The organism is Sphingomonas sp. BL-S-30, from assembly GCF_055521475.1.
In genome coordinates this window covers 2,770,896-2,826,495 of the sequence record NZ_CM145481.1, presented here as the reverse complement: position 1 = coordinate 2,826,495, position 55,600 = coordinate 2,770,896, and the positions used below count along the sequence as shown (strand labels likewise).

56 protein-coding genes (2 of these 56 only partly in view) are annotated in these 55,600 nt (G+C 64.9%); 30 read left to right on the top strand and 26 right to left on the bottom strand.

What is annotated here, in order from left to right:
* From ACZ1I5_RS13160 to ACZ1I5_RS13130, 7 genes are all read left to right on the top strand, one after another.
* Positions 1–1,443, top strand: partial view of a TonB-dependent receptor gene (locus ACZ1I5_RS13160; protein WP_465169699.1) — the 3' portion only. 1,002 nt of this gene lie to the left of the window's left edge; 1,443 of the gene's 2,445 nt are visible here — the last part of the coding sequence; the start codon falls outside the window, past its left edge; the stop codon is at positions 1,441–1,443.
* Between the two features lie 21 nt (positions 1,444–1,464).
* The gene (locus ACZ1I5_RS13155) at positions 1,465–2,703 is read left to right on the top strand and encodes a parallel beta-helix domain-containing protein (protein WP_465169698.1); all 1,239 of its coding nucleotides are present in this window, start codon (positions 1,465–1,467) and stop codon (positions 2,701–2,703) included.
* Between the two features lie 10 nt (positions 2,704–2,713).
* The gene (locus ACZ1I5_RS13150; protein WP_465169697.1) at positions 2,714–3,877 is read left to right on the top strand and encodes an SO2930 family diheme c-type cytochrome; all 1,164 of its coding nucleotides are present in this window, start codon (positions 2,714–2,716) and stop codon (positions 3,875–3,877) included.
* A complete protein-coding gene (locus tag ACZ1I5_RS13145; RefSeq protein WP_465169696.1) occupies positions 3,874–5,127 on the top strand; it encodes a D-arabinono-1,4-lactone oxidase in 1,254 nt (417 codons plus the stop codon). The genes ACZ1I5_RS13150 and ACZ1I5_RS13145 overlap by 4 nt, the downstream gene beginning before the upstream one ends.
* Positions 5,127–6,269, top strand: coding sequence for a DSD1 family PLP-dependent enzyme (locus ACZ1I5_RS13140; protein ID WP_465169695.1), 1,143 nt, complete (start codon positions 5,127–5,129; stop codon positions 6,267–6,269). The genes ACZ1I5_RS13145 and ACZ1I5_RS13140 overlap by 1 nt, the downstream gene beginning before the upstream one ends.
* A gap of 141 nt (positions 6,270–6,410) precedes the next feature.
* Complete coding sequence (locus ACZ1I5_RS13135; RefSeq protein WP_465169694.1) at positions 6,411–7,535, top strand: hypothetical protein; 1,125 nt, start codon at positions 6,411–6,413, stop codon at positions 7,533–7,535.
* Positions 7,532–8,167: a TetR/AcrR family transcriptional regulator gene (locus ACZ1I5_RS13130; RefSeq protein WP_465169693.1), complete on the top strand. Its 636-nt coding sequence runs from the start codon at positions 7,532–7,534 to the stop codon at positions 8,165–8,167. Before ACZ1I5_RS13135 ends, ACZ1I5_RS13130 begins: the two co-directional genes overlap by 4 nt.
* Positions 8,168–8,369: 202 nt before the next feature.
* Here the strand turns inward: ACZ1I5_RS13130 and rpoC are convergent, their stop codons facing one another.
* Positions 8,370–12,638, bottom strand: a complete 4,269-nt coding sequence (rpoC, locus tag ACZ1I5_RS13125) for a DNA-directed RNA polymerase subunit beta' (protein WP_465169692.1) — start codon at positions 12,636–12,638, stop codon at positions 8,370–8,372.
* 74 nt (positions 12,639–12,712) lie between these two features.
* Positions 12,713–16,864, bottom strand: coding sequence for a DNA-directed RNA polymerase subunit beta (rpoB, locus tag ACZ1I5_RS13120; protein WP_465169691.1), 4,152 nt, complete (start codon positions 16,862–16,864; stop codon positions 12,713–12,715).
* A 30-nt stretch (positions 16,865–16,894) separates the two neighbouring features.
* Here rpoB and ACZ1I5_RS13115 point away from each other — a divergent pair, with 30 nt between their 5' ends.
* From ACZ1I5_RS13115 to ACZ1I5_RS13105, 3 genes are all read left to right on the top strand, one after another.
* Positions 16,895–17,194: a hypothetical protein gene (locus tag ACZ1I5_RS13115; protein ID WP_465169690.1), complete on the top strand. Its 300-nt coding sequence runs from the start codon at positions 16,895–16,897 to the stop codon at positions 17,192–17,194.
* A complete protein-coding gene (locus tag ACZ1I5_RS13110; protein WP_465169689.1) occupies positions 17,191–18,477 on the top strand; it encodes a hypothetical protein in 1,287 nt (428 codons plus the stop codon). Before ACZ1I5_RS13115 ends, ACZ1I5_RS13110 begins: the two co-directional genes overlap by 4 nt.
* Before the next feature lie 992 nt (positions 18,478–19,469).
* The gene (locus ACZ1I5_RS13105; RefSeq protein ID WP_465169688.1) at positions 19,470–20,039 is read left to right on the top strand and encodes a hypothetical protein; all 570 of its coding nucleotides are present in this window, start codon (positions 19,470–19,472) and stop codon (positions 20,037–20,039) included.
* A gap of 90 nt (positions 20,040–20,129) precedes the next feature.
* Here ACZ1I5_RS13105 and ACZ1I5_RS13100 read toward each other — a convergent pair whose 3' ends face one another.
* The 3 genes from ACZ1I5_RS13100 to rplJ all read right to left on the bottom strand — a co-directional run bounded on the left by ACZ1I5_RS13100 (position 20,130) and on the right by rplJ (position 22,369).
* Entirely contained in the window at positions 20,130–21,095 is a 966-nt protein-coding gene (locus tag ACZ1I5_RS13100) for a hypothetical protein (RefSeq protein WP_465169687.1), read from the bottom strand.
* Between the two features lie 308 nt (positions 21,096–21,403).
* The gene (gene rplL / locus ACZ1I5_RS13095; RefSeq protein WP_465169686.1) at positions 21,404–21,784 is read right to left on the bottom strand and encodes a 50S ribosomal protein L7/L12; all 381 of its coding nucleotides are present in this window, start codon (positions 21,782–21,784) and stop codon (positions 21,404–21,406) included.
* A 63-nt stretch (positions 21,785–21,847) separates the two neighbouring features.
* Positions 21,848–22,369, bottom strand: a complete 522-nt coding sequence (rplJ, locus tag ACZ1I5_RS13090; RefSeq protein ID WP_465169685.1) for a 50S ribosomal protein L10 — start codon at positions 22,367–22,369, stop codon at positions 21,848–21,850.
* A 439-nt stretch (positions 22,370–22,808) separates the two neighbouring features.
* Here rplJ and ACZ1I5_RS13085 point away from each other — a divergent pair, with 439 nt between their 5' ends.
* Complete coding sequence (locus tag ACZ1I5_RS13085) at positions 22,809–25,268, top strand: PhoX family protein (protein ID WP_465169684.1); 2,460 nt, start codon at positions 22,809–22,811, stop codon at positions 25,266–25,268.
* A 53-nt stretch (positions 25,269–25,321) separates the two neighbouring features.
* Here the strand turns inward: ACZ1I5_RS13085 and ACZ1I5_RS13080 are convergent, their stop codons facing one another.
* On the bottom strand, positions 25,322–27,046 hold the full coding sequence (locus ACZ1I5_RS13080) for a VanW family protein (protein ID WP_465169683.1): 1,725 nt from the start codon (positions 27,044–27,046) through the stop codon (positions 25,322–25,324).
* Between the two features lie 149 nt (positions 27,047–27,195).
* Between ACZ1I5_RS13080 and ACZ1I5_RS13075 the strand changes: the two genes are divergently transcribed.
* A complete protein-coding gene (locus tag ACZ1I5_RS13075) occupies positions 27,196–27,687 on the top strand; it encodes a nuclear transport factor 2 family protein (RefSeq protein WP_465169682.1) in 492 nt (163 codons plus the stop codon).
* 62 nt (positions 27,688–27,749) lie between these two features.
* On the opposite strand, the gene rplA is transcribed toward ACZ1I5_RS13075, so the two are convergent.
* The 5 genes from rplA to ACZ1I5_RS13050 all read right to left on the bottom strand — a co-directional run bounded on the left by rplA (position 27,750) and on the right by ACZ1I5_RS13050 (position 30,577).
* Positions 27,750–28,448: a 50S ribosomal protein L1 gene (rplA, locus tag ACZ1I5_RS13070; protein ID WP_465169681.1), complete on the bottom strand. Its 699-nt coding sequence runs from the start codon at positions 28,446–28,448 to the stop codon at positions 27,750–27,752.
* A gap of 4 nt (positions 28,449–28,452) precedes the next feature.
* Entirely contained in the window at positions 28,453–28,884 is a 432-nt protein-coding gene (gene rplK / locus ACZ1I5_RS13065) for a 50S ribosomal protein L11 (RefSeq protein ID WP_332714652.1), read from the bottom strand.
* A 123-nt stretch (positions 28,885–29,007) separates the two neighbouring features.
* Positions 29,008–29,544 (bottom strand): transcription termination/antitermination protein NusG, encoded by a 537-nt coding sequence (gene nusG / locus ACZ1I5_RS13060; RefSeq protein WP_332714654.1) that lies wholly within the window; start codon positions 29,542–29,544, stop codon positions 29,008–29,010.
* Between the two features lie 15 nt (positions 29,545–29,559).
* Positions 29,560–29,757 (bottom strand): preprotein translocase subunit SecE, encoded by a 198-nt coding sequence (gene secE, locus ACZ1I5_RS13055; RefSeq protein ID WP_465169680.1) that lies wholly within the window; start codon positions 29,755–29,757, stop codon positions 29,560–29,562.
* A gap of 163 nt (positions 29,758–29,920) precedes the next feature.
* Positions 29,921–30,577 (bottom strand): hypothetical protein, encoded by a 657-nt coding sequence (locus ACZ1I5_RS13050; RefSeq protein WP_465169679.1) that lies wholly within the window; start codon positions 30,575–30,577, stop codon positions 29,921–29,923.
* A gap of 110 nt (positions 30,578–30,687) precedes the next feature.
* On the opposite strand from ACZ1I5_RS13050, the gene ACZ1I5_RS13045 reads away from it, so the two are divergent.
* Positions 30,688–30,822 (top strand): hypothetical protein, encoded by a 135-nt coding sequence (locus ACZ1I5_RS13045; RefSeq protein WP_465169678.1) that lies wholly within the window; start codon positions 30,688–30,690, stop codon positions 30,820–30,822.
* 94 nt (positions 30,823–30,916) lie between these two features.
* Here ACZ1I5_RS13045 and ACZ1I5_RS13040 read toward each other — a convergent pair whose 3' ends face one another.
* The 6 genes from ACZ1I5_RS13040 to ACZ1I5_RS13015 all read right to left on the bottom strand — a co-directional run bounded on the left by ACZ1I5_RS13040 (position 30,917) and on the right by ACZ1I5_RS13015 (position 37,457).
* Positions 30,917–32,824, bottom strand: coding sequence for a hybrid sensor histidine kinase/response regulator (locus tag ACZ1I5_RS13040; RefSeq protein WP_465169677.1), 1,908 nt, complete (start codon positions 32,822–32,824; stop codon positions 30,917–30,919).
* 167 nt (positions 32,825–32,991) lie between these two features.
* Complete coding sequence (locus ACZ1I5_RS13035) at positions 32,992–33,504, bottom strand: CinA family protein (protein WP_465169676.1); 513 nt, start codon at positions 33,502–33,504, stop codon at positions 32,992–32,994.
* The gene (locus ACZ1I5_RS13030) at positions 33,501–33,704 is read right to left on the bottom strand and encodes a hypothetical protein (RefSeq protein ID WP_465169675.1); all 204 of its coding nucleotides are present in this window, start codon (positions 33,702–33,704) and stop codon (positions 33,501–33,503) included. The genes ACZ1I5_RS13035 and ACZ1I5_RS13030 overlap by 4 nt, the downstream gene beginning before the upstream one ends.
* Positions 33,705–34,094: 390 nt before the next feature.
* Positions 34,095–35,213 carry a flavodoxin family protein gene (locus ACZ1I5_RS13025; RefSeq protein WP_465169674.1) on the bottom strand — a complete coding sequence of 373 codons (1,119 nt, stop codon included), beginning with the start codon at positions 35,211–35,213 and terminating at the stop codon, positions 34,095–34,097.
* Positions 35,214–35,295: 82 nt separating this feature from the next.
* Positions 35,296–37,167, bottom strand: coding sequence for a DNA ligase D (ligD, locus tag ACZ1I5_RS13020; protein ID WP_465169673.1), 1,872 nt, complete (start codon positions 37,165–37,167; stop codon positions 35,296–35,298).
* Positions 37,164–37,457 (bottom strand): plasmid stabilization protein, encoded by a 294-nt coding sequence (locus ACZ1I5_RS13015; RefSeq protein WP_465169672.1) that lies wholly within the window; start codon positions 37,455–37,457, stop codon positions 37,164–37,166. The genes ligD and ACZ1I5_RS13015 overlap by 4 nt, the downstream gene beginning before the upstream one ends.
* A gap of 119 nt (positions 37,458–37,576) precedes the next feature.
* On the opposite strand from ACZ1I5_RS13015, the gene ACZ1I5_RS13010 reads away from it, so the two are divergent.
* Both ACZ1I5_RS13010 and ACZ1I5_RS13005 read left to right on the top strand, forming a co-directional pair.
* Positions 37,577–38,032: a hypothetical protein gene (locus ACZ1I5_RS13010; protein WP_465169671.1), complete on the top strand. Its 456-nt coding sequence runs from the start codon at positions 37,577–37,579 to the stop codon at positions 38,030–38,032.
* A 5-nt stretch (positions 38,033–38,037) separates the two neighbouring features.
* Positions 38,038–38,634, top strand: a complete 597-nt coding sequence (locus tag ACZ1I5_RS13005; RefSeq protein WP_465169670.1) for an alpha-ketoglutarate-dependent dioxygenase AlkB — start codon at positions 38,038–38,040, stop codon at positions 38,632–38,634.
* A 37-nt stretch (positions 38,635–38,671) separates the two neighbouring features.
* Here the strand turns inward: ACZ1I5_RS13005 and ACZ1I5_RS13000 are convergent, their stop codons facing one another.
* Positions 38,672–39,193: an SOS response-associated peptidase family protein gene (locus ACZ1I5_RS13000; protein ID WP_465169669.1), complete on the bottom strand. Its 522-nt coding sequence runs from the start codon at positions 39,191–39,193 to the stop codon at positions 38,672–38,674.
* A gap of 50 nt (positions 39,194–39,243) precedes the next feature.
* Here ACZ1I5_RS13000 and ACZ1I5_RS12995 point away from each other — a divergent pair, with 50 nt between their 5' ends.
* Complete coding sequence (locus ACZ1I5_RS12995) at positions 39,244–39,834, top strand: SOS response-associated peptidase (protein ID WP_465169668.1); 591 nt, start codon at positions 39,244–39,246, stop codon at positions 39,832–39,834.
* A 113-nt stretch (positions 39,835–39,947) separates the two neighbouring features.
* Here the strand turns inward: ACZ1I5_RS12995 and ACZ1I5_RS12990 are convergent, their stop codons facing one another.
* Complete coding sequence (locus ACZ1I5_RS12990) at positions 39,948–40,088, bottom strand: hypothetical protein (protein ID WP_465169667.1); 141 nt, start codon at positions 40,086–40,088, stop codon at positions 39,948–39,950.
* 171 nt (positions 40,089–40,259) lie between these two features.
* Here ACZ1I5_RS12990 and ACZ1I5_RS12985 point away from each other — a divergent pair, with 171 nt between their 5' ends.
* Both ACZ1I5_RS12985 and ACZ1I5_RS12980 read left to right on the top strand, forming a co-directional pair.
* Entirely contained in the window at positions 40,260–40,619 is a 360-nt protein-coding gene (locus ACZ1I5_RS12985; RefSeq protein WP_465169666.1) for a hypothetical protein, read from the top strand.
* 3 nt (positions 40,620–40,622) lie between these two features.
* Positions 40,623–40,922: a hypothetical protein gene (locus tag ACZ1I5_RS12980; protein WP_465169665.1), complete on the top strand. Its 300-nt coding sequence runs from the start codon at positions 40,623–40,625 to the stop codon at positions 40,920–40,922.
* Positions 40,923–41,267: 345 nt separating this feature from the next.
* Here ACZ1I5_RS12980 and ACZ1I5_RS12975 read toward each other — a convergent pair whose 3' ends face one another.
* From ACZ1I5_RS12975 to ACZ1I5_RS12965, 3 genes are all read right to left on the bottom strand, one after another.
* Positions 41,268–41,528: a hypothetical protein gene (locus ACZ1I5_RS12975; RefSeq protein WP_465169664.1), complete on the bottom strand. Its 261-nt coding sequence runs from the start codon at positions 41,526–41,528 to the stop codon at positions 41,268–41,270.
* A gap of 69 nt (positions 41,529–41,597) precedes the next feature.
* Positions 41,598–41,840 carry a DUF6582 domain-containing protein gene (locus ACZ1I5_RS12970; protein WP_465169663.1) on the bottom strand — a complete coding sequence of 81 codons (243 nt, stop codon included), beginning with the start codon at positions 41,838–41,840 and terminating at the stop codon, positions 41,598–41,600.
* On the bottom strand, positions 41,837–42,346 hold the full coding sequence (locus ACZ1I5_RS12965; RefSeq protein ID WP_465169662.1) for an NUDIX hydrolase: 510 nt from the start codon (positions 42,344–42,346) through the stop codon (positions 41,837–41,839). The genes ACZ1I5_RS12970 and ACZ1I5_RS12965 overlap by 4 nt, the downstream gene beginning before the upstream one ends.
* 268 nt (positions 42,347–42,614) lie before the next feature.
* Here ACZ1I5_RS12965 and ACZ1I5_RS12960 point away from each other — a divergent pair, with 268 nt between their 5' ends.
* Genes ACZ1I5_RS12960 through ACZ1I5_RS12945 form a run of 4 tightly spaced genes read left to right on the top strand, consistent with a single transcriptional unit; the run spans position 42,615 to position 43,678 of the window.
* Positions 42,615–42,812, top strand: coding sequence for a hypothetical protein (locus ACZ1I5_RS12960; protein ID WP_465169661.1), 198 nt, complete (start codon positions 42,615–42,617; stop codon positions 42,810–42,812).
* Between the two features lie 48 nt (positions 42,813–42,860).
* Entirely contained in the window at positions 42,861–43,037 is a 177-nt protein-coding gene (locus ACZ1I5_RS12955) for a DUF3606 domain-containing protein (protein WP_465169660.1), read from the top strand.
* 48 nt (positions 43,038–43,085) lie between these two features.
* Entirely contained in the window at positions 43,086–43,349 is a 264-nt protein-coding gene (locus ACZ1I5_RS12950; RefSeq protein ID WP_465169659.1) for a DksA/TraR family C4-type zinc finger protein, read from the top strand.
* Positions 43,349–43,678: a hypothetical protein gene (locus tag ACZ1I5_RS12945; protein WP_465169658.1), complete on the top strand. Its 330-nt coding sequence runs from the start codon at positions 43,349–43,351 to the stop codon at positions 43,676–43,678. The genes ACZ1I5_RS12950 and ACZ1I5_RS12945 overlap by 1 nt, the downstream gene beginning before the upstream one ends.
* 162 nt (positions 43,679–43,840) lie before the next feature.
* Here the strand turns inward: ACZ1I5_RS12945 and ACZ1I5_RS12940 are convergent, their stop codons facing one another.
* Positions 43,841–44,614: an alpha/beta fold hydrolase gene (locus ACZ1I5_RS12940; RefSeq protein ID WP_465169657.1), complete on the bottom strand. Its 774-nt coding sequence runs from the start codon at positions 44,612–44,614 to the stop codon at positions 43,841–43,843.
* An 85-nt stretch (positions 44,615–44,699) separates the two neighbouring features.
* On the opposite strand from ACZ1I5_RS12940, the gene ACZ1I5_RS12935 reads away from it, so the two are divergent.
* Positions 44,700–44,822, top strand: a complete 123-nt coding sequence (locus ACZ1I5_RS12935; protein WP_465169656.1) for a hypothetical protein — start codon at positions 44,700–44,702, stop codon at positions 44,820–44,822.
* Positions 44,823–45,041: 219 nt separating this feature from the next.
* Here the strand turns inward: ACZ1I5_RS12935 and ACZ1I5_RS12930 are convergent, their stop codons facing one another.
* The 3 genes from ACZ1I5_RS12930 to ACZ1I5_RS12920 are packed head-to-tail and all read right to left on the bottom strand — an operon-like array spanning position 45,042 to position 50,605.
* On the bottom strand, positions 45,042–48,368 hold the full coding sequence (locus tag ACZ1I5_RS12930) for an error-prone DNA polymerase (RefSeq protein WP_465169655.1): 3,327 nt from the start codon (positions 48,366–48,368) through the stop codon (positions 45,042–45,044).
* A gap of 31 nt (positions 48,369–48,399) precedes the next feature.
* Positions 48,400–49,953, bottom strand: coding sequence for a DUF6504 family protein (locus ACZ1I5_RS12925; RefSeq protein WP_465169654.1), 1,554 nt, complete (start codon positions 49,951–49,953; stop codon positions 48,400–48,402).
* Positions 49,874–50,605 (bottom strand): ImuA family protein, encoded by a 732-nt coding sequence (locus ACZ1I5_RS12920; RefSeq protein ID WP_465169653.1) that lies wholly within the window; start codon positions 50,603–50,605, stop codon positions 49,874–49,876. The genes ACZ1I5_RS12925 and ACZ1I5_RS12920 overlap by 80 nt, the downstream gene beginning before the upstream one ends.
* Before the next feature lie 192 nt (positions 50,606–50,797).
* Here ACZ1I5_RS12920 and ACZ1I5_RS12915 point away from each other — a divergent pair, with 192 nt between their 5' ends.
* The 7 genes from ACZ1I5_RS12915 to bamA all read left to right on the top strand — a co-directional run.
* Complete coding sequence (locus ACZ1I5_RS12915) at positions 50,798–51,238, top strand: DUF1810 domain-containing protein (RefSeq protein WP_465173962.1); 441 nt, start codon at positions 50,798–50,800, stop codon at positions 51,236–51,238.
* 10 nt (positions 51,239–51,248) lie between these two features.
* Positions 51,249–51,638 (top strand): thermonuclease family protein, encoded by a 390-nt coding sequence (locus tag ACZ1I5_RS12910; protein WP_465169652.1) that lies wholly within the window; start codon positions 51,249–51,251, stop codon positions 51,636–51,638.
* Between the two features lie 133 nt (positions 51,639–51,771).
* The gene (locus ACZ1I5_RS12905; RefSeq protein WP_465169651.1) at positions 51,772–51,996 is read left to right on the top strand and encodes a hypothetical protein; all 225 of its coding nucleotides are present in this window, start codon (positions 51,772–51,774) and stop codon (positions 51,994–51,996) included.
* Between the two features lie 328 nt (positions 51,997–52,324).
* On the top strand, positions 52,325–52,468 hold the full coding sequence (locus ACZ1I5_RS12900; protein ID WP_465169650.1) for a hypothetical protein: 144 nt from the start codon (positions 52,325–52,327) through the stop codon (positions 52,466–52,468).
* Between the two features lie 537 nt (positions 52,469–53,005).
* Positions 53,006–53,806: a hypothetical protein gene (locus ACZ1I5_RS12895; protein WP_465169649.1), complete on the top strand. Its 801-nt coding sequence runs from the start codon at positions 53,006–53,008 to the stop codon at positions 53,804–53,806.
* On the top strand, positions 53,803–54,435 hold the full coding sequence (locus tag ACZ1I5_RS12890) for an RES family NAD+ phosphorylase (RefSeq protein ID WP_465169648.1): 633 nt from the start codon (positions 53,803–53,805) through the stop codon (positions 54,433–54,435). The genes ACZ1I5_RS12895 and ACZ1I5_RS12890 overlap by 4 nt, the downstream gene beginning before the upstream one ends.
* Positions 54,436–54,611: 176 nt before the next feature.
* Positions 54,612–55,600 carry the start of an outer membrane protein assembly factor BamA gene (gene bamA, locus ACZ1I5_RS12885; protein ID WP_465169647.1) on the top strand. The gene runs 1,777 nt beyond the window's last position, so the window shows 989 of its 2,766 coding nt (coding positions 1–989); it begins with the start codon at positions 54,612–54,614; its stop codon lies off the right edge, out of view.

The window sequence follows — 55,600 nt, the reverse complement described above, 5'->3', positions numbered from 1 at the left end:
TATTTCGACACCGAGAATATCGAGAAGAACAGCAGCCTCTATCAGGAATTCCGCGTCGGTTTCGACAATGACCGGCTGAGCGCGATCGCCGGCGTGAGCTATTTCCACGAGCGCGGGCGGCAGACCAGTGCGGCGACGCTGCTGACGGATTCGCTCGATCGGCTCCTCGACGGCGCGGCCGGCTTCCCGGTCTTTTCGCTGCTGAATTTCTATGGCGGCCTGCCGGTGTTCGGGCTGCAATATCGCGAGGACATGAACAACCGGGCGGCGAACGATTCCTATGCCGCGTTCGGCGACGCGACCTACAAGGTCACCGACCGGCTGAGCCTGACCGCCGGTATCCGCTATACGCACGACCTGAAGAAATTCACCTGGTCCAACGGCACCTTCATCGCCCCGGGCCTCGACGCGATCTCTGCACCCGGATCGCTCTACAATGCGATCATCGGCGTCGACGCGTTCCCGGACGTGCCGATCAGCGTGTCCGATTTCTATCGCGCGACCGTTGGCCCCAATGGCGTGATCTTCGACGTGGGGGCGCTGGAGGGCGTGCCGTTCACGCGTCGCGCCGCTTTCAGCGACGTCAGCCCGCGCTTCGTGGTGCAGTATGACGCGACCGACGACGTGCATCTCTATGCCTCGGCCTCGCGCGGCTACAAGGCGGGCGGGTTCAATTCGACCGAAGTGAATTCCTTCTTCGAGCCGGAAAAGGTGTGGAATTTCGAAGGCGGCTTCAAATCGGAGCTGTTCGATCGGCGGGTGCGGTTCAACCTGTCGGGCTATTATTTCAAGTACAAGAACCGCCAGTCGATCAGCCTGGAGGCGAACACCAACCCCAATTGTCTGCTGACGCCGATCCCGGCTGGAACGGTGTGCCTGCCGCAATATGTGACGCGGTCGGGCGATTCCGAGGCGTACGGCGCGGACCTGGAGACTCAGTTCGTCCTGTCCCACGATTTCAGGATCGGGATCACGGCGGGCGCGATCAATTCGAAATGGGTGACGCGGATCGAACGGAACATCAATATATCGGGGCAGCCGACCGGCGAGCCGGTGTTCAGGGGCATCTTCAGCGCGCATTACGACCATGACATGGGCCATGGATCGGTCTTCGCCGACGCCAGCTACAGCTACACGTCGCGTCAACGGAGCAATGCGGCGACGCGCAACATAGACGAGTCGTTCGTCGACCCCTCAACAGGCGCACTCTATGTGGACCCGGCGACGCTGCGTGACGTGCGTGCGCCGCGGAATATCATCAATGCGAAGCTAGGGTGGCGCTCGCCGGACGATCATGTGTCGATCGCCATCTATGCCGAGAATTTGCTCGACAAGCGCTATTACCGCACACTTAACACGATCTCGAATGACATTTTCCAGACGCCTTATGTCCGTGCCGACCGGCCGGGCTTTTACGGCGTGGAACTTGGCTTCAAGTTCTAGAAAAACAGGGGAGAGGGAATGATGGCGAACAGGATCGCGTTTCTCGGCTGCGTCGCGGCGCTGGCTTTGGTGGGCGGCTGCAGCGGCGGGCCGAAGACCGATGCGCAGGGTTTCGTGATCGATCCCGATTTCGAGAAGAACCTGCAGCAGAAGCTGCTCGACGCGAAGCCCGGGGCGGTGATCGAGATTCCGGCGGGCAAATATGCGCTGAGCCGTAGCCTGAGCCTGACCGCCAATGGCGTGACGGTGAAGGGGGCGGGCATGGACAAGACGATCCTGTCCTTTGCCAAGCAGACGTCGGGCGCCGAGGGCATGCTCGTCACCGGTGACGATTTCACCATCCAGGACCTCGCCTTCGAGGATTCGAAGGGCGACGCGCTGAAGGTCAATGGCGTGAAGAACACGGTGATCCGCCGCGTGCGCGCGGAATGGACCGGGGGCGGCAAGACATCGAACGGCGCCTATGGCCTCTATCCCGTGCAGGTGACCAATGTGCTGATCGAGGGCGCGGTGGTGAAGGGCGCGTCCGACGCCGGCATCTATGTCGGCCAGTCGAACAACATCATCGTCCGCGACAACCGCGCCGAAGGCAATGTGGCCGGCATCGAGATCGAGAATTCGAACAATGCCGACGTCTATGGCAACACCGCGACGGGCAATACCGGCGGCATCCTGGTGTTCAACATGCCGAACCTGCCGGTTCCGGGCAGCAAGACGCGCGTCTACAGGAACAATGTCGTGGCCAACAACCACGCCAATTTCGGCGCCAAGGGCAGCGCGGTCAGCTCGGTGCCGCCGGGATCGGGCGTGATCGTCAATTCGAACGACGAGGTCGAGATCTTCGACAATGACGTGAAGGACAACAAGACCGCCAACGTCATCATCTCCAGCTATTATTCGACCGGCTTCGACACGACGCGGGGCATCGCCGCGGCCTATGATCCCTTCCCGGAGAATATCTATGTCGCGGGCAACCGCTTCTCCGGCGGCGGCGACGATCCCAGTGGCCGTTTCACGCCGATGAAGGCGCTGGGCGGAGGCAGGCTGCCGGACGTGCTGTGGGACGGCTTCGTCAATCCCAAGCTGAAGACGCCCGGGATCTGCGTGCAGAATGGCGAGGCGAAGCTGCTCAACGTCGACGGCCCGGGCAAGTTCGCCAAGCCGCGGATCGAGACCAATGTGGATTGTGCGCCTGCCAGCCGCCTGCCCGAGATCAAGCTGCCCGAAGCGATGACGAAGGACAGCGGCAAGCCATCGTGATCGGCCTGACATGACCTTGCGTTTCCTCGCCGTCCTGCTTGCGGCGCTGTTGCTGAATGCGTGCGGCGGGCGGCCCGATGCGGTGACTTTCCACGCCGAGGGCAATCCGGAAAAACTGTCCGACTGGGGACTGTTCACCGTGTCTGGCGGGCGCATCGCGGCGCGCCCGGGCATGGTGACCTATGAGCTGCAGACGCCGTTGTTCAGCGACTATGCGCAGAAATGGCGGACGATCTGGATGCCCAAGGGCGTGCATGCGAGCTATGATCCCGATCGCTGGTTCGACTTTCCGGTCGGCACCATCGTCACCAAGACCTTTTATTTCTCCACGCCCGCCGGCGCCGCCGCGCCGCAGACCAGCGGCGAGGTGCTGAAGGTGACGCCCGCGACCTATCAGACGGGGGTGGACGGGCTCGATCTGGGGCATGTCCGGCTGATCGAGACGCGGCTGCTGGTGCGGCGCGAAAGCGGCTGGGTGGCGCTGCCCTATGTGTGGAATGCCGAGGGCACCGATGCGACGCTGGAGCGGACTGGCGCCGATGTGCCGCTCACTTTGGTCGATGGCGCGACGCGCACGCCGTTCGATTACAGCGTGCCCAACCAGAATCAGTGCGGCGGCTGCCATGTGCAGGATTTCCGCACGCGGGCGATCGACCCGATCGGGCTGAAAGCGCGTCATCTCGACCGGACCTTTCCGGGCGAGGGCGGCGAGATCAACCAGCTCAAGCGGCTGGTGGCGAAGGGCTATCTGACCGGCGTGCCAGGTGCCGTTCCGCAGAATGCCAACTGGCAGGACGAGACGGCAAGCGTGGATGCGCGGGGGCGGGCCTATCTCGATATCAATTGCAGCCATTGCCACAATCGCGTCGGCGCGGCGCGGACCTCGGGGCTGTGGCTCGACGCCGCGACGAGCGATGCGCGGCTGCTCGGCGTGTGCAAGCCGCCGGTCGCGGCCGGTCGCGGCACGGGCGACCGTCCGTTCGACGTGGTGCCGGGCAAGCCCGATGACTCGATCCTGCCCTTCCGCCTCGCCAGTACCGATCCGGGCGTGATGATGCCTGAGCTGGGCCGGAGCCTGTCGCACAAGGAGGGGGTCGATCTCGTGACGCGCTACATCACGGCGCTGAAGGGCGACTGCACCGAAGATACCGGCCCCAAGGAGGGCGCAAGATGAGCTGGGCGAACTGGTCCGGCAGCGTCACGGCGAGCGCGCCGGTGCTGCGCCCGAAGACCGAGACCGAATTGGCGGTCGCGGTGCGCGGCGCGCGCACCGTGCGGGCGGTTGGGGCAGGGCATTCGTTCATGCCGCTCGTCCAGTCTGACGGGGTGATCCTGTGCCTGGAGGACATGGCGGGCACGATGACCGTCGCGCCCGATCGCAGGACGGTGCGCATTCCCGCCGGATGGAGCATCAAGCGGCTGACCGCGGCCTTGTGGGACGAAGGGCTGGCACTCGCCAATCAGGGCGATGTGAACCCGCAATCGCTGGCCGGGGCGATGGGCACCGGCACGCATGGCACGGGCCGCGACCTCGGCAATCTCTCGACCTTCGCGCGCGGTTTCCGGCTGATCGGCGCGGACGGCGAAGCCGTGTGGTGCGATGCGACGACCAGCCCGGACCTGTTCCAGGCGCAGCGCCTCTCGCTCGGCCTGTTCGGCATCGCGACGGAGATCGAGGTCGGGGTGGTGCCCACCTTCCACCTTGCCGAGCGGATCGCGAAACGGCCCTGGGGCGAGATCCGCGAGCGTTTCGACGAGCTGGTCGAGCAGGAGCGGCATGTCGAGTTCTGGCTGTTCCCGCACGCCGACAGCGTGATCCTGAAGACGCTCCGGCCCTGCGACCCGTGCGATCCGCCTGTCTCGACGAGCGACATCGAGGAAGCGACCTTCCGGCGCCTGCTCGATCTTGGCGCCTGGGTGCCGCGGCTGATTCCGACGCTGCAGCGGGTGATGATGAGGACCAACATGGACGGCGGCCGGCGCGGGCCGGCGCATGCCATCTTCCCGTCCGACCGCACGATCCGGTTCGAGGAGATGGAATATGAGATGCCCCGCGCGGTCGGGCTCGAGACGCTCGACGAAGTCGTGAAGTGGATCCGCCGCAAGAAGCTGCCCGTGGCCTTCCCGTTCGAGTTCCGGGTCGTCGCGGCCGACGATATCTGGATGAGCCCGATGAACCAGGGCCCGGTCGCGGCGATCTCGATGCATCAATATGCGAAGATGCCGTGGCGCGGCCTGTTCGCCGATGCGGAGGCGATCTTCCGCGATCATGGCGGCCGGCCGCACTGGGCCAAGCGCCACACGCTGACGCGCGCCGACGTGGACCTGCTCTATCCGATGGCCGAGCGGTATCGCGAGGTGCGACGTTCAGTCGATCCGGCGGGCAAGTTCCTGAACGCGCATATGACGGAGCTGTTTTCCTGATGGACGATCTCGCCCTACACGCGCACCTGATCGGCCAGCAGGGCTCGCGCAGCGCGCTTAACACGCCGGTGCTGGTGCTCGATATCGAGAAGCTCGACCGCAATATCGCGACGATGCAGGCCTTTGCCGACGCGAAGGGCGTGGCGCTCCGGCCGCACGCCAAGACTCACAAGAGCGTCGATATCGGCCGGCGCCAGATCACGGCAGGCGCGGTCGGCCTGTGCTGTGCCAAGATCGGCGAGGCGGAGGTGCTGGCCGATGGCGGGATCACCGGGCTGCTCATCACCTCGCCGATCAGCGCGCCGGCCGCGATCGAGCGGCTGTCGGCACTGGCGAAGCGCGGGATCGGCCTGATGGCGGCGATCGACAATCCCGAGATGGTGAAAAGGTGGGACGATGCGCTGACCTCGGTCGGGGCGATGCTGGAGGTGGTGATCGATGTCGACCCCGGCATCAGGCGCACCGGCGTCGCCTCGCCCGAGGCAGCCGTCGCGGTGGCCGAAGCGATCGCGCGATCCTCGAACATGACCTTTCGCGGCGTCCAATATTATTGCGGCATGCAGCAGCATATCGAGGATTATGCCGTGCGCCGTGCCGCGATCATTGACCGCACCGATTATCTGCAGAGCGTGATCGCCGCGCTGACCGAGGCGGGATATCAGCCCGAGATCGTCACCGGATCGGGCACCGGCACGCATCATATCGATCTCGAGCTCGGCCTGTTCACCGAGCTTCAGACCGGGTCCTATGTCTTCATGGACAAGCAATATCTCGATTGCGATCTGGCCGATGGGCCGTTGCCGCCGTTCGAGACGTCGCTCTCGGTCGATGCGCGGGTGGTGAGCGCGAACCATGACGCGCTGGTCACCATCGATGCCGGCTTCAAGTCGCTGTCGACCGATGGGGGCGCGGCGCAGGTTCAGCGCGGGGCGGCGCCCGAGACGATGTTCCTGTTCATGGGCGACGAACATGCCGCACTGATCGCGCCCGATATCGGCACGCGGCTGCGCCCGGGCGACCCGGTGAGCCTGACCGTGCCGCATTGCGACCCGACGGTGAACCTGTACGATTATTACCATGTCGTCCGGGGCGACACGCTGGTGGAGATGTGGCCGGTCAGCGCAAGAGGCCGGGCGCGGTGAATCCGTGAATATCCGGCACGAAACCATTGTGTCCCCGCAAAGGCGGGGACCCAGTCTGGGCTCCCGCCTTCGCGGGAGCACAAGGAGGCGGGCGATGCCGCTTCATCCATTGTCCCTGACCTCAACCGGGCCAAGTTCCTGATGAATCTCTCCGCCGATCGCGTGCTGGCGATTTTCGTCGTCGGTGTGATCGGTGTGCTGATCCCGGGGTTGCAGCCGCAACTACTCGGCGCGCTGGCAGCGGAGGGCCGGCTGTCGGTCGCGGCGCTCGGCATCCTCGCCACGGTCGAACTGCTGGCGATGGGGATCGCGGCCGGTGCAGCAGGTTTCGTGCTCTCCGTGACCAGGCTGCGCACGATTGCGGCGACGGCCCTGCTGGTCACCGCCGCCGCGGATCTGCTGACTCCGTTGCTCGGCACCGGGCCCCTGTTCGCGGCGCGGATCGTGGCGGGGCTGGGGGAGGGAGTGCTGATCTGGATCGTGATCGGCTTCATCATCCGTACCGACCGGCCCGAGCGCTGGTCGGGCATCTATCTCGCGGTGCAGACGCTGGCGCAGTTCGCGCTGGCCAGCGCGATCGGCTATGTCGCGGCCACCAGTGCAGGCGGGTTTACCGCCCTGGGGACGGTCACCCTGGCCGGGCTGCTGGCATTGCCCTGGCTGCCGGGTGCCTATCCGCCGCTGACGGCCAGCGACGACACCGGCGGCCTCCCGCCGGCGCGCGGGCTTGTCGCGCTGGGCGGCGTCGTCCTCTATCTCGCCTTCATCGTCGCGGTCTGGGTCTATGTCGAGCCGCTCGGGCTCGAGCGGGGGATATCCCAGGCGACGATCCATCTTGTCGCGCCGCTGTCGCTTGGCATGCAGGTGCTGGGCGCGGGCGCGGCGACGCTTCTTGCCGGGCGGTTGCCGGCGCGCGGAACGATCGTGACCGTGGGCCTGATCAATCTCGGCCTGTTGGCGATCATGGGGGCGCCGCCCTCGGCTACTGCATTCGTCTTCGCCACGGCAGCGTTCGGTTTCCTGTGGTTGTTCGCCCTGCCGTTCCAGATCCCGATCGTCATTGCCGCCGACCCCAGCCGGCGCGCGGCCTTGCTGATCGGCGGGGCGCAATTGACGGGATCGAGCCTGGGGCCGTTGCTTGCGGGCGTGTTGATCGGCGACAGGGATGTGGCGCATGTGTTGTGGTTCGGCGCGGTTTGCGCGATTGCGGGAATAACGGCGCTGATCGGCGCCGTCGCAATGCAGAGGAAAACGGGAGAGGCGTGACGATATCGGGGCTTGCCACTGACAAGCGCCCGCTCCCCAAACAGGAGCGGGCCCAGCAGACCTATGAGCTGCTGCTGGACGTTGCCGGGAATCTGCTTGCCGAAGTCGGCATCGACCGCATCTCGACCAACATGATCTGTTCGCGCGCCGGGCTCACGCCGCCCGCGCTGTATCGGTACTTCAAGGACAAATATGATGTGCTGGAGGCGCTTGGTCTGCGCCTGATGGCGCGCCAGAACATCGTGCTCGAGCAATGGATCGCGCGCCACGCCGACGAGGGGATCGACGCGCTGCGCGGCGGCATCGAAGAATTGCTGCGCGATACCGCCGCGGTGACGCAGAGCGAGTCGGGCGCGGTGTGGATCCTGCGCGCGCTGCACGCCTCGCCGCGGCTGGTGCATGTCCGCCTGGAATCGCACCGCTACGTCACCGACAAGCTGGTCGAGGCCTATATGCGGTGGCTGCCCGACGCCGATCGCGATGCGCTATGGCAGGAGGTGCGGCTATCGGTCGAACTCGGCTTCGCGGCGGACGAGATGCTGCAGGAGGAGACGCGCGTTTCAGCCGACGCGGTGTTCAGCCGGGTCGCCCGTATCCTGCAGGCCGACAGCGCGGTCCGGCCCGCGGAGTAGACATTTCTATCCGTTCGTTTCGAGCGAAGTCGAGAAACATTGATCGGGCGCCAAGCACGGTTTCTCGACTTCGCTCGAAACGAACGGATGGGGTGGCTCTGATTTTACGCTCGATGCGCTAGCGCGACCTCAACGCATAAAGAAAAACCGCCGCCCGGGTGGCCCGGACGGCGGTGATTCATGTGAGCACTGAACCAGTGGATTACTTGTTCAGATACTCGCCGGCATCCGCGTCGGTGCCGGTGCCCGAGGTCGTGACGGACGCCAGGGCATCGCTGCCCGTATCGTCAGCAACGTCGCGCAGCTTCTCGGCCGCACGCTCTTCCGCCGCCGAATTAGGGGCGATGAGCACTTCCTGCAGGCGACGCTGCTGGACGCGAAGAGCTGCGTCACGGCTGGAGGCCGCCACGCGCAGGCGGTTCATGCCCGCGCCGGTACCCGCCGGGATGAGCCGGCCGACGATGACGTTCTCCTTGAGGCCGATCAGCGTGTCCTGCTTGCCCTGGACTGCCGCCTCGGTGAGGACGCGCGTGGTCTCCTGGAACGACGCCGCCGAGATGAAGCTGCGGGTCTGCAGCGACGCCTTGGTGATGCCGAGCAGGACGGGCTTGCCCTGTGCCGGGGTCTGCTTCTTGTCGATCTTCGAGTTGATGTCGTCCATCTCGTCGCGATCGACCTGCTCGCCGGCGAGCAGCGTGGTGTCGCCGCCGTCAGTGATCTCGACCTTCTGCAGCATCTGGCGAACGATCACCTCGATGTGCTTGTCGTTGATCTTCACGCCCTGGAGACGATAGACCTCCTGGATTTCCGACACGAGATATTCAGCGAGCGGCTCGATGCCGAGCACCTCGAGAATGTCGTGCGGATCGGGCGAGCCGCCGATCAAATTGTCGCCACGCTTGACGTAGTCGCCTTCCTGGACGTCGATCACCTTCGACTTCGGCACCAGATACTCCACGACCTCGCTGCCGTCCTCGGGCTGGATGCCGATCTTGCGCTTGGCCTTGTAGTCCTTGCCGAACACGACGCGGCCCGAGACCTTCGCGATGATCGCGTTTTCCTTGGGCTTGCGTGCTTCGAACAGCTCCGCAACGCGGGGCAGACCGCCGGTGATGTCACGCGTCTTCGCGGCTTCGCGGGAGACACGCGCCAGAACGTCGCCGCCCTGGACCTGCGCACCGTCCTCGACCGAGAGCGTGGCGCCCGGTGCGAGCATGTAACGGCCGGCCTCGCCCGAACCTTCGTCGAGCAGGGTCAGGCGCGGACGCAGATCCTCCTTCGACTTGGTCGCGGCACGATATTCGGTGACGACGCGCTGAGAGATACCGGTCGCTTCGTCGGCCTGCTCGGTGAGCGTCTTGCCCTCGATCAGATCGACATATTTCACGATACCGGGGTTCTCGGTGATCACCGGCATGGTGAACGGATCCCATTCCGCCATGCGGTCGCCCTTGGTGACGATATGGCCGTCGTCGAACAGGACATAGGCACCGTAGGGGATGCGATGCACCGCCCGCTCGCGCCCGTCCATGTCGACGATCGCGACTTCGCCCGAGCGGCTCAGCACGACGCGACGGCCGCGCTGGTCCAGGATGATGCGAAGGTCGCGATATTCCATCGTCCCGTCGGCAACTGCCTCGAGGTTCGACTGCTCGTTGAGCTGCGCCGCGCCGCCGATGTGGAAGGTCCGCATCGTCAGCTGGGTGCCCGGCTCACCGATCGACTGAGCGGCGATGACGCCGACTGCCTCGCCGATGTTCACCGGCGTACCCCGGGCGAGATCGCGCCCGTAGCACTTGCCGCAAACGCCGATCTTGGTCTCGCAGACCAGCGGGCTGCGGATCTTGCAGGACTGAGTGCCGATCGCCTCGATCTGCACGATCATCGGCTCGTCGAGCAGAGTGCCCGACGGGATGATGACCTCACCGGTCTTGGTGTCGACGATGTCCTCCGCGGTCGTGCGACCGAGGATACGCTCGCCGAGCGACGCGATGGTCGAACCGCCCTGGACGATCGCACGCATTTCCAGCGCACGCTCGGTGCCGCAATCATTCTCGATGATGACGCAATCCTGCGACACATCGACCAGACGGCGGGTCAGGTAACCCGAGTTCGCGGTCTTCAACGCCGTGTCCGCGAGACCCTTGCGGGCGCCGTGGGTGGAGTTGAAATACTCAAGGACGGTCAGGCCTTCCTTGAAGTTCGAGATAATCGGCGTTTCGATGATCTCGCCCGACGGCTTGGCCATGAGGCCGCGCATACCGGCAAGCTGCTTGATCTGCGCCTGCGAACCGCGGGCGCCGGAGTGGGCCATCATGTAGATCGAGTTGATCGGGGCTTCGCGGCCGTTCGGCAGCTTTTTCACCGACTTGATCTCGTCCATCATGGCGTTCGCCACCTGGTCGCCGCAACGGCTCCAGGCGTCGATCACCTTGTTGTACTTCTCCTGCTGCGTGATCAGGCCGTCCTGATATTGCTGCTCGAAGTCCTTCACCAGGGCGCGGGTCTCATCGACCAGCGGAACCTTGGCGTCAGGAATGATCATGTCGTCCTTGCCGAACGAGATGCCCGCCTTGAACGCGTGCTTGAAGCCCAATGCCATGATCGCGTCGGCGAACAGCACGGTCTCCTTTTGGCCGGTGTGGCGATAGACCTCGTCGATCACGTCGCCCACGTCCTTCTTGGTGAGGAGGCGGTTGACGGTGTCGAACGGCACCTTCGAGCTCTTCGGGAGGCACTCGCCGAGCAGCATGCGGCCCGGGGTGGTCTCGTAGCGCTTGAGATACTGGTTGCCCGCTTCGTCGGTCTGCGGAACGCGGCTGATGATCTTGGTGTGGAGCGTCACCGCGCCGGCCTCGATCGCCTGATGGACCTCCTGCATGTCGGAGATCATCATGCCCTGGCCGGGCTCGTCCTCCTTCATCATCGACAGATAATAGAGACCGAGCACCATGTCCTGCGACGGCACGATGATCGGCTTGCCGTTCGCGGGCGACAGGATGTTGTTGGTCGACATCATCAGCACGCGCGCTTCCAGCTGGGCCTCGAGGCTCAGCGGGACGTGCACGGCCATCTGGTCACCGTCGAAGTCGGCGTTGAAGGCCGAGCAGACCAGCGGGTGAAGCTGGATCGCCTTGCCCTCGATCAGCACGGGCTCGAATGCCTGAATGCCGAGACGGTGAAGCGTCGGCGCGCGGTTGAGCATGACCGGGTGCTCGCGAATGACTTCGTCGAGAATGTCCCAGACTTCCTTGCGCTCCTTCTCGACCCACTTCTTGGCCTGCTTCAGGGTCATGGAGAGACCCTTGGCGTCCAGACGGGCGTAGATGAAGGGCTTGAACAGCTCGAGCGCCATCTTCTTCGGCAGGCCGCACTGGTGCAGCTTGAGCTCCGGACCGGTCACGATGACCGAACGGCCCGAATAGTCGACGCGCTTGCCGAGCAGGTTCTGACGGAAGCGGCCCTGCTTGCCCTTGAGCATGTCGGACAGCGACTTCAGCGGACGCTTGTTGGCACCCGTGATCGTGCGGCCGCGGCGGCCGTTGTCGAACAGGGCGTCGACGGCTTCCTGCAGCATGCGCTTTTCGTTGCGGACGATGATGTCCGGCGCGCGCAGCTCCATCAGCCGCTTCAGGCGGTTGTTGCGGTTGATCACGCGGCGATACAGATCGTTCAGATCCGACGTCGCGAAGCGACCGCCGTCCAGCGGCACCAGCGGGCGCAGCTCGGGCGGGATGACCGGAACGACTTCGAGGATCATCCATTCCGGGCGGTTGCCCGAATCGATGAAGCTCTCGACGACCTTCAGACGCTTGATGATCTTCTTCGGCTTCAGCTCGGACTTGGTGACGGCCAGCTCTTCCAGCAGGTCCTTGCGCTCGCCCTCGAGATCCAGGCTCTCGAGCATGATGCGGACTGCCTCGGCGCCGATGCCGGCCGAGAACGCGTCCTCGCCATATTCATCCTGCGCGTCGAGCAGCTCGTCCTCGGTGAGGAGCTGATACTTTTCGAGCGGGGTGAGGCCCGGCTCGATCACGATATAGGCCTCGAAGTACAGCACGCGCTCGAGCTGCTTGAGCTGCATGTCGAGCAGCAGGCCGATGCGCGACGGCAGCGACTTCAGGAACCAGATGTGCGCGACCGGGGCGGCCAGCTCGATATGGCCCATGCGCTCGCGACGGACCTTCGAGACGGTGACCTCGACGCCGCACTTCTCGCAGACGATGCCCTTGTACTTCATGCGCTTGTACTTGCCGCACAGGCACTCGTAATCCTTGATCGGGCCGAAGATGCGCGCGCAGAACAGACCGTCACGCTCGGGCTTGAACGTGCGATAGTTGATGGTTTCCGGCTTCTTGATCTCGCCGAACGACCAGGACCGGATGCGCTCTGGCGAAGCGATCCCGATCTGGATCTGGTCGAAGGTTTCCGGCTTGGCCACCGGATTGGCGAAGTTGGTCAGTTCGTTCATGTCTCAATTCCCTCCAGGGAAAAATTCTGTGCGGACGGGGGAGGGGGCGCTGCCCGACGGCAGCGCCCGATCCGTCATGCCGCCGCGATCGCGACGCCGTCCGAGTCGAACTGCTCGACGCTCTTCAGCTCGACGTTCAGACCCAGCGACCGCATTTCCTTGACCAGCACGTTGAAGCTCTCCGGAATACCGGCCTCGAACGTGTCGTCACCCTTGACGATCGCTTCATAGACCTTGGTGCGGCCGACCACGTCGTCGGACTTCACCGTCAGCATTTCCTGCAGCGTATAGGCAGCGCCATACGCCTGGAGTGCCCAGACCTCCATCTCACCGAAGCGCTGACCGCCGAACTGGGCCTTGCCGCCCAGCGGCTGCTGGGTGACGAGGCTGTACGGGCCGATCGACCGCGCGTGGATCTTGTCGTCCACGAGATGGTGCAGCTTCAGCATGTAGATGTAGCCCACCGTCACCTTGCGATCGAACTGATCACCGGTGCGGCCATCGAACAGGTCCGACTGACCCGAGGTGTCGAGCCCGGCGAGCGTGAGCATCGCCGAAACGTCAGCCTCACGGGCACCGTCGAACACCGGCGTCGCCATCGGCACGCCGCCGCGCAGATTCTGCGCCAGTTCGATGATCTCGGCGCTCGAACGGGCGTCGATCTCGGCATGATATTGCTCGCCATAGACGGTCTTGAGGCGATCCTTGACCACTTCGGGCATGGCGCCTGCGGTGGGGTTCGGATTGGCCTCGCGCCAGTCTTCCAGGGCCTGCGAGATCTGCCCGCCCAGGCCGCGCGCGGCCCAGCCGAGATGAGTCTCGAAGATCTGACCGACGTTCATGCGCGACGGCACGCCCAGCGGGTTCAGCACGAGATCGACCGGCGTACCGTCGGCGAGGAACGGCATGTCCTCCGCCGGCAGGATGCGGCTGATGACGCCCTTGTTGCCGTGACGGCCGGCCATCTTGTCGCCCGGCTGCAGCTTGCGCTTCACCGCGACGAACACCTTGACCATCTTGAGCACGCCCGGGGGCAGCTCGTCGCCACGCTCCAGCTTCTCGCGACGATCATGGAACTTGTCCGTGATCAGCTTCACTGCATCGTCATACTGCGCCTTGACCGCTTCCAGATCGCTCTGGGTCTTGTCGTCGGCGACGGCGAACTTCCACCACTCGTGGCGATCGACGCTGTCGAGCAGGTTGGCGTCGATCTCGGCGCCCTTCTTCAGGCCCTTCGGCGTGGCGGTGGCGGTCTGGCCGAGCAGCATCTCGCGAAGGCGCGACCAGGTCGCGCGGTTCACGATGGAGCGTTCGTCGTCCGAGTCCTTCTTCAGGCGCTCGATTTCCTCGCGCTCGATCGCCATCGCGCGCTCGTCCTTGTCGATGCCGTGGCGGTTGAACACCCGGACTTCGACGACGGTACCGGCAACGCCTGGCGGCAGGCGGAGCGAAGTATCGCGCACGTCCGATGCCTTTTCACCGAAGATGGCGCGGAGGAGCTTTTCCTCCGGCGTCATCGGCGATTCACCCTTGGGGGTGATCTTGCCGGCCAGGATGTCGCCCGGCTCCACTTCGGCGCCGATATAGACGATGCCCGCTTCGTCGAGGTTGCGGAGCGCTTCCTCGCCGACGTTCGGGATATCGCGCGTGATGTCTTCCGGCCCGAGCTTGGTGTCGCGTGCCATGACTTCGAATTCCTCGATATGGATCGAGGTGAAGACGTCGTCCTTCACGATACGCTCGGAGATGAGGATCGAATCCTCATAGTTGTAGCCGTTCCAGGGCATGAACGCGACGAGCGCGTTGCGGCCCAGCGCCAGCTCGCCGAACTCGGTCGACGGGCCGTCGGCGATCACGTCGCCTACATTGACCACGTCGCCCACCTTCACCAGCGGACGCTGGTTGATGCAGGTGTTCTGGTTGGAGCGCTGGAACTTCATCAGCGTGTAGATGTCGACGCCCGACTGGCCGGCTTCGACTTCGCCCGTGGCGCGAACCACGATACGCGCCGCGTCGACCTGGTCGACGATGCCCGACCGCTTGGCCGAGATCGCCGCGCCCGAATCGCGCGCCACGGTCTCTTCCATGCCGGTGCCGACGAACGGTGCCTCGGCACGAACCAGCGGAACGGCCTGGCGCTGCATATTCGAGCCCATCAGCGCGCGGTTGGCGTCATCGTTTTCCAGGAACGGAATGAGCGATGCGGCGACCGAGACGAGCTGCTTCGGCGAGACGTCCATCAGGGTGATGTTGTCCGGGATCGCCATCAGGAATTCGCCTGCCTGACGCGACGAGACCAGGTCCTCGACGAAGCCCTTGGTCGAATCGAGCTCGGCGTTGGCCTGCGCGATCGTGTGCTTGGCTTCTTCCATCGCCGACAGATAGACGACGTCGTCGGTGACCTTGTGGTCCACGACCTTGCGGTACGGCGTCTCGATGAAGCCGTACTTGTTGACGCGGCTGAAGCTGGCGAGCGAGTTGATCAGGCCGATGTTCGGGCCTTCCGGCGTCTCGATCGGGCAGATGCGGCCATAATGCGTCGGATGAACGTCGCGGACTTCGAAACCGGCGCGCTCACGGGTGAGACCGCCCGGCCCAAGCGCCGAAACGCGACGCTTGTGCGTCACTTCGGAGAGCGGGTTGGTCTGATCCATGAACTGCGACAGCTGCGACGAGCCGAAGAACTCGCGCACCGCGGCGACCGCGGGCTTCGCGTTGATCAGGTCGTTCGGCATGACGGTCGAGACGTCGACCGAGGACATGCGCTCCTTCACGGCGCGCTCCATGCGGAGCAGGCCGACGCGGTACTGGTTCTCGAGCAGCTCGCCGACCGAACGCACGCGGCGGTTGCCGAGATTGTCGATGTCGTCGATCTCGCCCTTGCCGTCCTTCAGGTCGACCAGCGTCTTCACGACCGCGAGAATGTCTTCGGTACGCAGCGTGGTGACCGTGTCCTCGGCGTCGAGGTCGAGGCGCATGTTGAGCTTCACGCGGCCGACGGCCGACAGGTCGTAGCGGTCCGGATCGAAGAACAGGCCGCTGAACAACGACTCAGCGGTTTCGAGCGTCGGCGGCTCGCCGGGGCGCATCACGCGGTAGATGTCGGACAGCGCCTGCTCGCGCTCTTCGGCCTTGTCGGCCTTGAGCGTGTTGCGGATCCACGGGCCGGTGGCGACATGGTCGATGTCGAGCAGCTCGATCCGGTCGATGCCGGCCTTGTCGAGCAGTTCGAGATTCTCGGCGGTCACTTCGTCGCCGGCTTCGATGTAGATCTCGCCGGTCGCTTCGTTGATCAGGTCATAGGCCGAATAGCGGCCGAAGATCTCTTCGGTCGGGATCAGCAGGTCGACGAGACCGTCCTTGGCGGCCTTGTTGGCAGCGCGCGGGGAAATCTTCTGGCCCGAGGCAAACACGACTTCGCCGGTCTTCGCATCGATGATGTCGAACATCGGCTTCTGGCCGCGCCAGTTCTCGGCCTGGAACGGGATGATCCAGCCGCCCTGGCCGCGAACGAAGGTCACGCGGTTGTAGAAATAGTTGAGGATTTCCTCGGAGTTCAGGCCGAGCGCATACAGCAGCGCCGTGACCGGCAGCTTGCGCTTGCGGTCGATACGGACGTTGACGATGTCCTTCGCGTCGAACTCGAAATCGAGCCACGAGCCGCGATACGGAATCACGCGCGCGGCGAACAGATACTTGCCCGAGGCGTGGGTCTTGCCGCGGTCATGATCGAACAGGACGCCCGGCGAGCGGTGCATCTGGCTGACGATCACGCGCTCGGTGCCGTTGATGATGAAGGTGCCGTTCTGCGTCATGAGCGGCATGTCGCCCATGTACACGTCCTGCTCCTTGATATCGAGGACCGACCGGGCCTCGGTATCGGCGTCCACCTCGAACACGATCAGGCGCAGGGTAACGCGCATCGGCGCCGCATAGGTGATGCCGCGCTGGCGACACTCGTCGGTGTCGAACTTGGGGGGCTCGAGCTCGTAGTTCACGAAGTCGAGTTCGGCGGTGCCGGCGAAATCGCGGATCGGGAAGACCGACCGCAGGGTCTTTTCCAGGCCCGACACATAGCCGATCGAGGGATCCGACCGCAGGAACTGTTCGTAGGATTCGCGCTGAACCTCGATCAGGTTCGGCATCTGCACCACTTCGTGGATGTTGCCGAACACCTTGCGGATGCGGCGCTTGAGCGTGCCGCCCTCGATTGCTTTGGTCGCCATGGAGTTTTTTGCCCTACCAGCCAGAATGTCATGCCCGGAATCCACCGGGCGGGCACGCATGAAGACGCAAAAAGCCGCTCGTTTTCGAAATGTCGAAAACAGCAGCTCCTGGCGTCTTATGAACCCATAGCCTCCAATTCGATCGACATGCTGCGCGACGGCACGTCATTTCCCGAAAGCTGTGGTGAGGAGCGCGATATAGGGACCGTGTTGGAAACTGTCAAACGCCGCGCAAAAAAACGCTTCGTCGGCAGCCGGGAACGGCTCGGCGCGATTTCGGTATTGTGGCGGGTCCGACTGCGGGTTCCCTTCATTGACTATGCGTCATGAAACACAAACCCGCAACCCGCCGCGCGTTCGCCGCGCTTGTCCCCGCCACCTTTTTGCTGGCCGTTCCGGGCTATGCACAAGAGGTCCAACCCGTAACGCCACCGGCCCCGCCGGTGCAGCAGACGGTGGCGCCGCCGCCGGTGGTCCCGACGATAGCGCCGCCCGCCGCTACGGTCGCACCGCCGCTCGTCACCGCCGCGCCGACCGTGACCGCTGCACCGGAAGCGCCGGCGCAGGCCGCGACTGCCCGCACCACGCGGACCGTCACCCGCTCGACTCGTGTGGTCCGTGCCCCGGCGCCCGCGCCGGTTCGCGCGGCTCCCGCACCGGTCGCGGCAGCGCCCGTTTCGACGCCGGCGGAAGCCACGCCGGCACCGGTAACGCCGGCGCCGGTCGAAGCGGCCGCCCCGGCATCTGCGCCCGCGCAGGAGGCCGTCACGCAGAGCACCACCGCGACTCAGGGCGCCCCGATCTGGCCGTGGCTCGTCGCGGGCCTGGTCGCACTGATCGCCGTGGCCGGTTTCCTCGTCATGCGCCGCCGCCGGATCGACGATGATGAATTCTATGACGAAGAACCGTATGTCGAGGAGCATGCAATCGAGGCCGCGCCGATCCATAGCGAGCCTGCGCCGTTTGCGCCCGACACCGAGCCGCAGTTCCTGCGCACCGCGCCGCTGGCCGCAGCCGCCGTCCTGAGCGACGAACCGGCGCCGGTCGCGGCGGAGGACGCGACGCTGGTCGAGCCCGAGGCAGGGGAAGTCGCCTCGCTGACAGAGGGCGAGGCGCCGGTTGCCGATCGCCCATGGCTCGAAATGTCGCTGCGCCCGGTGCGGGCCGGCACCAATGTCGATGAGGCGCTGGTCGAGATCGAGCTGACCGTCGGCAATTCGGGCTCGGTCGCGGCCGAGCACGTCCGTATCTCCACCTTCATGTTCGCGTCGCAGCCGGCCAATGGCAGCGATATGGAGCGTATGCTGATCGAGCGCGGCAACGATGGCGTGCCGCTGGTGACGATCCGTCCAGGCGAGGGCACCCGCGTCGATGCGACCTTGGCGCTGTCCAAGGCCGAGTTGATCGAGAGCACCAATGGCTCGATCCTGCCGATCATCGTTGCCGATGCACGCTACACGCTGCCGGACGGTAGCGAAGGACGCACCTCCGCCTCGTTCACCATCGGCGTGAGCGAAGAGGGTGGCCCGGAAATGGCGCCGATCCAGCTGAGCGAGCGTGCGATGCACGACGATGTCGAGGCCAGGTTGCACGGGGTTCCCGAACACGCCTGACACCCGATCGATGAGAATGCCGGGCCTGCCTTCCGATCCGGAGGGCAGGCCCGGTCGCATTCGCTGAACGATTTGCCGCAGGGGAAGAAGCTGTCGTATCGCGTTCAGAAATGCCGGGCTAAGGCAGTGACGTGGGGATAATGTTCAAGTTCGCCGCCCGCCATGTTCGGGCCATGACGCTTCCGTTGACGATGTCGGCTGGTGTGATCGCGCCGGCCTTTGCGCAGAGCGCGCCCGCTCCGACACCGGTGCCGACGCCCCACCTCATTCCGGGACTGGAGAAGTTCAGCCTGACGCCGAGCCCCGGCTCGACGGTGACTCAGCCGGCGACGCCGCCGCCTTTCGTCCGGACTCTGCCGACGCCCGTGCCGTCGCCGACACCGGCTCGGCCGGTAACGGCGTCACAGGCCCAGGCGAGCGGGACTCCGCTTCGTCGGCTTCCGCCGAAGTCCGTGCCCCTCCCGACGGCGCAGCGCCCTCTGGTCGCCACACCGACATCAGCCCCGCTTCCGGCAACCACGGCGGCGCCCCTCCCCGAAGGGGCAGAGACCGCCGCGGCAGTGACTCCTGCCCCGGTCGCAAGCGTGACGGCGGCGCCAGCGCCCGTTGTCGCGGCAGGAGAGGATGGCCCTTCGTGGCCGCTCCTGGGTGGAGCGGGAGCGATCGTCCTGCTTATCGGCGGGCTGGGTTTCTGGCTCCTGCAGCGGCGGGAGCGATTCGAGGACGATGACGCGCCTGCGTCCGAGAATGGGAAACACGCGCATTTCGACCTGATCGCGGACAGGCCGGACTCGCCACCCGCAACCGCACCACGCGCTCGCGATGTGGCGGCGGCCGCCTTTGCTCCTCCGCCGGTCGCCCTCGATATCGGCACGCCGCCAAAGCGAGGGGCACACGCGATATTCGATCTTGGAGCTGTCGCGCCCGAGCCGGCCACGCCAGAAGCCTCCCGGATCGCGGAAGATGAGGCTCACGCGGAAGCGGAGGACCCCGTGCCGAAGCCGGCGCCGGTTGAGGCGGTGCCGTCGCCGGTCGCGCCGCCTGCAACCGTCACGGTGCCGGTCCGTGCCAGGCTCGACATCGAACTTTATGCGAAGCGCGCCGGTACCAATTTATTGAGCGCCGCGGTCGAGTACGACATTGTCATCAGCAATATCGGCGAAGCGATCGCGCGGGCGATCCAGGTCGATGTGCGGTTGCTGAGCGCCGGGACCGAACAGGATGGCTGGATCGGGACGCTGTTCTCCAGCCCGATCGAGCGGCCGACCACGGCACCCTTCGATTTGCCGCCACGCGGCTCGATCGAGCTGACTGGCATGGCGATGATGCCGAAGGAGATGGTCAGCGTGATGGCGGTGCAGGATCGCCAGCTGTTCGTGCCGGTGCTGACGATCAACCTGCTGTACGATTGGGACGGCGGCACGGGTCAGACCGCGACATCCTATGTGGTCGGGGTTGATCGGGGCGAGGGGACCAAGCTGGCGCCGTTCAGGCTCGATGGCACGCCGCGCATGCATGAGGGCGTCAGTACCTTGCCCTACACCATTTCAGTGCGGCGCTAGCGCCGCGCTGTCGGGCCGTCCATTCCGAACGGCGAGTCAATCAAGGGAGCCCGGCCGGATCTGCTACACCATTCCGGCCGGGCCCCGCGATTACTTCAGGGTAACGGTCGAGGTCGGCAGGCCCGGGCTCGCCGTATCCGGGCCGAGCCGATTGTTGCCGAACGACTGGACGGTGGCGACACCGGTCGTCTTGATGCCGAACAGGTTGTCGTAAAGCCCGACGTTCGACAGGCGGATTGTCGTTCCGTTGGTCGCAAATACGCCCGCATCCAGGCTGCCGGCGATCGTCACAGTGTCCAGAGACGCCGTCGCTGCGCCCGAAGCGGTCCACACGCCGCGGCCGTTGTTCGACAGGTTGCTGTTGGCGATGGTCGCGACACCGCCGGCTTCGACCTTGACGGCGATTGCGGCTTGCGAAACCGTGACGTTGTTCAGGAATGCGGCAACCGCGACGCCGTTGACCGATTTCACGCTCACGCCAATGTGGATGACGTTGATGATGTCCACATCCGTCATATGGAGCGTTGCGCCGACGCTGCCTGCTTGCGGTTCGAAGCTGATCGCCGGGACCGATCCGGTGCCCTGGTTCGAGATGCTGACATTTTGCAGCGTGAGCGATTTGCCGCCCAGGAAGCGAACGGCATAGGTGCCGACAGTCACGCCCGCGCCGTTGATCGTGAGGTTGCGCAGAACGACCTTGATGGTCGGCGCGGTCCCGCCGTTCGGGTCGTTGATGATGACGCCGGGAACGCCCGAGTTCAGGATACCGCCGGCCCCGCCGTCAGTGCCCTCGGCACAATCGAGCGTGATCGACTTGGTGATGGTGACCGAGCCGAAGCCGCCCGGATCGAGGCAATCGATCTCGCCGCCGCTGGCGGTCTTGGAGATCGCGCCGGCCCAGGTCTTGCACGGTGCAGTGCGGCTGCACGGATTGGCATCGTCGCCGACACCTGAAATCCAGGTACGGGTGGCCTGGGCGCTGGCCGGCGCGGCGAAGCACAGGCCAAACAGCATCGCCGTTACGGCGAGACCGATCGTCTTGATCAAACGAGTCATGGAACCCCTCCCCAAATGCGCATCATGCGCGACTTAGCCGGCGCGACGTCGCTGCCCGGTCCGGCGTGAAGAACGACGGCGCGAGCGGCGCTTAACGGCCTGTCACGGAGCGCTTTACCCCAATTCCGCCTGCAAAAGCTATTGGAAAGGATTCGACCTTCTTCAGTACCTTCCCAGCATTACGTGCTTGAGAAGCGCAGGTTTTCGTCATGTGTTGGGATCAAAAAAAGGGCGGCCCCTTGCGGAGCCGCCCTTCTTTTGTCTCTGATTCCGGATTGATCCGGAATGACTTACGCCGAAGCGAAAGATTACTTGACTTCGACGGTCGCGCCAGCGGCTTCGAGCTGGGCCTTGATCTTCGCGGCCTCGTCCTTCGAAACGCCTTCCTTGACGGCCTTGGGAGCCGACTCGACCAGCGTCTTGGCTTCGGTCAGGCCGAGCGAGGTGATCGCGCGGACTTCCTTGATGACGTTGATCTTCTTGCCACCGTCGCCGGTGAGGATCACGTCGAACTCGGTCTGCTCTTCAGCAGCCGGGGCGGCGCCGGCGCCACCAGCGGCCGGGCCGGCAACGGCAACGGCAGCGGCGGCGGAAACGCCCCACTTCTCTTCGAGCAGCTTCGAAAGCTCAGCGGCTTCGAGGACGGTCAGTTCGCTCAGCTGGTCAACCAGCGCGTTCAGGTCTGCCATGTTCATTCTCCGTATCGGGGCAGGTGCCCCATTGGGTTCAGTTCAAAAAGTATCGGTGCCTTTTCAGGCAGCTTCCTTGTCCTTGTCGGCGTAAGCCGCGAACACGCGTGCGAGCTGCGCCGCAGGAGCCTGGGTGACGGTCGCGAGCTTGGTTGCGGGTGCAACCAGGAGGCCCACTATCTTGGCACGCAGTTCATCCAGCGAGGGCAGCGTTGCGAGCGCCTTCACGCCTTCGACGTCGAGGACGGTCGCGCCCATCGATCCGCCCACGATTTCGAACTTGTCGTTCGTCTTCGCGAAATCGACCGCAACCTTGGCTGCGGCGACGGGATCGATCGAGGTGGCAAGGCCTACCGGCCCGGTGAGCATGTCGCCCAGCGAGAGATAGTCGGTGCCGTCGAGCGCGATCTTGGCAAGCTTGTTCTTCGAGACCTTGTAGGTCGCGCCGGCGTCACGCATCTTGTTGCGCAGCACCGTCGACTGAGCGACGGTGAGGCCGAGATTGCGGGTGACGACCACCACGCCGACCTCGGAAAAGGTGCGGTTCAGTTCGGCGACGAGCTCGGTCTTTTGAGCACGATCCATGCCATTCTCCACGTGTCTGACCCGCTGGCCGAAGCCGCCGGGCCGGTTGAACCGGAGACGCGGAAAACCCGCGCTTCCGGGGTGTCCGTCGATTGGGGCATGGGAACTGACCGCAAATGCGGCAGCAGACCGGCCGCGCTGACGCGCGAGCGGAAAAATTCCATTCCCCGTCTAGGCGGGAAATTAAGGCCGGAGGATTCCGGCCACCCACTGTCTCGGACGGTAGCTTGCCGGGTGCGAACACCTGGCGAGCGAGCGCGGGTCCTTAGCGACATCTCCGCGGAAGTCAACAAATGCGTGGACCATTGTCGCTGTCCCTGAATGGACGCCGATCTGTCACGGAATCGTCAAGGAATATCCATCACGCCGTCAGGTGGGCCGCACAAGAGGAACCGGACAGCGAATCCGAACCGGATCGCGATCCACCGGGGGTATCCTTATGACTGACTCGACCACCGTCACGTTCGGCTATGACGACGGCGACATCGACACCAATCGCAGCGGCGGCGTTTCGCTGAACGACATGGTCGAGCGTCGCTATTCGCGGCGCGACGCCCTGCGCGGTGGTGTGTCGGCGGCGGCGTTCGCGGTGTTCGGCGGCGCCGTGCTGGCGGCATGCAGCGACAAGGATGCGGCGGCCGACCCCGCCCCCACGGTGACCGCGGGCTCGTCGGGCACGACCAGCTCGGGCCGGGTCGTGACCCTGACCGGCATCGCCGCCGATAATGGCGGGATCGCGTCGCAGAGCTTCACCCAGGTTTCGGGGCCTGCCGTCACGCTGACCAACGCGGGCAGCGGCGCTGCGACCTTCGTCGCGCCCAGCGTGAGCGCCAGCACGCCGCTCGTCTTCCGTTATGCCGCGGTCGACTCGACGGGCCAGACCTCGTCGGTCGAGACCACCGTGACCGTGACGCCGGCGACCCTGGGCTTCACCCCGGTCGCCAAGAACCGGCTCGACAAGGTCAGCGTGCCCGACGGCTACAGTGTGTCGATCCTGTATCGCCTGGGCGATCCGATCGCCTCGGGCACTGCGGCCTACAAGAATGACGGCACCGACACCGATTTCGCCAATCGCGCGGGCGACCATGGCGACGCACTCTACTGGTTCGGCCTCGCTGCCGCAGGCAACGCCCGCGAGGACACCAGCAGCACGCGCGGCCTGCTCGTCATGAACCATGAGAACATCAACCAGCCCTATCTCCACGTCGCCGGCGCCACCACCGTGGCAGGCGCGCGGCCCGAAGCCGAAGCCCTCAAGGAAATGGAGTGCCACGGGCTCAGCATCGTCGAAGTGTCGAAGGCCGGTGCCGCCTGGAGCTACAATCAGGCCGGCGCGCTCAATCGCCGCATCACGCCGCTGACGCCGACCGTGTTCAACGGCCCGGTGCGCGGCGCCGCTCAGCTCCGCACGGTCTTCTCGCCGACCGGCGTCGCCGGTCGCGGCACGATCAACAATTGCGCCAACGGCTATACGCCCTGGGGCACCGACCTGACCTGCGAAGAGAATTGGGCCGGCTATTTCCGCCGCCCGACCGCCGCCGACAATCCCCGCCGCACCCCGAAGGAAGTGGTTGCGCTCACCCGCTATGCCGTCACCAGCGCGACCGGCAATTTCGGCTGGGCGACCGTCGTTCCGGCAGATCCGGCGAGCACCATCTACCGCCGCTGGGACGCGCAGGCGACCGGCGCCGACGCACTCTCCGACTTCCGCAACGAAGCCAACCAGTTCGGCTGGGTCGTCGAGATCGACCCGTACGACAAGACCGCCGCGCCGCGGAAGCGCACCGCGCTTGGCCGCATGAACCATGAGGGCTGCTGGCCGTCCAACTTCGTCCCCGGCCGCAAGCCCGCCTTCTACATGGGCGACGATGCGGTGAACGAATATCTCTACAAGTTCGTCTCGGCGACCGCATGGTCGGCCGCCGATGCGAGCTCGGCGGACCGCCTCGCCATCGGCGACAAATATCTCGACAATGGCACGCTCTATGTCGCCAAGTTCAACGCCTCGGGCAGCGGCGAGTGGCTGCCGCTGATTTTCGGCACCGGGCCGCTCACATCGGGCAACGCGACCTATGCCTATGCCGACCAGGCGGACGTGCTGACTCACGCCCGTCTCGCCGCCGACGCGCTCGGGGCGACCAGAATGGATCGTCCGGAGTGGACCGCGGTCAACCCGGTGACTGGCGAAGTCTATCTGACCCTGACCAACAACTCGACGCGCACCCCGGCCAACACCGACGCGGCCAACCCGCGCGCCTATATCGATCCGCCGAGCACCTCGGTCTCCAATCGCAACGGCCATATCATCCGCCTGCGCGAGACGGGCGACACCTCGGAAGCGCTCAACTTCTCCTGGGACATCTATCTGTTCGGCGCCGGATCGGATCTCGACGCGACCAACATCAACGTGTCGGGCCTGGATGCGACCAATGATTTCTCCAGTCCGGACGGCCTGTGGTTCGGCCGCCCGTCCAACGCCTCGGGCCTGGTCAAGCCGGTGCTCTGGATCCAGACCGACGATAGCGCCTATACCGACGTCACCAACTGCATGATGCTTGCGGCGATGCCGGGCAGCGTCAACGATGGCGGGGTCAAGACGATCACCAATACCCCGACCGGCGGCGCCGGCATCGCCCAGGCCACGCGCGTCGGCGCGGCGCCGGGCACCTTGCTGCGGCGTTTCCTCGTCGGTCCGCTGGAAGCGGAAATCACCGGCGTCGACTCGACGCCGGACGGCAAGACGCTGTTCGTCAACATCCAGCACCCGGGCGAGAACGGCAACACCGGCAACATCACCAGCAACTGGCCGGCGAGCCAGGCCGCTCCGGCCCCGGGCAACCGCCCACGCTCGGCCACGGTGGTGATTACCAAGAACGACGGCGGCGTGGTCGCGCTGTAAGCGACTATTGGGCAAAAGAAGGAAAGGGCCGGGGTCATTCCCGGCCCTCTTTGTCAGGCGAGCAGCGCAACCAGAGCGGCGCGCAGCGCCTGCGGATCGTCGGGCGCGACGAAGGTCAGACCTGGTTGCGGCGGCAGACCGCAGGCCCGGGTCGCGATCACTGGCAGGCCAGCTGCCAGCGCGCGAAGCAGCGTGTGCGGGCGATGCTCGACAATGGCCGGGAGCACCACGGCTGCCAGCGTCGGGCGTTCGCCCGGCGCCAGGTGCCTGACGTTCAGCCCGCGCCAGAAGTCCGGGCCTTCTGCCGCGCTGCGTTCGATGAGCAGTTCGATCTCCAGACCCGCCATGGCCTCCCGCATGGCATGAGTGCCCTTGCGCGCGAGGCCAGGGCCGGCGAACAGGACGCTGCGGCCCCCGCGCATCGCTCCGAGTGGCGGGGCAGGGGCCCAGTCGAGCAGATCGACCCGGCCAGCGGGGAAAAGCTCGGCGACGGCATGATGCGCGGTGACGAGACGGGTTGCCGCACCCAGCGCCTCGCGCTCTGCAGCGACGATCGATGGCGGCGCCCGGAAATCGCCCAGCGTGGAGTTGTCCGGGTGACGGGTGAATGCCACGTCGAGAATGCGATGGAGCGCCTCCAGGGGAAGCCGCTCCATCAGTACCTCGAAGCTCCGGCCTTGCAGAGCGCCCAGCCGCCAGAGATGGGGGAGCAGCGACTGAGCCACGACGAGATGGGTGTGGTCCGGTGACAGGCGGCGGGCATGGGCGGCAGCGAACCGCGCGTCTGCGGCCAGCATCACGCGCGCCAGTGGCATGGTCGCCCGCGCCCTGAGCGCAACGGCACGGTAGAGAGCGGTGATATCGGCGGTTCGCTCCTGGCCGAGGCCAGGCCAGGCATGTGCCGCCTTGCCGAAGCGGCGCGTCGAAAGATGCAGCATGTCGCCCGGAGTCGCGCGCGCCGTGTACAGGGCGGTGAATTCGGGCGTCGCCGCATCGACCAGCCAGGCGGTGGGTAGCGACGCCGCCTCTCCATCGGGATCGTGCCGGTGACAGGCGATCTGGCCGCAGCTCAGACAGTCATGCGCCGCGATGCCGGGGACAAAGGCGAGCATCGCTGGTCCGACCTCGGCGCCTTGGCCGCGGATGGTCAACTCGAGTTGGTCGGCAGTCAGCCGGGCTTCGATCCGGAACGGATGACGGCCGCGCAATCGGAGGTCGAGATAGTTCCAGAACACCGTGGCGTCACGCCCGGCCGCCGCGCGCGATCCGGGCACGATGCGCGTGTGCGCATGACGCTCGACGATCTCGAGCCCGGCCTGCAGGCCCGCGTCATACAGCGCGTTCGACAGCTGGCAGAGTCCGCCGCCGATCGTCGCGATCATGCAGCCCTCACGCAGTTCTCGCCCGGCGACGTAACCGCGCTGGCGGATCGGGCGGCCGACCTGCCGCCAGAAGCTCAGGGTTCGTCCCGCTTCGACTTCGATCCCGTCCAGGCCACGCAGCGCGCAACGCAGATTCTGGATCTTGCCGGCATTGAGGGCGCGATCCTTTTCGCCGCCCGCATTGGTCCAGAGTGGCGTGCGGACGGTCGCCAGGATTGGCGCCTCGATCAGTGCGGTACCATGGCGGTGACGCGTCGGCCCGAGGCCGGGCATGACGTCCTGGGCGGTACGACGGGCGCGGAGCAGGCTGGCCTTGGCGGCGAAGACAAGCGTGCTGGCACGGGTCGGCACACCCGAACGGGGCATCGCCGCTGCCGCCATGAGCCGGTCGTTCATCCTGCGTCTTCCTCGAAGAAGCGCAGGATTCCCGTTCCCGGGCTCGCCGTCAATCATGCGGTGCCGGTGTTGAACGCAAGAAGCGGGATGCCGCTCGACGCACCGGCGCTAGCCTCGACAGCCTTGACCCCGTTCAGGAGAGATGAACCATGGCGACGTCACCCATCGGCCCACGCGAGGCCGTCATGGCCTTTTATCAATCCTATGCGACGCGCGATGCGGATCGGATCGCGGCGTGCTTCACCGAAGACGTCGTCTGGGTCGCGCCGCCGGGCAACGCGACTCAGGTTGCACTGGGGCTGGGCCATCCGGACGAGGCCGGGCCGCCGGATGGATCGAACAACCTCGATCGCGATGCGATCGTCGATTTCATCGCGCATGATTTCGGCCGGCTGTTCGTCAGCGACATCGCCAACGACTTCAAAGGCCTTCACGTGGCGGGCGATCATGTCATCGCCGAGCACCGCATGTCCGCGGCGCTCACCAATGGCCGTTCCTATGTGAACGACTATTGCTTCGTCTTCCATGTGGTCGACGGCAGGATCGCGGCCGTCCGGGAATATATGGATACGCGCGGCGGCTGGGTTCAGATGTTCGGCGATGCCGAGCCGGGCGCGATCGTACCGCCACGCCGGCCATGATGGCCGCATAAGAAAAGGGCCGGGGTTTCCCCCGACCCTTCGCTTCAGTTCTCAGACCCGGATCAGACCGCGGTGACGTCCGCAGTGTCGACCTTGATGCCGGCGCCCATGGTCGAGCTGATCGCGACCTTGCGGACATATTTGCCCTTGGCGCCCGACGGCTTGGCCTTGACGATCGCATCGACCAGTGCGTCGAAATTGGCGCGCAGGTCTTCGGCCGGGAAGCTCGCCTTGCCGATGCCGGAATGGATGATGCCGGCCTTCTCGACGCGGTACTCGATCTGGCCGCCCTTGGCTGCCTTCACGGCTTCAGCGACGTTCATCGTGACCGTGCCCAGCTTCGGGTTCGGCATCATGCCCTTCGGGCCCAGGATCTTGCCCAGGCGGCCGACGACACCCATCATGTCCGGGGTCGCGATGCAGCGATCGAAATCGATCGTGCCGCCCTGGACGATCTCCATGAGATCCTCGGCACCAACGACGTCGGCGCCAGCCTCACGGGCTTCGTCAGCCTTGGCGCCCTTGGCGAACACGCCGACGCGGACAGTCTTGCCGGTGCCCTTGGGCAGGGTGACGACGCCGCGGACCATCTGGTCGGCATGGCGCGGGTCAACGCCCAGGTTCAGCGCGACTTCGATCGTCTCGTCGAACTTGGAGGTCGCATTGGCACGGGCCAGCGCGATCGCTTCGTCAATGCCGTGCAGCTTCTCGCGATCGATCGCGGTGGCGAGGGTCTTCGCCTTCTTGGTCAGCTTTGCCATTGTATCAGCCCTCCACCACTTCGAGGCCCATCGCGCGGGCGGAGCCTTCGATGATGCGGGTTGCCGCGTCGATATCGTTGGCGTTCAGGTCCTTCATCTTCGTCTCGGCGATCTGGCTCAGCACGGAGCGCTTGATCTTGCCCGCGGTCAGCTTGCCCGGCTCCTTTGAGCCTGACTTCAGGCCAGCCGCCTTCTTGATGAGATAGGACGCCGGCGGCGTCTTCGTCTCGAACGAGAAGGAACGATCCGCATAGACGGTGATGACCGTGGGAAGCGGCGTGCCGACTTCCTGGTCACCGGTCTGCGCGTTGAACGCCTTGCAGAATTCCATGATGTTCACGCCGCGCTGACCCAGGGCTGGGCCGATCGGCGGGCTGGGGTTGGCCTTGCCGGCCGGCACCTGCAGCTTGATGTAACCTGTAATCTTTTTTGCCATGACTCACTCTCTTTCAAGTTTAGCGGTCCAAGCGGCTTTTGACGGCCTCCCGCACTTCACAGTGTCCCCGCGACGGCGGGGACCCAGACTGGGCTCCCGCCTTCGCAGGAGCACAATTTCTTCTTACTTCGCGCGCTCGACCTGTTCGAACTCGAGCTCGACCGGGGTGGCGCGACCGAAGATCGACACCGACACCTTGACGCGGCTGCGATCGAAATCGAGCTCTTCGACGATGCCGTTGAAGCTCGCGAACGGGCCGTCGAGCACCTTCACCGAATCGCCGATCTCGTAATCGACCTTCATCTTCTGCTTCGGCGCGGCGGCTGCTTCCTCCTTCGAGTTGAGCATCCGGGCCGCTTCGGCTTCGCTGATCGGCTGGGGCTTGCCCATCGATCCGAGGAAGCCTGTCACCTTCGGCGTGTTCTTCACCAGGTGATACACGTCGTCGTTCATGTTCAGCTTGGCGAGCACATAGCCCGGCATGAACTTGCGCTCGACCGCGATCTTCTTGCCACGACGGGCTTCGGTGACGGTCTCGGTCGGGACCTCGATCTGCTCGACGAGCGCGTCGAGGCCCATGCGGGTCGCCTCCGCCATGATCGAGTCGCGCACCTTGCCCTCGAACCCGGAATAAGCGTGAATGATGTACCAGCGCGCCATGTTTCTATCCAAAAATCAGTTCGCGAGGCTTAGCAGCAGCTTGACGATCGCCTCGAAGATCGTGTCGATCCCGAAGAAGAAGATCGCCAGCAGCGTCGTCATGATCATGACCATCACGCCGGTCATGATCGTTTCGCGCCGCGTCGGCCAGACGACCTTCTTGGTCTCTGCCTGCACCTGCTTGATGAACTCTAACGGTGTCGTCTTCGCCACGCTGCTCAGCTCGCTTTTCAAAACGCACGAGATCGAGGCATGGAGCCGCTGCCCGGTCCCAAGGAACCGGCGCCGTCCAATCCTCGATTTCGGATTGACCGCGCAGATAACCCCGGCGCGCCGGGAAAGCAAGAGAGGCGGGGTCGTTTGCGGACGTGTCCCGCTATCGGTCTCCTTCCTCGGGCAGGCCCTTGATCTTCCGGCCGAGCACAGAGTCGCCGATCTTCTCCGGCACGCCGAACACTTCGTCCTCGGGGTGGGCGGCCCAATACGCTCTGCCGTTCATGTTGATCACCGTGACCCGACCCAGATTGAGCGGAATGAGCGACTGGGTGAAACTGCGCGGTTTCTTCATCAGCTTTTTGTCCTCGACCACCACGAGGCCTGCCCGCCGTGCTGCCTCGGCGACGAAATGCACGCAGTTCCGGTTATTGAGATTCCAGCGCGACTTTGGTCCGTTCCATTCCGCTATCATCGCCTTGACGGACTCATATTGCGCATCCGTGAGACGAACGGAGAATTGCGCTTCGCTAGCGCGGATGTAGCTTTTGGGAGTAATGTCTACATGAGCCTTCACCGACGCAAATAGCGCCATCGGTGTGGTAGAATTGACCGTAAAGCCATAGCTCGTGTCGACCACCTCGCCACTCGAATCGGCCACACCCTTCAGGGTGACGAAGGCGTGCGGGAAATAGGTGGTGGTATCGTGCGACCAAAAGATCATGCGAACGTCAGCTCGCGCCTCTCCCGAGACGATCGCCAGTACCAGCACCAGCCCGGCAAGGCTCCGCCGCAAGCCCGTGGTCAGCTTTTCCAGCATGGTGCCCCCTTTTTTGTGTCGGCTCCTCATTCGCAGAGCCGCGACCGGGGGAGCAAGGGGAAACTGCGGTTGTCCACATCCCGAGCGACGTGACTGGCAAACGCGGGAGGATGGGGAAGTGGCAGGCCATCGTGGATGATATTCGAACTTCTTTCTGGGAAGAAGCGGATGATATCGCCGCGCGGCTGCTCAGTTTACGGTTGGTCGGTGCATTGCTTGTGCCTGACCCCGTCGTCGAGAAATGATAACCGCTAATGGTGGCTTCGATCCGCCGAGAGCCCAGAAAGCGATCTAGATGTCATGTGCGGACGATGTTGCTCGGTATTAGCATCGGCCCGCTCAGCGCGACCGAGCTAACAGGTCCTTTATGCCAGCCGCGAGGGTCTCAAGTTTATAAGGCTTCCTCAAGATCGGGAATTCTCGCTTATCCGCGGGAATGAACTGCTTGCTGCTGTAGCCGCTCGCCAGGAGTACCGGCAGGTCGCCTCGAACCTGCTTGATGCGATGCGCGAGCTCCATGCCATCCATGCCGGGCATCACGATATCGGAGAACACGATATCGAACTGGTGCTCCTTCATTAGCGCCAGAGCCTCGTTGCCATTCGATGCCTCGACCACCGTGCATCCCAGGTCTTCGAGGATCTGGCGAGCGAAGTAGCGGACATGATCCGCATCCTCCACCAGCAGGACCTTCAGGCCGCTTGGGATCGAGAGCACGGCGCGATCGACCTTCTCTTCCAGGAGCTTCTTCGCGGTAGACGGCAAAAACATCTCGACCGTCGTGCCTGTTCCTACCTCCGAGGCGATGCTGACCGACCCTCCTGACTGAGCGGCGAACCCATGAATCTGCGAAAGGCCGAGCCCGGTGCCCTTGCCTGTCGGCTTGGTCGTGAAGAACGGTTCAAAGACGCGCTCCAGCTTTTCAGGCGGGATACCTTCGCCCGTGTCGCTGATCGAAAGGCTGACCATGTCGCCCTCGGGCAGCGAAAGGTTTTTCGTCGACAGGGTGATCTGCCCGCCATTCGGCATGGCGTCCCGCGCGTTCAGAACGGCGTTCAGCAGAGCTGTCTCCAGGCCGGTAGGGTCAAGCTCGACGCGCCATAGTGCCGGGAACAGGTCGAGCTTCAGGTCATACTGGCTACCGAGCGTTCGCTGAAGCATCTCGCCCATCGCATCGAGGCGGACGCTCAAGTCGATAACTTCGGGCTCGAGAGGCTGGCGTCTGGCGAACGCGAGCAATTGCGACGTGAGGCTGGTCGCGCGTTCCGCGGTTTCCAACATCACATGCAGGTAGCGATTGCGTTTTTCGACCGACAGATCCGTCTGCCGCAGGAGAAAGTCGGCTGACCCTTGCATGACGGTCATCAGATTGTTGAAGTCGTGCGCTATTCCACCCGCCAGTTCGCCGAGCGCCTGCAGTTTCTGCGACTGCAGCAGCGCGGATTGTGCCAGCCGTAGCTCGTCCTCGGCGCGTTTTTTCTCAGTGATGTCGCGCGTGATCTTCGCGAAGCCGACATGGTCGCCCACGTCGTTGTAGATCGGATCGATCACGACGTGGGCCCAGAGCAGCGAACCGTCCTTGCGCACCCGCTGTGCTTCCGCTTCGAACTTTCCTTCAAGCAGCGCCGTTGCCAGGGCCGCATCCGGGGCGCCGCGTGCACGGTCTTCGGCAGTATAGAAGCGAGAAAAATGCTGTCCCAGCACTTCCGCTTCCTCATAGCCTTTGATGGCGCGGGCACCGGAGTTCCAGCTGGTAATCCTGCCACTTGGGTCCAGCATATAGATGGCATAGTCCCGGACGCCTTGTACCAGCATCCGAAACTGCAGATCGCTGTCGAAGCTCGCCTGTTCCAGGCGACGCTTCTCAGTGATGTCCCTCGTGATCTTGGCAAACCCAAGAAGCGATCCGTCGTCAGACCGGATCGGATCGATGACGATGTGCGCCCAGAACCGGGTGCCGTCTTTCCTGACCCTCCAGCCTTCCGCCTCGAACCTGTTTTCCTGTGCCGCCGTTTCGAGCGAGCGCTCCGGCAGCCCTGCGTCCCGATCGGCCTCGGTGAAGAAGCGGGAGAAATTCTCGCCGATAATCTCGTCGGGGGAATAGCCCTTGAACCGCTCGGCGCCTGCGTTCCAGGTGACGACCTGGCCGTTTGGGTCGAGCATATAGATCGCATAGTCGGTGACCGACTGGACCAGCAGCTCGAACCGCCGGTTTCCGGCATGGTCATCAAAGGCAGTCGCAGCCATGCTTAATCCCAAGCCTTTTCTGTCTGAGTGCCTTGCGGGCGAACGGCAAGCGAATCAAGCGCGGCGCGAATCGGGAGGGGATCGGTTGTGAACTGGACGGTGCAGCGTCGACACTCTCAGGACATAGTCCGGGCGGTGGGCGCGGGCTAGGTCGCGCGAGCGCGAGGTTAGGTGGTACTGTCGATGGCGCTGCGCAACATCTCGACGCTCACGGCGAGACACTGAAGGCGCACCGGTCCGCGTCCGATATTTCCGAAATGCTCCTCGCGATGGCACGTCGGCCGGCTGGAGCGCGCGCAGGCGAAATGAACCAGACCGGGTTCATCCCCCGGGCCTGCCGGCCCAGCGAAGCCCGTTATCGCGATTGCGACATCGCCGTGAGATCGAAGCAATGCGCCCTCCGCCATCGCGATGGCCGTCTCGCGGCTCACTGCGCCGCATCGCTCCACCACCTGCCGGTCAATGGCCAGCAATTCGCATTTGGCCTCATCGGTATAAACGACGAAGCCGCGCTCGAACGCCCGGCTTGCCCCCTCGACATCGGTAAGCAGCGACGCAACGAGCCCGCCGGTGCAACTCTCCGCGGTGACGATCGACAGTCCCTGTGCGCAAGCACTCTCCAACAGGTCGCGCGCCGCCGCTTCGACATCGTCCGGCACGATCGCGAGCAGCTCGCTCATCGCTTCTCCTCATGCTGCTGCACCTGGTAGGAGATCCAGCGCAGGAGCATGCCGGCTGCCGAGGCGAGCATGCCGACAATCAGGCACATCATAAGGATCGGCTGCTCGGACGCTGCTTCCCACGATACGACGCCCAGCAGTACGACGCTGAGTGTCGAGACCAGATAGCCGGTGGTCTTGATCGCATTGGACGAGCGCATCGCCGGGTCAGCTCAGCGCCAGCTGCGACGTCTCGGTAAGTTCCTGCGCTCGTCTGGCATATTCGTCAGCAAGTTTCAGATGCACCAAAGCAACTGCGTTGTCCTCGCAGACGGCGGCCCTGTCCCGCTCTTCTCGCGCGCGCCTGGTGAAATAAGCCCGATTATCGATCATACCTCGCGCCGACATTCTAGCCTCCAAAGACGTGCCCCCACGCTCCGGAACTGTCAAAAATGCACCGAGTCCTTTCGAGGGTCAATATTTCACGAGATGTTGAGCAGTCATCGCTTGCGATCCTTCCGAGCCGATGGCGGAGGCGTCGTGGAGTGCGAGCAAGCCCGTCCTCGACAGGATGCGCCAGCGCTGCCCGTCCTCATGCGCTGCCGTCCTCCCTATTTGGGTCTCGGATCTTTCAGGTCACTGCCCGGTTCGATGAAGCGGCCCGCGCGCTTCGCCAGGACCGCCTCGCGCAATACGCGCGCCGCGTTGCGCACCTCTTCCTGCATTGCGGTATCCCGGTCGAGCGCCTCATGGCTCGTGGCATAAGGCTCCCAATATCCGATATAGCGGTCCAGCTCTCCCTGCGATCCTGCCGACTGGAGGTGCATGAAGCTGAGCCAGTCGCAAATCGCGCGGCGTACATTCTCGGCGCCCTCGACGTCGCCATGCACCACCACCGAAAAGAGCCGGCCCTCCAGATGGCGCGGATAGGGCCAGCCCTTCAGCTCCTCGCGCTTGGCCTGTGCAGCATCCTTGCCGTGCGTCAGCGAGGGATCGGGATTTCCGCCGTCGGCGCAGACCAAGCGGTCCATCATCAGCTTGAGCGGCGACGAGGTCTGGTACCAGTTGACGGGTGTCACGATGAAGATCGCATGCGCTGCGGTCCACATCGGATAAATCTCGTTCATCCAGTCCTGCGTCTGGCCGAGCGAGTGGTTGGGGTAGCAGGAGCAGGGCCAGTGGCAGAGCGCCGCCGCGGTAGAAAAGCACGCCTTGCAGGGATGGATGTTGCGGCCATACTCCGACGCCAGTCGGCTGAGGTAGAGAAAGTCGATGTCGCACAGACCGTCTTCCTCAAGCACCTCGCGGGCCAACTGGACCAGCCGCCACGATTTGGAGAGCTCGCCCGGGCAGGTATGCTCCGAGCGGGACGAGCCGTTGATCAGCAGCACGCGGGGTGGAGCGTCGGGATCGTCATGGCGCCGCTGCGCTTCGGCAATCGCGTCGCGGGCGACGATCCAGTCGACGGAAAGGTCATAGTCAGGATCGGCATAACCCGGGCCTGCCTTGCGGGTATGCGGGCTCTTGCGTTCATGCAGATAGGCGTCCCAGGCGACCGCAGCGATCCGGTCCGGCTCAGGACCGACCGCTGCATAGCCCTGATCCTGAAACTGGCTGAGAAAGCGCTTCCTGAACGCAGCCTCGTCCAGCTTCGGACTTGCCGAGCCCTTGCGGGGCTCAGGCGCGGTGGTTGCCCCGACTACTGCCTTGGCGATTTCTTTCAGCCGCATGGCGATCCTCTCTCCGGTTTCCATGACCTAACTGCCGGAATCCTTCCAAGGTCCCTGCGTCGTCCTGTGGCGGTCGGCGTTGTCAGAGGTCGGGAAGAATCTGGTCGGCCCGGCCCCAGCCGGATAATGCCTTCGACCCGGCACGCTTCACCAGTTCAGCCGCGTCGCCGATATGGAAGTGTGAGGGCCTGTCGATCGTCTCCATCTCCTTCCAGGTGATGGGAGCGGCAACGGGCGCTTCCGGACGGGCGCGAACCGCGTAGGGCATGACGGCTGTCGCGCCGCGCTGGTTGCGCAGATAATCGACGAAGATACGTCCCTTGCGCTGCGCCTTGGGCAAGGCTGCGGTGAAATTCTCGGGGTCGCTCTGGGCCACGGCCTGGGCAAGCCGGTGGGCGAAGTCCTTGACCTCGGGCCATTCGGCCTTGGGTACGAGCGGGGCAATGACATGAATGCCCTTGCCGCCGGTGACCATCGGGAAAGTCTCGAGTCCGATGGACTTCAGGATATCGCGGAAATGGAACGCGGCCTTGCGGACCGCTTCGAAGTCCAGACCCTCGTCCGGGTCCAGGTCGAACACGAGGCGATCGGCCTTCTCGACGTCCTCGATCCGCGCACCCCATCCGTGGAATTCGATCGTGCCCATTTGCACACAGGTCAGCAGGCCGTCGGCGGTGTCGATGAACAGATAGGGTTCCTCGTGGCCGTCCTTTTCCAGGATGCCGACATGCTTGACCGTATCGCCGAAGCTGCCGGCATCGTGCTTCTGGAAAAAGCATTTCTTGGCCCGACCCTGCGGGCAGCGCACCAGACTGATCGGCCGGCTGGCAACCCAGGGCAGCATGATCGGCGCGACGGCAGCGTAATAGTCGGCGAGCTGGCCCTTGGTGATGCCCGATTCCGGAAAGATCACGCGGTCCGGGTTGCTGACCTTTACCTTGCTGACGGCCGGAGCGGCTATCTCCGCGACGGGCGCCTCGGTCTCCAGGACGACGGCCTCCGCCTTCTTGTCCTCGCGCAAGCCAAGATAGCTGGGGTGCCGCAGCGTCCCCTCGTTGGTCATCTCGGTATAGGCGATCTCGGCAACCAGCACGGGCTTCAGCCAATGCGCACCGCGCACCTCGGCGCGCGGTGCCTTGACGGTCGGATCCTTCTGCTCGAGCGGCGCCATGATCTCCATCAGGCGGAACAGCTCGTCATTGTTGAACCCCGTACCGACCTTGCCGGCGTAGCGCAGCACGCCGTCCTCGTGGATGCCCAGGATCAAGGAACGGAATGAGCGCGACTTGTCGGAGGGCGTCCAGCCGACGACGACGAATTCCTGGCGCTTGATGCATTTGGTCTTGAGCCAGCCGCCCGATCGCGATCCGATATAGCGGGCGTCGGCACGCTTGGAGATGACGCCCTCGAGATTGGCGTCGCAGAAGCTGTGGAGGAGCTTCTCGCCGTTGCCGACGATATGTTCGGAGTAGCGGATGCGTGGATCGCCCTCGGGCAGGATTTCGCGCAGCTTTGCCTTACGCTCTAGGAGAGGCAACCGGGTCAGGTCCTCACCGTCGAGCTCGAGCAGGTCGAACGCGAAAAAGTCGATCGTGGCGGGCGCGCCTTTCAGTGCGCCCTGCAGGGCCTGGAAGCTCGACCGTCCATTGGCGTCCATCACCACGGCCTCGCCGTCGAGCAGCGCCGAGCGGACATCAAGCTTCGCGGCCTGCCCGGCAATCTCGGAAAACTTCTCCGACCAGTCGAGACCGGATCGGGTATAGGCACGCGCCTGGCCCCCGCCGACCGCTACTTCCAGTCGATAGCCGTCATATTTCATCTCGTGGAGCCAGCGGTCGCCGGTAGGGACGCTGTCGACGAGCGTGGCAAGCTGGACCGGCCGGAACGGCGGGGGCTTTGACTCGCCTTGGCTGGCGCGGCGCGGCCGTTTCGGTGTGGCCTTCGACGCGGTCACTTCGCCTGGTTCTTGCGGCGCGTGTCCCAACCCTTGCGGGCTGCGGCCGAGCGCTGTTCCGGCGATCCGGACTTATGGGCCTTGCCGCCGCGCGAGGACGACACATGGGTGTCGGGCTTGCCGCGACCCGAGCCCGCCTTGTTGCCGCCGCCGGACTCCTTGTTCACGGTCGCCCACGCGCGTGCTTCCGCTTCGTCCTTCGGGACGCCCCGGTCCTCATATCCTTCCTCGATATGCTGTGCCTTGCGCTTCTGCTTGTCGGTGTAGGCGCCCTTGTCTCCACGCGGCATCGTCCATCTCCGGAACTGGTTCCTGCCTCAACGCAGCAGGGCGGGTAGGGATGCAGGTGTTTGCATGTTCTCTTTCTGTTCTATATATCTCCTGCGACTCATAAACATGGAGGCGCGGCGTGTCCGTCATCGAAAGCATCAAGGACTGGCTGGCGACCGATGCCAGCGAGGAAGAGCGCGCCCGGATCGAGGAACAGGTCAATCCGCCCGGTGGCGCGATCGCAGCAATCAACTCCGTGGCGCTGACCGGACCGCAGCTGCGCGCTGCGATCGAGACGATCCAGCACATCCCCGTCCGCAGCGAGACCGACATGGTCCGCCATGCCAAGCTGCTGAGCGCGTTCGCCGAGGAATACGGGTTCAAGCCGGAATTCTATGCCGGGCCGGCGCTGCACGCGCGTGCGATGGCGCTGGATCGCTGGGGCCATCGCTACGACCCGTGCGGCCTTACCGACAAGGACGCCTTCTTTGAGGCCGGTGCCCGCGCGCCGCTGGTCGAGACGCCGCAGGGGATCGGCTTCGAGCCGGTGGCCTTTGGCGAGCTGGTCGCAGCGCTAGAGGACATGCCTTTCTGACCGCGATGCTGCTCGACCTGTTCGACACGCCCATCATTCCCGGCTTTTCGTCGACCGGGGATTTCCTGAGCGAAGCGGAAGAACGCGACCTGATCGCGCGGATCGAGGGCGAGGGACTGACGCAATTCCGTTTCCACGAATGGACCGGCAAGCGCCTGACCCACAGCTATGGCTGGAAATATGACTTCCAGACCGAGGCGCTCAGCCGGTCGGCGCCCACGCCCTCCTGGCTCGAGCCGGTACGGGATCGCGCGGCGGCGCTTGCAGGTCTCCCGTCCGGGTCGATCGTGCAGGCGCTGCTCATCCGCTACGATGCCGGAGCGGGCATCGGCTGGCACAAGGACCGGCCGATCTACCAGGACGTGATCGGGATATCGCTCGGGAATCCTTCCGCGATGCGCTTCCGGCGCCGGGCCGGTGACGGATGGAAACGGGCATCGGCCCCGCTCGAACCGCGGGCGCTGTACCGGCTCGCGGGCGAGGTGCGTCACGACTGGGAACACAGTATCGCGCCGGTCGACCGGACTCGCTACGCGATCACGCTGCGCACCTTCTCGGAACGTGGCCGGCGTCTCGCGGAGCGTGTCGGAGCGACAGGGTGAACCGACCGCGCGCGAACGGTTGAAAGCCGGTTCGACGTCAGAGCAGCGCCGTCTGTACCGGCCGCTTCGCGCCGATCTCCTCGACGATGAAGGTGCGTGCCGGCGGCGTGACCAGCAGGTCGATCTCGGGCACCGTCCCATCGAGCCACTTCATGACCTCGCGGCGGTGGATGATCGCGCCGTGCCGTTCCTGATAATGGGCGACCTCCGGGTTCGCGGCGACGGTGACGATCCGGTAGGAGAGCGGCCAGTCGCCCATCGCCGGTTCCCAGACGGCGGCCAGGTAGAAGAAATTGCCGCCGTCGAGCGTCACGCGGTAGCGCTTGTCGCCGACCGCGAGCTGGAACTCGGATGCGGCGATGAGGCAGCGATGGGTGGGGAAGGTCTTTCCCTCCGAACGGACGAACCGGTAAGCGACCCCGGCGCTGAACCGCGGGTCGGAACCCCAGGTCGCCTCGATCATCTCAATCTCTTGCGGATCATCGGGGTTTCGCCGGATGATGGCGCGGCGCGCGCCGAGCGGTGCGTCCGAATCGAAAGGCGTGGGCGTCAAGGCCATGGCTGGAACATAATGGGAACGACGCCAAGTCGCAAGGTGGGAGAGGCAGTGTGTGCAACGACTATCGCCTGGAAGTGGACATCGCGTCGATCGTCGAGGATTTCGAGGATCTGAAGATCAAGATCGAATTCTCCGACGGTGTGCCCAATGTCGAGCCGCGCGCCGACATCAAGATCACCGATCCTGGTGTCATCGTACGCACTGCTGAGGCGGGGAGGGGAGTCGGCGATCTCGTTCAGCGGCGATGGAGCTGGCCGGGGCCGGGCGGCAAGCCGGTCTATAATTTCCGCTCGGATGGTCGGGAGTTCACGAGCGGGCGATGCCTGATCGTTGCCGACGGCTTCTACGAGTTCACGACGCCCGAGGATCCGAAGAAGAAGCGCAAGGACAAATGGCTGTTCACGAAGCGCGGCGAGCCGATCTTCTGCATCGCGGGAATCTGGCGCGCCGATCCCAAGGTGGGCGAAGCGTTCACGATGCTGACCATGCCGCCGGGCCCGGACATCGCGCCTTATCATGACCGGCAGATCGCGCTGCTCGATCGAAGCCGTTGGAGTGACTGGCTGGATCCCTCGATTCCTGCGGGCGATGTTCTGCGCGCGTTGCCCGCGGGCAGTCTCGAAGTCGTGCAGGTAGGCTGAGGGCGACGCCGTTCAACGAGGCGGTCAGCCCTGGGCGCTACGCATTCTGGCTGACGTCAAATTCCGACCGCATTCCCCGCTCCCGGCGCCTCGCCGCCGACCCTTTCTGTCCCTTACTTGGGTTTGCCCTTGTTGGGACGTTGCGTAAGCGCTGAACCAGCGGCGGTCTTCGAATCCTTGCCGGTACGTCCGTCCTGCAAGACTTTCGAGGCTGCCTTGCCCGCCTTCGGGCTGGTTTGCTCGTTCTTCGCCATTATTGTGACTCCAAGCCATCACATCATCTTGTGAAGCAATGCCAAGAACGGCCCATTAGTTGATTTGGTTCCCAGTATGTTCTGGGCCGGTCGCAAAGTTCCGCGCGACCGCAGCCGCGGAACCCGCTGGGCGCCGGCAGGCACTTCATCGTTCGGTGCCAACGGCTTAGAATGCGCAATTCATTCGTGACGACCTCCCGCTTCGTCAGCCCGGTCGCGCAGATCAGAACGGCACGCGAAATATCGCTGGTGCCGAGCATGCTGGTCGCGCGTTGGACGCGAGCCGCATCCCGTGGCCTGACGGAGATCCTGATGACCGACGCCATCGCCGACACTATCGCCGATGCTGACACCACTGCTCCTGCCAGCCATGGCAAGACCGGACTGAGCGACGCGCTGCGCGAACATTTCTCTGGCGATGCGCCGCTGACCGAAAAGGCAAAGAGCTTCGCCAAGGCGCGCCCCTGGGCCAGCGCCGCCCTTGTCGGGGTCGCCGCGCTTGCGATCCTCAACACGCTGCGCGGCAAATAGGCCATGCAGGAAGCAAGCTGGGGCGATCGCACGATGTCACCCGACATCGACTGGCGAATGAGTGCGGCATTGGAGAATGTTCCGCGCGGCGACAGTGACCTCGCGGAAGTGACCAGTCTCGCCGGCGCGATCGCCGCGTGGCAGGCGCTCGATCCGGCGCACCGGGCCGGTGCGGTCCTGACCCCTGAACGCGCGCTAGTAATCGACGGGGTGAGCCATGTCTCGCTTGCAGGGGAGGCGATCGCCGCACTCGCCGAGCGGCTGCCCGCGGTCGGCGATGCGGACGGCGCCACGCCAGAGTAAACGGAGGCGCCAGGCCAATGCACCGGGACGATTGCGGTGAACCGTAAGGAGCGCCGCGCGCTCGCTGCCCAAACGCGTCTGCCAGCATCTCGGCAGTGTGCCTGCTGCCTGCCTGCGGGCGGGGGAGAAACGGTGCAGGCGGGCCACCCAGCGCGCCATCGCGATCATCCCGGCATGCCATCCAAGGTTGGCGCCGTTCGCTAACGCTGCGCGCCAGGACATCCCGAGCGCAACCCGCCCGCGCGGCACGGGAAATGCACCTTCCAGCCGATCAGGCGGCCGCGCCGTGGTGAGGTATGCCGGGTTTGTCGGCACCTTGCCCACGCGCTCATGCGGCCACCCGGTTTACGATTCAGACATCGTCTCGTCGTCGATCGCGGCGAGGATCATGCGTTCCCAGACGGCGACGTCGCCGACCGCGGCCATGCGCGCACTGGGCTCGCGCAGCGTCCTGAGCACCGCCAGCGCCGCGCCGGCATGATCGGGCCAAAGCCCGTCGACCGCGTCGCTGGCCGAAACCATGTCGCCTTCGCCATTCCTGCTCAGTTCGTGCCCGGCGAGGACGCGCGCGACGCGCTCGATCGGTGACGTGTTAGCCGTATCCATGTTCAATTCCTCAAATGCTCGTCCGCTGCAATCCTGCCTTCGGCAGCAGCGGCGTTACCGGTTCGGGTTTCAGTCCTTGCCGATCTCGCGCCAACTTTTCTCCGACACCTCGACATCGAACTTCTTCGCTGCCGCCTCGATCCGCTTCCAGGCTGCATCCCGCTCGTCGTCGGTGACGTCCTTCACTTGGTTGAAGCGCGAGATCGCGTTGCGGACATGGCTGGCATTCTCAAGCGGCTCCTTGCGCTGCTTGGGGAAGGCGAAGTCGCCCTTGTCGAGATCATTGCGGTCGTCAGTGCTGAGCTCGGTCATCGTCGTCTCCTTGGGGTCGCGAAATGTGATCCGATATCGGCGATCGCGCCTGCCAGCTTGGCCGCCAGGCGATCGAGCAGCGGCGCCTGGCTCGCCAACATATGGGCTCGCGCGTCGTCCAGGCCGAACCAACGCGCCTGATCGACCTCCGGTACCATGATCTTTCGGCCGCTGCGCGGAGGCCAAGCGATCTCGACCATGTTGCTCACCAGCAAGGCGGGATCAAAGTCCTGCGCAGCCGCAAACCCGACGACGATCTTGCCTGCGGCCTGACGGATTTCTCCGAGCGGCATGAGGGGACCGTTGACCACGATCCCAAGCTCCTCGGCTACCTCCCGGCGGGCCGCGGTATCCTCATCCTCACCCGCTTCGACCATGCCTTTCGGCATCTGCCAGGCGCCGAGATCCTTGTTGCGCCAGAGCGGCCCGCCGGGATGGACCAGCAGCACCTCCAGGGAGCCGAGCGATGTTCGATACAGCAGGATGCCCGCGCTTCGTGCCGCCATTAACCAGGCCGCACTTGGAGAGGGCCCGCGGGACTGATTGCCCGCCATCCCAGCCGCACAGATTTGAAAGAAGCGCGCGTTGCCACGCGCCCTAGACTCATGCCGGGCATGACTCGTTCCGGCAGCTCGTCACCAACGCCGTTTGCTCCGAATGCCCGAGGAGCCTGCGGAAAAGCCTGGCGACTTATTCGTTGTGCAACTCTCCGGCCGGTTCGGCCCGCGGAACGCCGCCGATGCCAGGTCGTTGCAAGGGGAAAGGAGTTTTCCCATGTCCGACACGATCAACGCCACCGACCGGAACATTTCGACCGAGCACCAGAAGGTCGGCGACGCGCAATTGCCGAAGGACACGCTGGACCGCGACCAGGGGCCGGCCGGCGGTCTCGAGCAAGAGGATGTCGAGGACCGTCCGAACGTCAGCACGGTTAAGCCCGAGGATTATCCCAAGGACCAGCCCGACGCCTGAGCGTTGAACCTGCGTCGCCCCAGAGCGGTGCACCATAGGAGAGAGTGGATGGCAGACAGCAAGACCGAGGTCGGATCTCCCGACCGCGACCGGATCAGCCTTTCGGAGGACTATGAGGTCCGCGACTGGGCGAAGAACTTCGGGGTCAGCGAGGAACGGCTACGCGAGGCGGTCCAGGCAGTAGGAAACTCCGCCGACAAGGTACGCGAGTATCTGAAGTCGTGAACCAGACATTCGGCTCCCTCGCACGGGGCCGCTTCGGCGAGACATAAGATGGCCAATGGCTGGGCGCCGGACGGCGCGGTCCAGGATCAGATCGAGGACAGCATCAAGGATGCACTGTCGAGCGCGCGGTCTCGCCTGCCGAGCGGCGAGGGCCTTGATGACTGCGAGGCATGCGGCGACCCGATACCGGACAAACGCCGCGCTGCCCTGCCTGGCGTGCGCACCTGCGTCGCGTGCCAGGCCGCCCGCGACAAGCAGCCGAGCTTTTCGGGCATCAACCGGCGCGGCAGCAAGGATAGCCAGTTGCGCTGATGCCGGTGCAATATCCGGTGACGCCCGATGGCCGCTATTTCGTGGTGCGCGGGCGACTGTGGAGGACGTCCGACCCCGTCCTTGACCCGGAGGAACGCGAACGGCTGGTCCATGATCTCATGGTCGCGCGCCGCGCCGTCGGCATGGCGAAGCGGACGGGCGACGAAGTCGCGAAGGCGGCGGCGCGCCGGGCCGTCGACACGGCAAAGCGAGCGCTTGGCGAGCGCGGTCCGGTGTGGTGGGGCGATGGAGCCCCTGACTTCAACCGCCACATGGCACGCACCACCTGCTATGCGAGGTGGTTCGCGGCTCTCGGCCCGAACCTCTAAGGGTTGCACGTCACGCTCGACAATTCAGAATGGCGCGTGCTTTTACGCCTCGCTGATTTGCCTCTGTGGCCACAACCGCTGATTAACGGCGACGGCACCGCCTGCCCCTTCCGGCGCTCGACCGGTATCGCTGCTACCGTTTGTTCCGACGCGGGAAGCTCGTCACCGGGTTGTAGCGAGGATCACGGCAACCGTGTCGTCTGGCTGGTCCCACATAGGGAAATGTCCACTGGCCTCGAACCAGTGCAGATCGGCGGAGGGGAAGGCGACCATTGCCCGCGCCGCCTGTCTCGGCAGACACAGCCGGTCATGGCGACCCCAACCGATGACGATCCGACGAGAGGGATCGGCTGCTGGACCAGTTTGCTCAGGTCCGCTCGCAAGGTCACGGACCAATGCGTCGAAGGTCGGCGTCGTGCTCAGGCTTTCCAGCTCCGTCGCAACCACGTTCGGATCAAGCGCCCAAGGGCGCGCGGACAGCTGTGCCAGCAACGCAGTGCGTGATGCGGCGTTCTTGCTCAACGTCGGCAAGAGGGGCCGGATTGCCCGAAGCAGCCGCCCTGAAAGTCCTATGGTAGTCTTGAAGAACGTGCGCTCCCAACCGCGCCAAAAGCCGCCGGGATCGAGTGCCACGACGTTGCCGACGCGGCCACGCCGGGCAAGTTCAAGAACGATCCGCGCGCCCATCGAGCTGCCGACGACGTCGATCCCGTCCAGTCCCTTGTCGGCAATATAGCGCTCGACGCTGCCGACAAGACCATCAAAGGTGCCGCTATCATGTTCCGCCGGGGTGGCGCCATGTCCAGGAAGGTCGATCGCTATCACCGCCCGTTCGACGCTGAGGGCTCCCATGACGGCGCTCCACGATTGCCAGCTTCCGCCCAGACCGTGCACAAGTAGAAGCTTGCGGCCGGCGCCGCGTTGGACTTCGTTCATTCAGGAGCACTCTCATTGGTTGAGATCCTGAACGATCGTGCTCAGCTTTCGGGGCCGATAGGCGTCTCTGCATATCGCGCACCACATGTACCAGGAAGAGGGGACGTGGTTCATCGAGCTGTCGGAAAAGGCGCCGGCGGCGGATCAGGCGATGATCACGCAGCGGTATCAGGAGGAATGGTCGCGCTATGTCGGCGCGGATGCCTGACATTCCACGATAAGGTTTCGTACCGCTGATGCAGGGGCCGTCCCGCGAGGGGCGGCTCTTTTCGTTCGGGCGCGTCGGCGGCGCGCGCCTCCACCACTCGCTCACGCGAGCGGTCTCCTCCACCCGATTGCGGACATTCGTGACCGGCCGAATGAACGGCGGCTTGGAGGTGCGCGGGCGTAAGGCCTGAACGACTGAAATTGGGGCGCAAAGCCGCTCTCAGCGGAAGTCCCGCGTCCTGACCTTGATGCCCTCGACCGGCTCGCCCGGAATGATCCCCGAGCCGAGGCGCAGATCGGGGATGTAGATCTCGCACGCCGCCTTGCCCAAGTGCCGCTGGGCGGGGTCGCGCGGATCGGGGCCCATGCCGTGCTTGACCACGTCGGCGCGGCTGACGCGGTAGACGTCAGCCACGTCCTGGCGAGTGCCGACGCTCGCGAGCAGGGCTGAGAGATCGTCGAGCCGCTGCGCAATGACATGGATCACGTCGCCCTCGCGCTGGATCTGCCCGCGCACGCCCATCATCGACGCGCCGAGCACGGTTCGGCGGTTCTTCTCGAACACGTTGGTCCAGACGACCAGGTTGGCGACCTCGGTCTCGTCCTCCAGCGTGATGAACATGACGCCCTTGGCCGAGCCGGGCTTCTGCCGGACGAGCACGATACCTGCTAGCTCGACATAGCGGCCATCCCTGACCTTCTGCAGTTCCGCGCAGCTGATCATGCGCCGTGCCTTGAGTTCGTCGCGCAGGAAGGCGAGGGGGTGCGCGCGGAGCGACAGGCCGGCCGCGCGATAATCCTCGACGACTTCGGCGCCTTCTCCCATCGGCGCGAGCGCCACCTCGGGCTCGACTGCCTCGGCCAGCAGCTTGCCGGCGCGTTCGTCGGCTGCGGCAAACAGCGGCAATGCCTCGTCACCGAGCCCTTTCACGCCCCACAGGCCGGCGCGGCGGCTGAGATCGAGGGATCCGAACCCATCGGCATCGCCGATCCGGTCGAGCGCGCCCCGGCCGACATGGGCCCGGCGCTGGATTTCCTCGACCGAGCTGTAGGGCTGGTCACCGCGCGCCATTGCGATCGCGGCGCCGTCCTCGTTCGAGAGGCTGCGCACCATCCGCAGGCCGAGCCGGACGGCCATGTAGCGGCCGCCGGTCGGCTCAAGGGTGCAGTCCCAGCGGCTGTGATTGACGTCGATCGGGCGAACCTCGACGCCGTGATTGCGCGCATCGCGGACGATCTGCGCGGGCGCATAGAATCCCATCGGCTGGGCGTTGAGCAGCGCGGCACAGAAAGTGTCGGGGTGATGGCACTTCACCCAGGACGAGGCATAGGCGATCAGCGCAAAGCTGGCAGCGTGGCTCTCGGGAAATCCATAGCTGCCGAACCCCTCGATCTGCTTGAAGGTCTTCTCGGCGAACTCGCGTTCGTATCCGCGCGCGACCATGCCATCGATCAGCTTGTCGCGGAAATGGCTGACGCCGCCGGTCAGCTTGAACGTCGCCATCGCACGGCGCAGCAGATCGGCCTCGCTGGGCGAGAACCCTGCGCATTCGATTGCGACGCGCATCGCCTGTTCCTGGAACAACGGTACGCCCAATGTCTTCTCGAGCACGCGGCGGAGCTCGGGGGTGGGATAGGTGACCTGCTCCTGGCCGCTGCGTCGCCGGCGATAGGGATGGACCATGTCGCCCTGGATCGGACCGGGGCGGACGATGGCGACCTGGATGACGAGGTCGTAGAAGGTGCGCGGTGCCATCAGCGGCAGGCTCGCCATCTGCGCGCGGCTCTCGATCTGGAAGACGCCGAGCGTATCGGCCTTGCGGATCATCGCATAGGTGGCCGGATCCTCGGCCGGGATGGTCGCGAGATCGACCTTCACTCCCTTGTCGGCTTCCATGAACTCGAAGGCGCGGCGCATGCAGCTCAGCATGCCGAGCGCGAGGACGTCGACCTTCATGAAGCCGAGCGCGTCGATATCGTCCTTGTCCCATTCGATGACCTGGCGGTCGTCCATCGCCGCGAGTTCGATCGGCACCAGCTCGTCGAGCCGGTCGCGAGTCAGCACGAACCCGCCGGGATGCTGGGAGAGGTGGCGAGGGGTATTGATCAAGGTGCGGGCCAGCTCGAGGGTCAGCGCCAGGCGCTTGTCGCCCAGATCCATGTTGAGCTCCTCGGCATGCTTCGCCTCGACGCCGTCGCGGCTGAAGCTCCAGACCGCACCCGCAAGGCCCGCAGTCATGTCCTCGCTCAGGCCCAAAGCCTTGCCGACCTCGCGTACCGCGCCGCGCGCGCGGTAGCGGGTGACGACGGCAGTCAGCGCGCTCCGGGTTCGGCCATAGGTCTCGTAGATCCACTGGATCACTTCCTCGCGCCGCTCATGCTCGAAATCGACGTCGATGTCGGGCGGTTCGCGGCGCTCCGCGGAGACGAACCGCTCGAAGAGGAGCTCGGTGCGCACGGGATCGATCGAGGTGATGCCGAGCACGTAGCAGACCGCGCTGTTCGCCGCCGAGCCGCGCCCCTGGCACAGGATATCGCGCCTGCGGGCCTCGGCGACGATCGAATGGACGGTCAGGAAATAGGGCGCATAGTCGAGATCGGCGATGAGCTTGAGTTCATGCTCCAGCTGGTCGCGGACCTTGCCGTCCAGGCCTTCCGGATAGCGCTCGGGCGCCTTCTCCCAGGTCAGCCGCTCCAGTTCCTGCTGGGGCGTCCGGCCGGCCTCTCCGATCTCGTCGGGATATTGATATTGGAGCTCGTCGAGGCTGAACGTGCAGCGCGCCGCCAGCTCGAGCGTGCGCGCGACCGGCATACTGTCGTTCAGGTAGCGCAGGAACAGCCGCTCCATTTCCTGGGCGGTCTTCAGGTGCCGGTCGGCGAAGCGCTCACGCCGTTCGCCCAGGTCGTCGATCGTGCATTTCTCGCGAATGCAGGTGACGACATCCTGGAGCAGGCGGCGGTCGGGCGCATGGTAGAGCACATCGTTGGTAGCGATCGTCGGCACGTTCGCAGCCAGCGCCATGGCCGACAGGTCGCGCAACCGGATCGCGTCGCGAGGCCGCCGCCGGATCGACAGCGCCATATAGGCGCGGTCACCGAAAATGCGCGCGGTCCGGGCGAGCGCGGCTTGCGCCATGGTGTCGGCGCGATCGGGCACCAAGACCGCGATCAGTCCCTCGTTCCAGGCCTCGACATCGCTCCAGTCGAGATGGCAGGCGCCCTTGCCGGCGCGGGCCTTGCCGACGCTGAGCAGGCGGCACATGCGTCCATAGGCGGCCCGGTCGGTCGGATAGACGAGCAGCGCCGTGCCATCGATCAGGTCGAGCCGGCACCCGACGATCGCGCGGACGCCGGTGGTCTTCTCCGCGTCCCAGGCCCGAACGATGCCGGCCACAGAGTTGCGGTCGACCACGCCGATCGCGGGGATGCCCAGCAGGGCGGCTGCGGCGAACAATTCTTCCGGCGACGAGGCGCCGCGCAGGAAGCTGAAATGGGTCGTGACCTGAAGCTCGACATAACCGGGTTCGGCGTACGCTTGCCGGGTCACGCCCCGTGCCTCCGTCTGTTTGCAGCGGGCATCATGCAAAGGCGCCGTGGATGAACCAGCGCATCGGGCCGGTGGCGCCGTGCTCGCCATCGCCCAGGCGGAACAGCCAGTAGCGCCCGCCGGTCTCGGTCTCGACCTGATAGTAATCGCGCACCGCAAGCGGCAGCTCGCCCTCGGCACCACCCTCGCGCCACCACTCGCCATGCAGCCGTTCGGGCCCGTCGCCCTGGGTCACGCGGTATCTTTTGCCGCGCCATATGAAGAGGCGCGGTGCCTCGTCGGGCAGCAGCGCGATCACGTCGATCGGCTCCGGCCGCGCCAGCATCCGCGAGGGGCGGGGGAGATCGTCGTGCCAGCTTGTACCGGCCAAGGGATCGAGCGCGGGCACGTTCGATATGGTTCGCTCCGGCATCGCGCTGGCGCGCGGACCCGTGCGGTGCAGGTTGCGATGGCCGAAGCGATTGGCGAGGGCGTCCACCAGCGCGGGAAGGTCCGGTCCCTTGCGACCCAGTCGCTCGAGGCTCTCGCCCTGCGCGGGAGACATCGCTTCGATCAGCGGGGCGACCAGCGTCATCGCCTCGATGCCGAGTCCGGGCTCTATCGTCTCGACCTTTGCCGACAGCAGCTTCGCGAGGTGGCGCGGATCGCGCGATGGCGCGGCGGTGCCGACGCGGATCGCCTGGGTATGACCATCGACGCGGTGGAAATAGCAATCCAGCCGGCGGGCACCCTTGCCGAGCCTTGCCAGCTGGGCGGCGATGTCACCGGCGAGATCGGAAAGGACGCGGGTAAAGGCTTCGGCGGTCGCGATCGGCTCCATGAATCCGCGGCGCACCCTAGGCAGCGCTTCGGGAAAGATCGGCTCGATCGGCTCAGGCAGAAATCCCAGCGCCTGGTCGAGACGGCGATGCAGCTCGCGGCCGAACCTTTTGGCGAGCGGGCCCCGGGGTGCGCCGATCAGTTGCTCGACCCGCTCGAAGCCGAGCTTGCGCAGGCCCTCGACATCGGCGGAGGCAATGCGGAGCGCCGAGATCGGCAGCAGCGCGATCGCCTTGCGGCTGTGGCCGGGCTCGATCGTCACCGGCCGGCCCGCAGGGACATAGCGCGCAACCGCATGCGCGCAGCCGGCGGTATCGGCGACGGCGATCTGCACCGACAGGCCGAACGCCGCGACGCGGCGGTGCAGGTCCTTCAGCAAGGCGCGCTCGGTGCTGAACAGCGATGCGCAGCCGGTGATGTCGATCCACAGGCCGTCGGGCAGGTCGGGGGCAACGACCGGCGAGTATCGCGCACCTGCCCACAGTGCCAAGCGGCGCAGCCCGTCGGCATCGGCCTCGGGCGCGGCATCGACCACCTCAAGGCCCGGCGCGAACGACCGCGCCTGGGTCACCGTCATGCCTTGGCGGATGCCGAGCAGCCGCGCCTGCACGTCGACCCCCGCGACGACGCGGCGGCCATGATCGGGGATCGCCGTCACCAGCGGCGTGCATGCCGTTGCACCGCCGTCAGGCGGCGATTTGCCGGTCTTCCGCCGCAGCCGGTCGGTCGACCAGTGCGGCAGGAAGAGCGATACGACCCGTCGCATCGCACCCCTCCACGATCCAATGATGGGGATTGCCGCCCCGTGCGCGTTCGAGCTCGGCGCGCCAGCGCGGCCGGCCGAGGCTGGGAATGCCGAGATCCTCGCTCGGCGCCGCGGTGATCCGCCAGCGCGTCACCGCGGCCGTGCCCTCTGTGGCATGGTCGGCCCGCGAGGCACGGCGGAAGACGAACGCCGGGACGCCCGATCCTTCGGCGGCAAGCTGGAGGCGCTTCGAGGCCGTCGTCGAATATCTGGTGATCTCGCCAACGACGCCGGCAAGGCCCGGATTGCGCAGGCATTCCTCCATTGCGAGCAGGACGTTCGCGTCGCTGCCGGCCTCGACATGGATCACCCGGTCGGGGTGAAGCCCGGCAAGATGCAGGGCAGGGGCGAACAGGTCGCGCCAGCGCAGGCACCAGAAGACCGGTCCTTCGACCCGGGCGAGAATGCCGGCGAGGAAGATCGTCGCGCTGGCATCGTCGGCGAGGTCGGGACTGCCCGCTATTTCGTGAAGCGCGCCGGTCGCGATGCCGCCGCCCGGCAGCCGCGAATCCATCGCCTCGACGCCGAACGGGATAGTGCCGTGCCGCGCGCCCGCGCCCTCGATCTGCGCGACACGCGCTCGCAGATCCTCGAGGACGATTGATTGGTGCATGGCATCAGCAGACTCACAGGCGGTTGATTCGTTCCTTGTTTGTTCTATCGTCCTGGTTCAAGTCAATCGCCGGGCCCGAAACGATGGCGGGCCGATCAGGACCAAAGCGGTGCAAAAGTGGCAATTTCGGCGGCGAATATTTTTTACGGGCCATCGGATCGGCGGCGTGAATCCGCTATCAACGAGCGTTCGATGACCGATCCGTTCGACCTCGACCGATTCGTGGCCGCCCAGGCCGGAAGCTACGAGACCGCGCTTGCCGAAATCCGGCGGGGCGCCAAGCGCAGTCACTGGATGTGGTATATTTTCCCACAGATCGCAGGGCTCGGCCGGAGCGACATGGCGCGGCGATATGCGATCCGGTCGCTCGACGAGGCTCGCGCCTATCTCGGCCACCCCATCCTCGGCGCACGGCTGCGCGAGTGCGTGGCAGCCCTGCAGGATCTCATCGGGCTGACTGCGGACGGGGTTTTCGGCGATATCGACGCCGTGAAGCTACGATCCTCGCTGACGCTGTTCATCGAAGCCGGCGCCGGCCCGTTATTTGCCGCGGCACTGGATCGCTGGTTCGACAGTGCGAAGGACGAAGCAACCCTCGCGCGGCTCGGCGAGGATCGGGGGACGCCCCCATGAGTGCCGCGCGGTGCTGACTGCTCTGTTGCTATTGCTGGCCGCGCCAGGCGCGGCCGATGTCCGCTGCACCGCAGTTGATGGCGACACGCTTCGCTGCGGTGCCGAGCGCGTCCGTCTTCTCGGCATCGACGCCCCGGAACTGCCGGGTCATTGCCAGCAGGGCAGGCGTTGCGCGCCCGGCGATCCCTATGCTTCGACGCGCTCGCTGCGCGCTGCGGTCGTGCAGGGGCCGATTTTGATCCAGCGCATCGATACCGATCGCTACGGCCGAACGCTTGCGCTGGTGCGGGCGGGCGCGACCGATTTGAGCTGTTGGCAGCTCTCGCAGGGCCAGGCGATCTACAAGCCCTATTGGGACAATGGCGGCGCGCTCGCGCACATCTGCCCCGCAGCGCGTTGAGCTAATCTTCCGGGACCGTCTCCCGCATCGTCAGGCTAGGGGCCTGCACCACGTATGAGTGACGGCAGCATCACGTCGCCGGCTGCGTGGAGGCCCGGCACTGATGGATGCCTGGGCAAAACGATCATCGACGATGCCGCGCGCGCTGCAGAAGAAATTCTACGAGGATCGCGCCACCAAGGGCGTCGCTGCGCCGGGCGAGGGGGCGGACATTTTCAACATCATCCCCGACTGGCATGATCATCTCCGCTTCAGGCGCCTCGCTGACCGCCTGTCGCGCGCGGGCTGGTCGGCGGGTCAGGGCGACAAGGCCCTCGGCGGCAATTTGCTGCGACTTTATGGCGAGACCTTTGGCTGAATGTGTCGTCGCGCGCCTTTACAGTTGCGCGCTGGTGCGGAGATTGTGGTTAGCCGTCAGGTCGAAAGCGCCGTTCGTGGGCGTTCGCACCATCGGCGGTCCCGGGAAAAGGTCAAGGCATACGCTGGATCGACCGTCTGTTGTCTTCCATCTTCATTCTCGGCGCGGCGGGGCATACGATCGGCGTATGGACCTTCTATCACGACAAGCCCGACACGCTGTTCTGGTCGCTGGCTGCGACACCGCTCATTCTGCTGCTTGCGGCGATCAATATTCTGCGAATCTACCGCACAATGACCGGGCGCTGGCCTGTATCGCGACAGTTGGGATGGTCGCCTATCTCGCAGTCACCATAGGCTTTGGCAGGCTCATCTACGACATGCTTGATCCGCGTGTCGTCACGTTCGGTGTGGTGTCGCTGGGGCTGATCGCCTTTGGTGTTCGCGATGCGCTGCTTGCCGGGAGCCGCTGAACGGTTTTACTAGCTCAGGCACGGCGGACGAGGTGTGAAAAGCATTCGACGGCCGCTTTACGCAGGTTGATGGTCGGTGACGACCGTGCCGAACGCCAACGAACCACTCTTTTGTTCTGGACGCTAACCAGTCGGACGCACCCGAGCTAAAGGCCAGTCGCCGTCCACGGCCGGCCGGCCCTTCGAAGCTGCATGCGAACTCGGACACCGACACCTTGCAGCGACAAGGCGATGCCATCGCAGGGATTGGCCGCAATCGCAGGCAAGCGTCAGGGCGTCAGGGCCTTGGGCCGGTCCTACAGGGCGGCGTAAGAATCGCCGTGTCATGCAGACCGACGCCACCACCCTATGGGCTGCTCTTCAGCAATGCCGGGAGGATGTCGAAATCTTCCCAAGGGAGGGATCGTCGAGCCGGCGGGACTTATCCGCAGTGGCGGCGGCCGCCCTCCCGGAACCTTTTTTACGTCTCGTTCATTCCTTCTTGATGATATGAGTAATACAAACTAGACATCACTCGAATCATCCAGAGGTGCCATAATGTCAGGGGAACACATCGAATCTGCAGGGGGGAGTGACGGGCCATGGGCAAGCGCCGGGATCATCGGGCTGAACCAGTCGATCGCGGTTATCGAAGGCGCGCGCCTGCGTGAGGTCGTGGCGAATTCGATCCATCTCGCGTTTAAGGCGGAGCGTACGAATCCCGACACCGAGGAGGACGCCGGGCAGGGTGCCTCAGACCGGGTCACCGCACGGGTGATCGAGGAGCTCGGCAAGTTGCTCGCGCAGCCCCAGTCGCGCCCTGAGTTGAAGACCGCCGCTGAACTGTTCGAATACGTCTCGCGGATTGCGAAGGAGGAGCACCAGGCCCTCCAGGACCGTGAGGTCAAGGACCTGGCGCGCGCCATCGCCCAGATCAACCGCAACGAGGATCCGCTCGTCTATTCGCGCGACATGCTGAAAGAAAACGCCCGTCAGCGTGCGCGGCTGCTCGAATCCTGGCCGTCCTATAACAGCCGGGATCTGACCCAACTCGCCGGTCACAAGGCCAAGAATTCGAGTGCGACTGCGAGCAGGTGGCGCCAGGCAAAGCGCGTCTTTGCTATATCGACCGCGGACGGGGTTCTATTTCCGGCGTTCCAGTTCACCGACAGTGAACCGCATCCGGTGGTCGAAGAGGTGCTGGCGGCGCTGCCCAGCCGCATGAGCAACTGGGAGATCGCGTTCTGGTTCACCTCTCCCAACGGCTATCTCGACGGGCTGTGCCCGGCGGAGAGCTTCGAGGACCGCGATGCGATCATTGGCGCGGCCGAATATGAAGCTGAAAGGCTGGCGGGATGACCCTGGTCGTCCCGTCACCCTTCCCGGCGGTCAGGACCTTGCCGCTCAAGGCGGGAACGCCGCTCGACCGGATCCATGACCGCGGGTTCAAGGGCGACGCGTTCAATCCCGGCCTTGGCCGACGGACCCGTTTCGCCCCCCTCCGGAGGCCGACCGGGCCGGTCGGCACGATGTACGGGGCAGATGATCTTGATTGCGCGATCTTCGAGACGCTGCTCCATGACATTCCCACCGGTGCAGGGCCGACAACGATCGGATGGAGCTCGATCGAGCCGCTCGACCACTCCGAACTGGTCGTGAAACGTGGCCTCGTCCTTGCGCAATTGAACGAGCCGGACCTGAAGAAGATGGGGACGTCGAGGGCCCAGCTCATCGATACTCGCCCGCGGCAGTATAAACATACCAGCGCCTGGGCGCTCGCCCTCCATGACGCGCATCAACATATTCAGGGCATGTGCTGGACCTCGTCCAAAGACGATTCCAGCATTTCCTATATTTTCTTCGGTGACCGTATCGATGTCGATCAGGAACTGGAACTCGTCTCGACGACACGTATGCGCGATTGCAGCAAAAGGCTGGACGCAATTCGTCATGCTTGTGATCGAATCGGGTGTTCGGTGATCTGGTAAACAGCTGACATTCGTGTTAGTATGACGGCAACTATGGTCAATACAGGGTTAAATACAAGGTTAGAGGCGACGATCGGGTAACAGTACGATCGAATTGGGGTTCGAAGATGGGCTACGAAGGCTCAGGTCGGGTACCTTTCGAAGACGCAATCATCGATTGCGGACGCTATACCGCTATGATCGACGCTCTTCCGTTGCCGCTTCATGTTCGCGCCTGGCAATTTTTCTACGACATCGAACTGCGCTGTCGCCGCCGGTTTCAGTTAGGCGCTTCGTCCGGCGGGTTCACCGACAAAGTCGGTTATAACGGGTTCTTCGCACGGTTTCGCTATACTGTGAGGCAGGTCGGCGAACGGCTTGTTCCAACGCTCAAATTATTGCTCTTCAGAATTGGGCAGCCTTCCGGCCCATCGTCCGACGGCGACAATGAAACCGTCATCATCGTGCGCGACGGCAAGGAAGTGTCGATCCCCGTGACCGACCGCCCGAAGAAGCGCCGTAATTCCAACCGACTGGTGAATGAGATCGCTCGCCATGCGCTTGCCCCGTCACGCTTTGGCGGCAAGGCGATGGCGCTGCTGCTCGCCGGCACGATGCTCGCCGGCGTGCCGGTCGCGGTCAGCATTCTTGGCAGCGCCCACCAGGAGTCCGTCCAGCAGGCCGCGCCCGCGTCGGTGCACCGTCCGATCCCGGTCGATCAGGTCGTTCGCGCGTTGAGCGTGCGGACCATCCATACGCTGCGCGTCGAAGGCACGCAGCGCGTCGAACCCGAGACGGTGCTGGCTTATACCCGGCTGGGGATTGGGCAGGATGCGACGCACGAACTGCTCGATCAGGCGATCAGGGATCTCTATGCGACCGACCTGTTTGCTGATGTGACGGTCAGCGGCGGCGACACCGGCAACATCGTCGTGCGCGTTCGTGAGAACCCGGTGATCAACCGGGTTGTCTATGAGGGCAACCGGCGCGTGAGCGCACACGACCTGGGCAAGGTCGTGGCGATTGCGCCGCGGCAGATCTTCACCCGCAGCGCCGTCCGCGGCGATGTCGCGCGCATCCTCGAGCTCTATCGTGGTCGGGGGCGGTTCGCGGCGTCGGTTTCACCCAAGTTCGTCGCGCTCGATCACAACCGCGTCGATCTGATCTACGAGATCGCCGAGGGCGC

Coding starts and splice junctions, on each gene's coding strand:
- ACZ1I5_RS13045 (WP_465169678.1), top strand. CDS start 30,688: ATGGGGAAGTGGCAGGCCATCGTGGATGATATTCGAACTTCTTTCTGG.
- ACZ1I5_RS13140 (WP_465169695.1), top strand. CDS start 5,127: ATGGACGATCTCGCCCTACACGCGCACCTGATCGGCCAGCAGGGCTCG.
- rpoC (WP_465169692.1), bottom strand. CDS start 12,638: ATGAACGAACTGACCAACTTCGCCAATCCGGTGGCCAAGCCGGAAACC.
- ACZ1I5_RS13085 (WP_465169684.1), top strand. CDS start 22,809: ATGACTGACTCGACCACCGTCACGTTCGGCTATGACGACGGCGACATC.
- ACZ1I5_RS13100 (WP_465169687.1), bottom strand. CDS start 21,095: ATGACTCGTTTGATCAAGACGATCGGTCTCGCCGTAACGGCGATGCTG.
- ACZ1I5_RS13150 (WP_465169697.1), top strand. CDS start 2,714: ATGACCTTGCGTTTCCTCGCCGTCCTGCTTGCGGCGCTGTTGCTGAAT.
- ACZ1I5_RS13115 (WP_465169690.1), top strand. CDS start 16,895: ATGCCCGGAATCCACCGGGCGGGCACGCATGAAGACGCAAAAAGCCGC.
- ACZ1I5_RS12915 (WP_465173962.1), top strand. CDS start 50,798: ATGACCGATCCGTTCGACCTCGACCGATTCGTGGCCGCCCAGGCCGGA.
- ACZ1I5_RS12970 (WP_465169663.1), bottom strand. CDS start 41,840: ATGACCGAGCTCAGCACTGACGACCGCAATGATCTCGACAAGGGCGAC.
- rplK (WP_332714652.1), bottom strand. CDS start 28,884: ATGGCAAAAAAGATTACAGGTTACATCAAGCTGCAGGTGCCGGCCGGC.
- ACZ1I5_RS12990 (WP_465169667.1), bottom strand. CDS start 40,088: ATGGCGAAGAACGAGCAAACCAGCCCGAAGGCGGGCAAGGCAGCCTCG.
- rplA (WP_465169681.1), bottom strand. CDS start 28,448: ATGGCAAAGCTGACCAAGAAGGCGAAGACCCTCGCCACCGCGATCGAT.
- ACZ1I5_RS13015 (WP_465169672.1), bottom strand. CDS start 37,457: ATGCCGCGTGGAGACAAGGGCGCCTACACCGACAAGCAGAAGCGCAAG.
- ACZ1I5_RS12890 (WP_465169648.1), top strand. CDS start 53,803: ATGACCCTGGTCGTCCCGTCACCCTTCCCGGCGGTCAGGACCTTGCCG.
- ACZ1I5_RS13110 (WP_465169689.1), top strand. CDS start 17,191: ATGAAACACAAACCCGCAACCCGCCGCGCGTTCGCCGCGCTTGTCCCC.
- rplL (WP_465169686.1), bottom strand. CDS start 21,784: ATGGCAGACCTGAACGCGCTGGTTGACCAGCTGAGCGAACTGACCGTC.
- ACZ1I5_RS12960 (WP_465169661.1), top strand. CDS start 42,615: ATGTCCGACACGATCAACGCCACCGACCGGAACATTTCGACCGAGCAC.
- ACZ1I5_RS12985 (WP_465169666.1), top strand. CDS start 40,260: ATGCGCAATTCATTCGTGACGACCTCCCGCTTCGTCAGCCCGGTCGCG.
- ACZ1I5_RS12945 (WP_465169658.1), top strand. CDS start 43,349: ATGCCGGTGCAATATCCGGTGACGCCCGATGGCCGCTATTTCGTGGTG.
- ACZ1I5_RS12925 (WP_465169654.1), bottom strand. CDS start 49,953: ATGCGACGGGTCGTATCGCTCTTCCTGCCGCACTGGTCGACCGACCGG.
- ACZ1I5_RS13145 (WP_465169696.1), top strand. CDS start 3,874: ATGAGCTGGGCGAACTGGTCCGGCAGCGTCACGGCGAGCGCGCCGGTG.
- ACZ1I5_RS12900 (WP_465169650.1), top strand. CDS start 52,325: ATGGTCGCCTATCTCGCAGTCACCATAGGCTTTGGCAGGCTCATCTAC.
- ACZ1I5_RS12975 (WP_465169664.1), bottom strand. CDS start 41,528: ATGGATACGGCTAACACGTCACCGATCGAGCGCGTCGCGCGCGTCCTC.
- ACZ1I5_RS12950 (WP_465169659.1), top strand. CDS start 43,086: ATGGCCAATGGCTGGGCGCCGGACGGCGCGGTCCAGGATCAGATCGAG.
- ACZ1I5_RS13005 (WP_465169670.1), top strand. CDS start 38,038: ATGCTGCTCGACCTGTTCGACACGCCCATCATTCCCGGCTTTTCGTCG.
- ACZ1I5_RS13050 (WP_465169679.1), bottom strand. CDS start 30,577: ATGCTGGAAAAGCTGACCACGGGCTTGCGGCGGAGCCTTGCCGGGCTG.
- rpoB (WP_465169691.1), bottom strand. CDS start 16,864: ATGGCGACCAAAGCAATCGAGGGCGGCACGCTCAAGCGCCGCATCCGC.
- ACZ1I5_RS13035 (WP_465169676.1), bottom strand. CDS start 33,504: ATGAGCGAGCTGCTCGCGATCGTGCCGGACGATGTCGAAGCGGCGGCG.
- ACZ1I5_RS12965 (WP_465169662.1), bottom strand. CDS start 42,346: ATGGCGGCACGAAGCGCGGGCATCCTGCTGTATCGAACATCGCTCGGC.
- ACZ1I5_RS12940 (WP_465169657.1), bottom strand. CDS start 44,614: ATGAACGAAGTCCAACGCGGCGCCGGCCGCAAGCTTCTACTTGTGCAC.
- ACZ1I5_RS13075 (WP_465169682.1), top strand. CDS start 27,196: ATGGCGACGTCACCCATCGGCCCACGCGAGGCCGTCATGGCCTTTTAT.
- ACZ1I5_RS13155 (WP_465169698.1), top strand. CDS start 1,465: ATGGCGAACAGGATCGCGTTTCTCGGCTGCGTCGCGGCGCTGGCTTTG.
- ACZ1I5_RS13030 (WP_465169675.1), bottom strand. CDS start 33,704: ATGCGCTCGTCCAATGCGATCAAGACCACCGGCTATCTGGTCTCGACA.
- ACZ1I5_RS12905 (WP_465169651.1), top strand. CDS start 51,772: ATGCCGCGCGCGCTGCAGAAGAAATTCTACGAGGATCGCGCCACCAAG.
- ACZ1I5_RS12935 (WP_465169656.1), top strand. CDS start 44,700: ATGTACCAGGAAGAGGGGACGTGGTTCATCGAGCTGTCGGAAAAGGCG.
- ACZ1I5_RS13040 (WP_465169677.1), bottom strand. CDS start 32,824: ATGGCTGCGACTGCCTTTGATGACCATGCCGGAAACCGGCGGTTCGAG.
- ACZ1I5_RS13025 (WP_465169674.1), bottom strand. CDS start 35,213: ATGCGGCTGAAAGAAATCGCCAAGGCAGTAGTCGGGGCAACCACCGCG.
- ACZ1I5_RS13000 (WP_465169669.1), bottom strand. CDS start 39,193: ATGGCCTTGACGCCCACGCCTTTCGATTCGGACGCACCGCTCGGCGCG.
- ACZ1I5_RS12955 (WP_465169660.1), top strand. CDS start 42,861: ATGGCAGACAGCAAGACCGAGGTCGGATCTCCCGACCGCGACCGGATC.
- ACZ1I5_RS13135 (WP_465169694.1), top strand. CDS start 6,411: ATGAATCTCTCCGCCGATCGCGTGCTGGCGATTTTCGTCGTCGGTGTG.
- ACZ1I5_RS12920 (WP_465169653.1), bottom strand. CDS start 50,605: ATGCACCAATCAATCGTCCTCGAGGATCTGCGAGCGCGTGTCGCGCAG.
- rplJ (WP_465169685.1), bottom strand. CDS start 22,369: ATGGATCGTGCTCAAAAGACCGAGCTCGTCGCCGAACTGAACCGCACC.
- ACZ1I5_RS13080 (WP_465169683.1), bottom strand. CDS start 27,046: ATGAACGACCGGCTCATGGCGGCAGCGGCGATGCCCCGTTCGGGTGTG.
- nusG (WP_332714654.1), bottom strand. CDS start 29,544: ATGGCGCGCTGGTACATCATTCACGCTTATTCCGGGTTCGAGGGCAAG.
- ACZ1I5_RS12980 (WP_465169665.1), top strand. CDS start 40,623: ATGCAGGAAGCAAGCTGGGGCGATCGCACGATGTCACCCGACATCGAC.
- ACZ1I5_RS12895 (WP_465169649.1), top strand. CDS start 53,006: ATGTCAGGGGAACACATCGAATCTGCAGGGGGGAGTGACGGGCCATGG.